The organism is Halosimplex litoreum, assembly GCF_016065055.1.
In the GTDB taxonomy this organism is placed as follows: Archaea; Halobacteriota; Halobacteria; order Halobacteriales; family Haloarculaceae; genus Halosimplex; species Halosimplex litoreum.
Genome location: NZ_CP065856.1, coordinates 1,564,791 through 1,617,728 on the forward strand (window position 1 = coordinate 1,564,791; position 52,938 = coordinate 1,617,728).

At 65.1% G+C, this 52,938-nt stretch carries 66 protein-coding genes (2 of these 66 running past the window's edge); 33 read left to right on the forward strand and 33 right to left on the reverse strand.

All coding sequences use genetic code 11. From position 1 onward, the window contains the following. Window positions 1-247, forward strand: partial view of a proteasome-activating nucleotidase Pan2 gene (pan2, locus tag I7X12_RS07715; protein WP_198063257.1) — the final stretch only. Its footprint begins 974 nt before the window's first position; only the last 247 of its 1,221 coding nucleotides appear in the window; its start codon lies beyond the left edge, outside the window; the stop codon is at window positions 245-247. Window positions 248-418: 171 nt separating this feature from the next. Here the strand turns inward: pan2 and I7X12_RS07720 are convergent, their stop codons facing one another. Then, a complete protein-coding gene (locus tag I7X12_RS07720; protein ID WP_198063258.1) occupies window positions 419-823 on the reverse strand; it encodes a hypothetical protein in 405 nt (134 codons plus the stop codon). A 209-nt stretch (window positions 824-1,032) separates the two neighbouring features. Here I7X12_RS07720 and I7X12_RS07725 point away from each other — a divergent pair, with 209 nt between their 5' ends. Then, the gene (locus I7X12_RS07725; protein WP_198063259.1) at window positions 1,033-1,953 is read left to right on the forward strand and encodes an NAD+ synthase; all 921 of its coding nucleotides are present in this window, start codon (window positions 1,033-1,035) and stop codon (window positions 1,951-1,953) included. Between the two features lie 16 nt (window positions 1,954-1,969). On the opposite strand, the gene I7X12_RS07730 is transcribed toward I7X12_RS07725, so the two are convergent. After that, window positions 1,970-2,323: a hypothetical protein gene (locus tag I7X12_RS07730; protein ID WP_198063260.1), complete on the reverse strand. Its 354-nt coding sequence runs from the start codon at window positions 2,321-2,323 to the stop codon at window positions 1,970-1,972. A 375-nt stretch (window positions 2,324-2,698) separates the two neighbouring features. On the opposite strand from I7X12_RS07730, the gene I7X12_RS07735 reads away from it, so the two are divergent. Next, the gene (locus tag I7X12_RS07735; RefSeq protein WP_198063261.1) at window positions 2,699-3,184 is read left to right on the forward strand and encodes a pyruvoyl-dependent arginine decarboxylase; all 486 of its coding nucleotides are present in this window, start codon (window positions 2,699-2,701) and stop codon (window positions 3,182-3,184) included. 120 nt (window positions 3,185-3,304) lie between these two features. Continuing rightward, window positions 3,305-3,658 carry a DUF5811 family protein gene (locus I7X12_RS07740; RefSeq protein ID WP_198063262.1) on the forward strand — a complete coding sequence of 118 codons (354 nt, stop codon included), beginning with the start codon at window positions 3,305-3,307 and terminating at the stop codon, window positions 3,656-3,658. 37 nt (window positions 3,659-3,695) lie between these two features. On the opposite strand, the gene I7X12_RS07745 is transcribed toward I7X12_RS07740, so the two are convergent. Further along, a complete protein-coding gene (locus I7X12_RS07745; protein ID WP_198063953.1) occupies window positions 3,696-3,911 on the reverse strand; it encodes a hypothetical protein in 216 nt (71 codons plus the stop codon). 323 nt (window positions 3,912-4,234) lie between these two features. Between I7X12_RS07745 and I7X12_RS07750 the strand changes: the two genes are divergently transcribed. From I7X12_RS07750 to I7X12_RS07765, 4 genes are all read left to right on the forward strand, one after another. Beyond that, complete coding sequence (locus I7X12_RS07750) at window positions 4,235-4,879, forward strand: eL43 family ribosomal protein (RefSeq protein ID WP_198063263.1); 645 nt, start codon at window positions 4,235-4,237, stop codon at window positions 4,877-4,879. A gap of 142 nt (window positions 4,880-5,021) precedes the next feature. Continuing rightward, entirely contained in the window at window positions 5,022-5,261 is a 240-nt protein-coding gene (locus tag I7X12_RS07755) for a hypothetical protein (RefSeq protein ID WP_198063264.1), read from the forward strand. Then, window positions 5,262-5,492 (forward strand): hypothetical protein, encoded by a 231-nt coding sequence (locus I7X12_RS07760; RefSeq protein WP_198063265.1) that lies wholly within the window; start codon window positions 5,262-5,264, stop codon window positions 5,490-5,492. A 703-nt stretch (window positions 5,493-6,195) separates the two neighbouring features. Further along, on the forward strand, window positions 6,196-6,357 hold the full coding sequence (locus I7X12_RS07765) for a hypothetical protein (protein WP_198063266.1): 162 nt from the start codon (window positions 6,196-6,198) through the stop codon (window positions 6,355-6,357). 425 nt (window positions 6,358-6,782) lie between these two features. Here I7X12_RS07765 and I7X12_RS07770 read toward each other — a convergent pair whose 3' ends face one another. Both I7X12_RS07770 and I7X12_RS07775 read right to left on the reverse strand, forming a co-directional pair. Then, on the reverse strand, window positions 6,783-7,256 hold the full coding sequence (locus I7X12_RS07770) for a hypothetical protein (RefSeq protein ID WP_198063267.1): 474 nt from the start codon (window positions 7,254-7,256) through the stop codon (window positions 6,783-6,785). Window positions 7,257-7,360: 104 nt separating this feature from the next. Further along, window positions 7,361-7,615 carry a hypothetical protein gene (locus I7X12_RS07775; protein WP_198063268.1) on the reverse strand — a complete coding sequence of 85 codons (255 nt, stop codon included), beginning with the start codon at window positions 7,613-7,615 and terminating at the stop codon, window positions 7,361-7,363. Between the two features lie 96 nt (window positions 7,616-7,711). On the opposite strand from I7X12_RS07775, the gene I7X12_RS07780 reads away from it, so the two are divergent. The 9 genes from I7X12_RS07780 (at window position 7,712) to I7X12_RS07820 (ending at window position 14,949) form a co-directional block, all read left to right on the forward strand. Continuing rightward, window positions 7,712-7,948: a hypothetical protein gene (locus I7X12_RS07780; RefSeq protein WP_198063269.1), complete on the forward strand. Its 237-nt coding sequence runs from the start codon at window positions 7,712-7,714 to the stop codon at window positions 7,946-7,948. A gap of 476 nt (window positions 7,949-8,424) precedes the next feature. Further along, window positions 8,425-8,745, forward strand: coding sequence for a hypothetical protein (locus I7X12_RS07785; protein ID WP_198063270.1), 321 nt, complete (start codon window positions 8,425-8,427; stop codon window positions 8,743-8,745). 127 nt (window positions 8,746-8,872) lie between these two features. After that, window positions 8,873-9,481, forward strand: a complete 609-nt coding sequence (locus I7X12_RS07790; protein ID WP_198063271.1) for a hypothetical protein — start codon at window positions 8,873-8,875, stop codon at window positions 9,479-9,481. Between the two features lie 246 nt (window positions 9,482-9,727). Then, window positions 9,728-10,282, forward strand: coding sequence for a hypothetical protein (locus I7X12_RS07795; RefSeq protein ID WP_198063272.1), 555 nt, complete (start codon window positions 9,728-9,730; stop codon window positions 10,280-10,282). Between the two features lie 14 nt (window positions 10,283-10,296). Continuing rightward, the gene (locus tag I7X12_RS07800; protein ID WP_198063273.1) at window positions 10,297-10,494 is read left to right on the forward strand and encodes a hypothetical protein; all 198 of its coding nucleotides are present in this window, start codon (window positions 10,297-10,299) and stop codon (window positions 10,492-10,494) included. A gap of 16 nt (window positions 10,495-10,510) precedes the next feature. After that, window positions 10,511-12,223, forward strand: a complete 1,713-nt coding sequence (locus tag I7X12_RS07805) for a hypothetical protein (RefSeq protein WP_198063274.1) — start codon at window positions 10,511-10,513, stop codon at window positions 12,221-12,223. A 91-nt stretch (window positions 12,224-12,314) separates the two neighbouring features. Further along, window positions 12,315-13,013 carry a hypothetical protein gene (locus tag I7X12_RS07810; RefSeq protein ID WP_198063275.1) on the forward strand — a complete coding sequence of 233 codons (699 nt, stop codon included), beginning with the start codon at window positions 12,315-12,317 and terminating at the stop codon, window positions 13,011-13,013. Further along, window positions 13,010-13,852 carry a hypothetical protein gene (locus I7X12_RS07815; protein ID WP_198063276.1) on the forward strand — a complete coding sequence of 281 codons (843 nt, stop codon included), beginning with the start codon at window positions 13,010-13,012 and terminating at the stop codon, window positions 13,850-13,852. The genes I7X12_RS07810 and I7X12_RS07815 overlap by 4 nt, the downstream gene beginning before the upstream one ends. Next, window positions 13,849-14,949 carry a hypothetical protein gene (locus tag I7X12_RS07820; RefSeq protein WP_198063277.1) on the forward strand — a complete coding sequence of 367 codons (1,101 nt, stop codon included), beginning with the start codon at window positions 13,849-13,851 and terminating at the stop codon, window positions 14,947-14,949. Before I7X12_RS07815 ends, I7X12_RS07820 begins: the two co-directional genes overlap by 4 nt. A 117-nt stretch (window positions 14,950-15,066) precedes the next feature. On the opposite strand, the gene I7X12_RS07825 is transcribed toward I7X12_RS07820, so the two are convergent. The 4 genes from I7X12_RS07825 to I7X12_RS07840 all read right to left on the reverse strand — a co-directional run bounded on the left by I7X12_RS07825 (window position 15,067) and on the right by I7X12_RS07840 (window position 17,005). Further along, on the reverse strand, window positions 15,067-15,222 hold the full coding sequence (locus I7X12_RS07825) for a hypothetical protein (protein WP_198063278.1): 156 nt from the start codon (window positions 15,220-15,222) through the stop codon (window positions 15,067-15,069). 238 nt (window positions 15,223-15,460) lie between these two features. Then, window positions 15,461-16,093 carry a site-specific integrase gene (locus I7X12_RS07830; RefSeq protein ID WP_198063279.1) on the reverse strand — a complete coding sequence of 211 codons (633 nt, stop codon included), beginning with the start codon at window positions 16,091-16,093 and terminating at the stop codon, window positions 15,461-15,463. After that, the gene (locus I7X12_RS07835) at window positions 16,093-16,308 is read right to left on the reverse strand and encodes a hypothetical protein (RefSeq protein ID WP_198063280.1); all 216 of its coding nucleotides are present in this window, start codon (window positions 16,306-16,308) and stop codon (window positions 16,093-16,095) included. Before I7X12_RS07835 ends, I7X12_RS07830 begins: the two co-directional genes overlap by 1 nt. 478 nt (window positions 16,309-16,786) lie before the next feature. Then, complete coding sequence (locus I7X12_RS07840; RefSeq protein WP_198063281.1) at window positions 16,787-17,005, reverse strand: hypothetical protein; 219 nt, start codon at window positions 17,003-17,005, stop codon at window positions 16,787-16,789. Window positions 17,006-17,393: 388 nt separating this feature from the next. Between I7X12_RS07840 and I7X12_RS07845 the strand changes: the two genes are divergently transcribed. The 3 genes from I7X12_RS07845 to I7X12_RS07855 all read left to right on the forward strand — a co-directional run bounded on the left by I7X12_RS07845 (window position 17,394) and on the right by I7X12_RS07855 (window position 18,073). Next, complete coding sequence (locus I7X12_RS07845) at window positions 17,394-17,552, forward strand: hypothetical protein (protein ID WP_198063282.1); 159 nt, start codon at window positions 17,394-17,396, stop codon at window positions 17,550-17,552. Continuing rightward, window positions 17,536-17,760 (forward strand): hypothetical protein, encoded by a 225-nt coding sequence (locus tag I7X12_RS07850; protein WP_198063283.1) that lies wholly within the window; start codon window positions 17,536-17,538, stop codon window positions 17,758-17,760. Before I7X12_RS07845 ends, I7X12_RS07850 begins: the two co-directional genes overlap by 17 nt. 67 nt (window positions 17,761-17,827) lie before the next feature. Further along, complete coding sequence (locus I7X12_RS07855; protein WP_198063284.1) at window positions 17,828-18,073, forward strand: hypothetical protein; 246 nt, start codon at window positions 17,828-17,830, stop codon at window positions 18,071-18,073. Here the strand turns inward: I7X12_RS07855 and I7X12_RS07860 are convergent. The 6 genes from I7X12_RS07860 to I7X12_RS07885 form a co-directional block, all read right to left on the reverse strand. Continuing rightward, window positions 18,070-18,447, reverse strand: a complete 378-nt coding sequence (locus I7X12_RS07860; RefSeq protein ID WP_198063285.1) for a hypothetical protein — start codon at window positions 18,445-18,447, stop codon at window positions 18,070-18,072. The genes I7X12_RS07855 and I7X12_RS07860 overlap by 4 nt on opposite strands. Before the next feature lie 49 nt (window positions 18,448-18,496). Beyond that, window positions 18,497-19,462, reverse strand: coding sequence for a tyrosine-type recombinase/integrase (locus tag I7X12_RS07865; RefSeq protein ID WP_198063286.1), 966 nt, complete (start codon window positions 19,460-19,462; stop codon window positions 18,497-18,499). Beyond that, the gene (locus tag I7X12_RS07870) at window positions 19,459-19,812 is read right to left on the reverse strand and encodes a hypothetical protein (protein ID WP_198063287.1); all 354 of its coding nucleotides are present in this window, start codon (window positions 19,810-19,812) and stop codon (window positions 19,459-19,461) included. Before I7X12_RS07870 ends, I7X12_RS07865 begins: the two co-directional genes overlap by 4 nt. A gap of 140 nt (window positions 19,813-19,952) precedes the next feature. Next, window positions 19,953-21,767, reverse strand: a complete 1,815-nt coding sequence (gene infB / locus I7X12_RS07875; RefSeq protein ID WP_198063288.1) for a translation initiation factor IF-2 — start codon at window positions 21,765-21,767, stop codon at window positions 19,953-19,955. Window positions 21,768-21,902: 135 nt separating this feature from the next. Further along, entirely contained in the window at window positions 21,903-22,511 is a 609-nt protein-coding gene (locus I7X12_RS07880) for a plastocyanin/azurin family copper-binding protein (protein WP_198063289.1), read from the reverse strand. Between the two features lie 68 nt (window positions 22,512-22,579). Then, a complete protein-coding gene (locus I7X12_RS07885; RefSeq protein ID WP_198063290.1) occupies window positions 22,580-23,110 on the reverse strand; it encodes a plastocyanin/azurin family copper-binding protein in 531 nt (176 codons plus the stop codon). A 158-nt stretch (window positions 23,111-23,268) separates the two neighbouring features. Between I7X12_RS07885 and I7X12_RS07890 the strand changes: the two genes are divergently transcribed. Then, on the forward strand, window positions 23,269-23,508 hold the full coding sequence (locus I7X12_RS07890; RefSeq protein ID WP_006882079.1) for a PRC-barrel domain-containing protein: 240 nt from the start codon (window positions 23,269-23,271) through the stop codon (window positions 23,506-23,508). Then, on the forward strand, window positions 23,509-23,967 hold the full coding sequence (locus tag I7X12_RS07895; protein ID WP_198063291.1) for an NOB1 family endonuclease: 459 nt from the start codon (window positions 23,509-23,511) through the stop codon (window positions 23,965-23,967). A gap of 50 nt (window positions 23,968-24,017) precedes the next feature. Here the strand turns inward: I7X12_RS07895 and I7X12_RS07900 are convergent, their stop codons facing one another. From I7X12_RS07900 to I7X12_RS07910, 3 genes are all read right to left on the reverse strand, one after another. Then, window positions 24,018-24,164 (reverse strand): CopG family transcriptional regulator, encoded by a 147-nt coding sequence (locus I7X12_RS07900; RefSeq protein ID WP_198063292.1) that lies wholly within the window; start codon window positions 24,162-24,164, stop codon window positions 24,018-24,020. Between the two features lie 107 nt (window positions 24,165-24,271). Next, window positions 24,272-25,063, reverse strand: a complete 792-nt coding sequence (locus I7X12_RS07905) for a CPBP family intramembrane glutamic endopeptidase (RefSeq protein ID WP_198063293.1) — start codon at window positions 25,061-25,063, stop codon at window positions 24,272-24,274. 53 nt (window positions 25,064-25,116) lie between these two features. Continuing rightward, window positions 25,117-26,412 (reverse strand): glucose-6-phosphate isomerase, encoded by a 1,296-nt coding sequence (locus I7X12_RS07910; RefSeq protein WP_198063294.1) that lies wholly within the window; start codon window positions 26,410-26,412, stop codon window positions 25,117-25,119. Window positions 26,413-26,556: 144 nt separating this feature from the next. On the opposite strand from I7X12_RS07910, the gene I7X12_RS07915 reads away from it, so the two are divergent. Together I7X12_RS07915 and I7X12_RS07920 are read left to right on the forward strand one after the other, a co-directional pair. Then, entirely contained in the window at window positions 26,557-27,132 is a 576-nt protein-coding gene (locus I7X12_RS07915; RefSeq protein ID WP_198063295.1) for a hypothetical protein, read from the forward strand. A gap of 82 nt (window positions 27,133-27,214) precedes the next feature. Then, window positions 27,215-27,673 carry a DUF5812 family protein gene (locus I7X12_RS07920; protein ID WP_198063296.1) on the forward strand — a complete coding sequence of 153 codons (459 nt, stop codon included), beginning with the start codon at window positions 27,215-27,217 and terminating at the stop codon, window positions 27,671-27,673. Window positions 27,674-27,692: 19 nt separating this feature from the next. On the opposite strand, the gene I7X12_RS07925 is transcribed toward I7X12_RS07920, so the two are convergent. From I7X12_RS07925 to I7X12_RS07935, 3 genes are all read right to left on the reverse strand, one after another. Beyond that, on the reverse strand, window positions 27,693-28,031 hold the full coding sequence (locus tag I7X12_RS07925; RefSeq protein WP_198063297.1) for a hypothetical protein: 339 nt from the start codon (window positions 28,029-28,031) through the stop codon (window positions 27,693-27,695). Between the two features lie 536 nt (window positions 28,032-28,567). After that, window positions 28,568-30,358, reverse strand: a complete 1,791-nt coding sequence (gene pepF, locus I7X12_RS07930) for an oligoendopeptidase F (RefSeq protein WP_198063298.1) — start codon at window positions 30,356-30,358, stop codon at window positions 28,568-28,570. 104 nt (window positions 30,359-30,462) lie between these two features. Continuing rightward, complete coding sequence (locus I7X12_RS07935) at window positions 30,463-31,725, reverse strand: sulfatase family protein (RefSeq protein ID WP_198063299.1); 1,263 nt, start codon at window positions 31,723-31,725, stop codon at window positions 30,463-30,465. 145 nt (window positions 31,726-31,870) lie between these two features. Between I7X12_RS07935 and I7X12_RS07940 the strand changes: the two genes are divergently transcribed. Beyond that, on the forward strand, window positions 31,871-32,866 hold the full coding sequence (locus I7X12_RS07940) for a zinc-dependent alcohol dehydrogenase (RefSeq protein WP_198063300.1): 996 nt from the start codon (window positions 31,871-31,873) through the stop codon (window positions 32,864-32,866). A gap of 23 nt (window positions 32,867-32,889) precedes the next feature. On the opposite strand, the gene I7X12_RS07945 is transcribed toward I7X12_RS07940, so the two are convergent. Together I7X12_RS07945 and I7X12_RS07950 are read right to left on the reverse strand one after the other, a co-directional pair. Beyond that, window positions 32,890-33,777: a hypothetical protein gene (locus I7X12_RS07945; protein ID WP_198063301.1), complete on the reverse strand. Its 888-nt coding sequence runs from the start codon at window positions 33,775-33,777 to the stop codon at window positions 32,890-32,892. Between the two features lie 66 nt (window positions 33,778-33,843). Then, window positions 33,844-34,581 (reverse strand): class I SAM-dependent methyltransferase, encoded by a 738-nt coding sequence (locus I7X12_RS07950; protein ID WP_198063302.1) that lies wholly within the window; start codon window positions 34,579-34,581, stop codon window positions 33,844-33,846. 163 nt (window positions 34,582-34,744) lie between these two features. Here I7X12_RS07950 and I7X12_RS07955 point away from each other — a divergent pair, with 163 nt between their 5' ends. Continuing rightward, a complete protein-coding gene (locus I7X12_RS07955; RefSeq protein WP_198063303.1) occupies window positions 34,745-35,071 on the forward strand; it encodes a hypothetical protein in 327 nt (108 codons plus the stop codon). A 33-nt stretch (window positions 35,072-35,104) separates the two neighbouring features. On the opposite strand, the gene truA is transcribed toward I7X12_RS07955, so the two are convergent. The 4 genes from truA to I7X12_RS07975 form a co-directional block, all read right to left on the reverse strand. Next, entirely contained in the window at window positions 35,105-35,959 is an 855-nt protein-coding gene (truA, locus tag I7X12_RS07960) for a tRNA pseudouridine(38-40) synthase TruA (RefSeq protein WP_198063304.1), read from the reverse strand. 48 nt (window positions 35,960-36,007) lie between these two features. Continuing rightward, window positions 36,008-36,583, reverse strand: a complete 576-nt coding sequence (locus I7X12_RS20590) for an SHOCT domain-containing protein (RefSeq protein ID WP_232343108.1) — start codon at window positions 36,581-36,583, stop codon at window positions 36,008-36,010. 63 nt (window positions 36,584-36,646) lie between these two features. Further along, window positions 36,647-37,957, reverse strand: coding sequence for a histidine--tRNA ligase (gene hisS / locus I7X12_RS07970; RefSeq protein ID WP_198063305.1), 1,311 nt, complete (start codon window positions 37,955-37,957; stop codon window positions 36,647-36,649). Window positions 37,958-38,036: 79 nt separating this feature from the next. Next, window positions 38,037-38,462 (reverse strand): winged helix-turn-helix domain-containing protein, encoded by a 426-nt coding sequence (locus I7X12_RS07975; protein ID WP_198063306.1) that lies wholly within the window; start codon window positions 38,460-38,462, stop codon window positions 38,037-38,039. A 97-nt stretch (window positions 38,463-38,559) separates the two neighbouring features. Between I7X12_RS07975 and I7X12_RS07980 the strand changes: the two genes are divergently transcribed. Continuing rightward, entirely contained in the window at window positions 38,560-39,180 is a 621-nt protein-coding gene (locus I7X12_RS07980) for a DUF7509 family protein (protein WP_198063307.1), read from the forward strand. Window positions 39,181-39,205: 25 nt separating this feature from the next. Here I7X12_RS07980 and I7X12_RS07985 read toward each other — a convergent pair whose 3' ends face one another. The 4 genes from I7X12_RS07985 to I7X12_RS08000 form a co-directional block, all read right to left on the reverse strand. Further along, window positions 39,206-39,829: a DUF7411 family protein gene (locus tag I7X12_RS07985; protein ID WP_198063308.1), complete on the reverse strand. Its 624-nt coding sequence runs from the start codon at window positions 39,827-39,829 to the stop codon at window positions 39,206-39,208. Then, on the reverse strand, window positions 39,830-40,189 hold the full coding sequence (locus I7X12_RS07990) for a DNA-binding protein (RefSeq protein WP_198063309.1): 360 nt from the start codon (window positions 40,187-40,189) through the stop codon (window positions 39,830-39,832). Window positions 40,190-40,289: 100 nt separating this feature from the next. Continuing rightward, window positions 40,290-40,751, reverse strand: a complete 462-nt coding sequence (locus tag I7X12_RS07995) for a 30S ribosomal protein S19e (protein WP_198063310.1) — start codon at window positions 40,749-40,751, stop codon at window positions 40,290-40,292. Between the two features lie 183 nt (window positions 40,752-40,934). After that, complete coding sequence (locus I7X12_RS08000; protein ID WP_198063311.1) at window positions 40,935-41,951, reverse strand: lysylphosphatidylglycerol synthase transmembrane domain-containing protein; 1,017 nt, start codon at window positions 41,949-41,951, stop codon at window positions 40,935-40,937. Between the two features lie 197 nt (window positions 41,952-42,148). Here I7X12_RS08000 and thiL point away from each other — a divergent pair, with 197 nt between their 5' ends. Together thiL and I7X12_RS08010 are read left to right on the forward strand one after the other, a co-directional pair. Next, window positions 42,149-43,069, forward strand: coding sequence for a thiamine-phosphate kinase (gene thiL, locus I7X12_RS08005; protein WP_198063312.1), 921 nt, complete (start codon window positions 42,149-42,151; stop codon window positions 43,067-43,069). A 110-nt stretch (window positions 43,070-43,179) separates the two neighbouring features. Beyond that, window positions 43,180-44,061 (forward strand): mechanosensitive ion channel family protein, encoded by an 882-nt coding sequence (locus I7X12_RS08010; protein WP_198063313.1) that lies wholly within the window; start codon window positions 43,180-43,182, stop codon window positions 44,059-44,061. A gap of 33 nt (window positions 44,062-44,094) precedes the next feature. Here I7X12_RS08010 and I7X12_RS08015 read toward each other — a convergent pair whose 3' ends face one another. Both I7X12_RS08015 and I7X12_RS08020 read right to left on the reverse strand, forming a co-directional pair. Continuing rightward, window positions 44,095-45,267 carry a site-2 protease family protein gene (locus I7X12_RS08015; RefSeq protein ID WP_198063314.1) on the reverse strand — a complete coding sequence of 391 codons (1,173 nt, stop codon included), beginning with the start codon at window positions 45,265-45,267 and terminating at the stop codon, window positions 44,095-44,097. Window positions 45,268-45,587: 320 nt separating this feature from the next. After that, a complete protein-coding gene (locus I7X12_RS08020; RefSeq protein ID WP_198063315.1) occupies window positions 45,588-45,836 on the reverse strand; it encodes a DUF7123 family protein in 249 nt (82 codons plus the stop codon). A gap of 387 nt (window positions 45,837-46,223) precedes the next feature. On the opposite strand from I7X12_RS08020, the gene pyrH reads away from it, so the two are divergent. The 4 genes from pyrH to I7X12_RS08040 form a co-directional block, all read left to right on the forward strand. Further along, window positions 46,224-46,943 carry a UMP kinase gene (pyrH, locus tag I7X12_RS08025; RefSeq protein ID WP_198063316.1) on the forward strand — a complete coding sequence of 240 codons (720 nt, stop codon included), beginning with the start codon at window positions 46,224-46,226 and terminating at the stop codon, window positions 46,941-46,943. Continuing rightward, entirely contained in the window at window positions 46,940-48,796 is a 1,857-nt protein-coding gene (lysS, locus tag I7X12_RS08030; protein ID WP_198063317.1) for a lysine--tRNA ligase, read from the forward strand. Before pyrH ends, lysS begins: the two co-directional genes overlap by 4 nt. Before the next feature lie 850 nt (window positions 48,797-49,646). Further along, complete coding sequence (locus tag I7X12_RS08035; RefSeq protein ID WP_198063318.1) at window positions 49,647-51,425, forward strand: site-2 protease family protein; 1,779 nt, start codon at window positions 49,647-49,649, stop codon at window positions 51,423-51,425. 111 nt (window positions 51,426-51,536) lie between these two features. Continuing rightward, window positions 51,537-52,938, forward strand: partial view of a heme-binding protein gene (locus I7X12_RS08040; RefSeq protein WP_198063319.1) — the 5' portion only. The gene runs 635 nt beyond the window's last position; only the first 1,402 of its 2,037 coding nucleotides appear in the window; the start codon lies at window positions 51,537-51,539; its stop codon lies off the right edge, out of view.

A 52,938-nucleotide genomic window follows, 5' to 3' on the forward strand; every position in this document is an offset into this window, starting at 1 on the left:
GGGTCGCAAGCGCATCCTCGAGATCCACACCCAGGACATGAGCCTCGCCGACGACGTCGACTTCGAGTTGCTGGCCGAGGAGACCGCCGGCTTCTCCGGCGCCGAACTCGCCAGCCTCGCCACGGAGGCCGGCATGTTCTCCATCCGCGACGGCCGCACCGACGTGCGCACCGGGGACTTCGAGGACGCCCTCGAAAAGATCGAAGAGGGCGACCAGACCGAGGGACAGCCCGTCGCGTTCTACTGAGACCATCTTTTTCGCGGAGGGGTGTCCTCAGTCGCTGCGCTCCCTGCGGGTACCCCTCCGCCAAAAACATGGGTGAAAAAGGCGCGGCTCGTTCGCTTCGCTCACTCGCCGCGTGGAACCGCGCGCCGCAGGCGCGCGGACGCTCGTCACCTCGACGGCAGTCTCGACCCGCTAACAGACGACGCTGTACGGCGACGCGCTGACCTCCCCGTCCGGTCCGTACGTGAAATGCGCGGGGCCGCGACAGCCACTGAAGCCGAGTTCAAGCGGAGCCGACCTCCCGCCAGGGGTGCTCGCGGTCACCGTGACGGACGGCCGACCGATGTGGAACGGGTTCGTCGCCAGCAGTGCGGCCACCACCTCCGAGTCGGGGGCGACCGTCCGTGTCACGCTGGATAGCTCCGCCGAGCCGTGCTCGACGGTCACCGTCACCGATATCGACCGGTCGCGGAGGGTTTCGACGACGACCTCGCGGTCGGGATTCTCGGTCCCGACCCGCGGCGTCGCAGTCACTCCGTACAGGTACGCGACACCGAGGAGGACGACGACGGCGAGCGCCGCCCGCTTGCGGTCCATGCGCCGTAGTGCGAGGGGTCGGGCAAAGATCTTCTCGCGGCGGCCGCGCTGACACGGTAACGGCAGCACAGTCCACTCGCGGACGATCGGACGGGGACTACACCCACCCCACTGACAGACCCCCCCGATCAGCTTTTAAGCAACTCATTACATATTGTTTTAGGAATAAGACTAAATACGAGACGTTCTACCAAAGAAGACGTACGAATATGACCGAACACACGTTACCTAGTGGCGCCGAGAAGGGGGAATCGTCGGTCCGTGCGGACGGGCCGGGCTTTCTGACAGACCACGACGACCTGACGGCAGTCCGTGAGGAAGCGGTGGCGTTCATCAGGGACGAGGTGACGAGTGCGGGCGCGCGAGGGGTCGTCGTCGGACTGAGCGGCGGCGTCGACTCGACGCTGACCGCCCACCTGGCCGTCCAGGCGCTCGGGAGCGACCGCGTACTGGGGCTCGGGCTGCCGGCACACACCGACGAGGACAACGCCCAGGAGGCCCAGACGATGGCCGAGGGGCTGGGCATCGAGTTCCGCGAGGTGGACCTGCGGCCGCTGCTGGATCTGTTCGAGGATCACGTCGCGCCCGAGGTCGCGCCGAACGGAGGACGGCGGGCGATCGGGAACCTCACCGCGCGCCTGCGGATGTGCGCGCTGTACTACGCGGCCAACGCCCGGTCGTACCTGGTCTGCGGGACGGCCAACCGCTCGGAGCTGCTGCTCGGGTATTTCACGAAGTACGGCGACGGCGGCGCCGACCTGTTCCCGATGGGTGACCTCTACAAGACGGAGGTTCAGGCGCTGGCCCAGCAGGTGGGCGTCCCGCGGCGGATCGTCGCGAAGGAGCCGACCGCGGACCTGTGGGCCGGCCAGACCGACGCCGAGGACCTGGGGGCGCGGTACTCGGAGATCGATCCCGTCCTCCGCCGGGTCGTCGACCGCAGCGAGCGCGTCGAAGACGCCCTCGACGAGGTCGACGCGAGCCCCGAGACCGCCGAGACGGTCGCGCGGCTGTACGTCGACTCGCTGCACAAGCGCGCGGTGCCGCCGACGCCCGGTATCGACGACCGCGGGAGCGGGGCGGGCGGCTCGCACCCGCTGCACCTCGCGCCGATGGCCAGCGGGCTGTGAGCGGGAGCGGGGCGACTCACTCCTCGCAGGTGACATCGTTGGCGTCGACGCGTTCGGCGGAGAGCAGCGGTGACCGGGCGAGCAGCTTCCGGGAGCGCTCGGCGCTGCCGGGGATCGCCGTCCGGTCCATGTGCGGCGGCGTCTCCGGCGTGTAGTTCCGCTGTTCGGTGCCGGTCCCGGCGGCGAGCGCGAAGTCCTCGGAGGCGACCGCAACGTCCCAGCCGATGCAGGCCCAGCGCTCGGCCTTGTCGGCGGCGTCGTACCCCTCACTCATCTTCAGAGCGACGACGCGAAAGCGCGTCCCGTCGGGGTCCTCGTACTCCCTGACGACTCCCGACTCAGCACCGAGGAGTCGCTCTTCGACGCCCATCGAGCGGACGCCACGCCACCCGTCTCCCGACGCGGGTAACACCGAAACCGCCGATCGGTCGGCCGTCGGCGGTGGCGTCGCCGTTGGCGTCACGGTGCGGGTCGGGCTCGGTGATGCGGTGTTCCGTCGTGGGTCGCCGCTCGGGGACTGCGACGATGCGGTCGGTTCCGAACCCTCGTCAGTCGGCCCATCGGACGAACAGCCCGCGACCGCGAGTGGAACCGCGGCACCGATCGCCCGGAGGACCGAACGGCGTGACGGCGTCATGAGACAGACGGGTGGACCCACCGGTAAATACTTTCTCGCCGACAGGCGAGGGTGGGCCCTTCGACCCGAAACGAAACCCCTTAGCGCGCGAGTCGACGAGACGGAGGTATGAGCACGATTCGGGTCGCGTGGGGGTCGGCCACCGGCCCGACCGAGATGTCGTCGTTCGACGCGGCGCTGGCCGACGCGGGCGTCCACAACTACAACCTCGTGACGCTCTCGTCGGTGATCCCCGCCGACGCTCGGCTCGAACGCGTCGGCACCGCGCCCGACCTGGGGCCGACCGGCGAAGCCCTCTACGCGGTCGTCGGCCGCGAGACGCTCGCTCCGGGCGCCGACGGCGCGGCCTGCGCGGGCCTGGGATGGGTCCGCAGCGAGTCCGGGCGCGGACTGTTCTACGAATCGAGCGGTACCGACCCCGACGCCGTGGGCGAGGCGGTCGAGGCGGGCCTGCGCCGCGGGATGGAACTGCGCGAGTGGACCTTCCGCGAAGAGCCCGAGGTCGTCGTGGAGTCGACGCCCGCCGACCCGACCGACCACGTCACCGCGGTCGTCGTCGCGGCCTACGGCGGTAGCGAATCCCTACTGGCGTGAGCGCGTGCAGCGACGCCGACGTCGACCCGTGGTAACCACGATCGATCGTGTGAGAAGGCGAGTAGTACACCTCTCACAGGGGTTAAGAGCCTGGGCCGCATACGACCGCCGAAGAGCCCAATGTACGGAAATTCGCCGCTCGGCGACGACGGGTTGGACCCGGACGCCCTCTCGACCGACCAGCGCCGCCGGCTGGAGCGGGACCTCTCGCGAGTCGCCCAACAGACTCGGGAACTGCTGCCCGAAGAGTTCGTCGTCGGGTCGGACCTGACGGCCGGCTCCGACGGCCCCGAAGCCACCGTCGCCGTCCGCCCGCCGGTGGGCCCCGTCGTCTCCGCCGGCTACACGCCCGAGGACGCCGACGCGACCATCACCGAAGCCGAACAGACCGACCTCGCACAGGGGCTGGCCGCCAGCGCCGCGCTCCAGGTCAAACAGGCGCTGTCGGGCAGCACGAGCCCGACCGCTCGATAGCCCCGGTCGAGAACCGCTCGCGACCGCGGCCGTCACCTCAGTTCTCGCCGACGGCGGCCGGCGGATTGTAGAACAGGGCGTAGCCGATCGTCGTGCTGGCCGGGACGCTCCCGACGGCCAGCGCGGTCCCCCACGACCACGACAGGACCGCACCGGCCAGCGCCGCGAACGCCATAAGCGCCGGGATCAACGCCAGTATCGCGTCGTGGACCGACACGACACCGCGCGCGTCGTTCGCCACTGGTCGAAGCACGTGTCAACGGTCGAGCGTGACGTAATTAAATGTTATTACTGCATGTGCGGCGGGGGAGGGTGCGCCGGGGAACAGGCGAGTAGGCGGTGAGAGGGGGTTACTTCCTTCAGAAGACGAAGAATTGTGTAGACATTTCGCTACACGGTTTCTTTGATCAACCAATGGTTTGGTTCGTGGGTAATGAATAGACAAGAACACCTACCGTGGTAACTCCTCTCTTGGCTGCTCGTGATTTTCCATACTGGGTAACGGATCGCAAGTCAAAACCAAACGGATGAATTGAAGAGACAGGTATTTGGCGTGTCCGTGAGGTGGTTTGTGTCATGAGTCGGTGGACAATTGTCTCAATTATCCTTACTGTGGTTCTAATCGGAATCCCGACCGCTGCGAATTTTTATCCTCCTATTTTTGCGGGCATTGCCGAGCGACTACCTCTCAACATCATTCTCACATGGATGGCCCGATTGGGAATTTTCTCCCTTGGATTACTGGGCGGTTGGTGGGCAAGGGGATGGTCGATTGATCAGGTGGAATCAGATGATTGCGACGAGGTAGCTGTTTCCGAGATCGAAGGCTGTATTCAGACTGACGAAAGTTGCTGGCGAGGAAGCGCGGAGATTTCATCAGATAGAATAGTTAACATTGAGCTTGAAAACAGAGCGTATTGCCCAAATTGCCAGACCGTAATGTACGACGGTGAAAGTTCCCGTAGCTCAGTGAGTGGCGAGATCGGTTTATGGGAGTGTCCGAATTGCAGCCACACCGCTTTTGATGAGGGTCATCCCTATGGGGACGCCGAGAAGCTTTTTGAAAGACACATCCGTCAAATTGTAGAAAGCGAGGGGGAGGAATATTCGCTTGAGAACCTCATTGACGGGATAAATGGAGATGTTACACCAAGGCGAATATGGAAACAGTATGCGAGTGTAATTGACGATTTCAATGTTTCAATGAATTGCTTCCCATAGAGACTAACGTATCGTGTGTGCAATCGTCACATAAGCGGTGGTGATGAACTACAGAAATATCTCCGCAAAACTGCGGTTTTGAGGACTGAATTCTACGAATCGTCGAAATATTCTTAAGTATATACCATTTAGATCCAAATGTATGACAGTACCTTGGGGGAAGATAGCCACGTTCGGGTCACTGCTCACAGTCCTTGCCGTGGCTCCGGTTCTACTTGGGGTGGGGAGTATGCTGTCTAGCGTGAGTATCCAAAGCGCGGATATTGAGGGTACGTATCGGATGATGAACCTCGCAGTGGGCGCGCTCAAGGCGTTGGTCCCGCTCACTATCGGGGGCGTGATACTGTTCGCGTTCTTTGAGTTCGCGGGGGAGATGGCGTAGATGTCTGACTGGGACGACGCGGATAACCTGGCGACCGCCGTGGCGATACTCGGAGCGACTGGTGTCCTTTTGACCATGACTTCGAGTATAGGCGACACCAGTACCGTCCAAATGGTCGCTTGGGCTACGGACGTAATTCGGACGATCGCCGTTCCATCCTTTGGGTTGATTATCTTGTTCTGGTTCCTTCTCAAGGCGGAACCACTCATAGACGCCTTCGCAGATTGGTAGTCGATTGAATTGACTCACATCGGGCGCGTGAATACACTCCCACACCTACGCGAGTAGGGATCCGTCCGCTCTGTAATCTTGACGGGGCGGGTTAGCGGAGTGGTAACAGGTGGGTTCGAGCGACGCGCGAGAACAGTAGCGAAGCGGCTACCTGTCAGATTGGAGGAGTGGTTTGGCGGGTTGATCCTGAGCGTCGGCTACTACCCACCAATCTGTGTAGCCATTCAACTACACAAAATCTCTACTTCCCCCAGAAGGGGCGTTTAAAACCGGACATTCGCCGTACAGCCACCCATACTTAAAATCCCAACAGAGTTTCCGAATTAAACTCTCGCAGTTAAATTCCAACAAAGCCGTCTCACGAGTATGGAGAAGCAATGCCTGCTACAGACTGATGGAACTACCGTCTTAGTCGCTGGAAGCTTAGACGACGACCTCACCGAAGTCGTACAAGCAGCTCACACCGAATGGCAATGGCTCCGCACCAAAGAACGAGTAGCAGCCTTCGCCGAACACCGATGAACCCGCCTAACATCGAAGACCTCGGCAAATGCCACGACTGCGGACTCCCCCTCGACGCAGACGCCACGACATACGAATCCCAATGGCACCGCTACGAAGCCGGGGAACTCAGCGGAACCGGCTGGACACAATACTGCGCCGACTGCGCGCCACCCGGAATGCTATCAGGAGACCAATGAAGATGGCCTGCGCAGAATGCGACGCCACCATCCACAGCGACATCGAATACGTCGACGTAATCCTCACACACCACTTCGACAGCAGACGAGTCAACCAAAAACGAACCTACCTCTGTCCCAACTGCGCCCCCGACCTATACGACCAACTCGGCCTCGGCTCGTGACGACCCGTACACCTTAGCAGACAGGCGTTCAATGGTTACACAGCTACGCTACAGCTCGTAGAGCGAGCAGGAGCGAGCAAGCTTGCTTGCGAGCAGGACTCAGCGGAACAGACGGGTAAAACCAAGCGACGGCGGGCGGTTCCGACGGCCACCTTGCCTAACTATGTAGTATGCTAACATACCATAGTATACTACTATACTAAATATAATATATAATATAATATAATATACGAAGGTACGAACGACTCTGCGAAGGTACCAAGGGGGGTACCTGTATTACTTAATACAAATTGTATTATGTATTACAAGTAGGGGTAGGTGGTCTTCGCAGAGCAAGTTAATTTGTAATTATTCTTAATAAAAGTAATACATAATACGATTTGTGTTAAGTAATACAGGGGGGTGTAGGGGTCTTCTCGCAGAGTTCAGAGAACCTGCTGAAGGTACTCGCTGACTGCTTCGATTTCGTCTTCTGTGAGCTTGTCTCCCGCTTCAGCGTCGTGGAGAGGGTGCTCGTCGAGCTCGTCGAACCCGATTCCTCGGTCGTCGAGTTCGTCTCGGTGTTGGTTGAGTACGTCTCCCGCCGAGTAGTGCACATCGACTGCTTCGCACAGGTCGACGAGCATACTGTGGTTGAGGCCCGTCTTCTTGCGGACGACTTCGGTGTACTCTTTGTGTGGTCGAAGTTCCGGGTGTACGCGAGTCAGCCAGTCGAGACCGTCGACGACTTCGCTGATTCGAGTGTCGAGTTTCCCGGTGTATTGTTCGAGTTCTTGCTGGACGCGCTGTTCGTCGTCTTCTAAGTCGTCGAGCCGACGCGACACCTTGCGCTTCTCGTCTCTAATCTCGGCGAGTTCGCTTTCCAGTTTCTCGCGCCGAGTGAGTCCGCGCGTCTGCATGTCTCGCTTGATGAGAGTGTTGATGTACTCGCTTTTGTTGTCGACTAAGTCTTCGAGATACTCGGTGATGTCTTCGCTCTCGTGTCGGAAGCTGGTTGTTTTACTCATTGCTCGTCACCTTCAGCCATCACCTCCGTTGCCGTTTTGAACTCGGTGAGTTTGTCTGTCGCGTACCATGTGTGGTGCGCGTCGCTCTCGCGAGTGAGGAGACCTGCGTCTTTGAGGTCGCTGAATACTCTACTTGCGGTCTTCGCGCTGTACTCGCCGGTCTTGTAGCCGCGCAGGTCGCTTGTGCGGGCGTATCCTTGTTCGCGGATTAGTTCGATGGCGTCGATTACGACTTGTGTCTGTTTAGCCATGTTACTCCAGTCGCGGGGTCCGAATAAAGGTGTTACCCCTACAATAGTGGGTGGGTAGGGGATACACCAATATACTCACCCCCCTACAGTAGAGGTATGGAAGCAAACACGAACGCTGACGCAAGCACCGAGATGAAGACCTACGTCTGGACCGGAGTCCTCACCGACTGGACGAGCGGAATGGCCGTAGTAACCGCTGCGTCCGTCGAGGATGCACAGTTGAAGATGCTGAACGACCCGGACCTCCCAGACTATGTGAAGCAGGAGCTCGCGGCGGTGACTCCTACGGAGCTCGCATCTGGGAAGGTTGAGTACATCTACGGCGGTGCCTGAAGCTGGTGCTACACTCGGTTCGATTCCGGGGTCAGGTCTCATCGCGGTTCCGTTCGCGATTCAGAAATCAACGGAGGTGAAACAATGTTGAAAGCACAAACACCAAACAAACTGGTAGAACAGGACAGCGGCTTACTCGTCGCTGGAGAAGACTGCGTTATCTGGCAGAACGCCGGTGGCGAGCAATGAACCCGGAGGGAACGTACCCGGACCCTGAGGGTCGCACCTGCGACTCCTGCGGACACACACTCGTAGTCGACTGCGCAGGCCTCGCTTGCGATTACTGCTGGCGCGTCGCCGGTGATGAGCAATGAGTTACTGCGTTGGATGTAGCTCGTGGACGCCGGACAAGCTCTGCGATGCCTGCTCGTTCCACACAGGGCGAGTTTGGGATGCGGTCGAGTCAACAGACCTCCGAGAACAAGAAACGTCTCTCGGAGCGAATCAGGACGGTCTGCGTTCAAACGGTGGTGGTGATGAGTGAAGTCGTCCACGACTGCGGTGGTTACGTCTACTGGGACGACGCTCGCGAAGACCTCGCCTGCACCGAGTGCCCAGACCGAATCGCGATGGAAGATTGCTCGTGCGACGACGAAGACGTAGAAATCGCCATCGTCAACATCAATGACTGGAAGCTCGGTCCTCCGTCTCGGCCTCCGACTCGGGACGGCCGGTGGCAAGTCGATTTGTGGGGTCGCCCTGTCGCCGGCGGGTATCCCTGCTACGTCTTCGACGAGGAGCGACTCGCGCTCTTACGCGAGTACGTCGACGTTCCCTCGGGACGGTGGTCGCGATGACCGCTTGCCCGGTGTGCGGCGTCTCGTACGGTGTGAGAGAGTGCGATGACCGCGTCATCGTCCAGTGCCAGACTCCTGATTGCATTGGGTCGTGTGTGCGATGGGAGGCCGTCACAGGTGATTCGCGATGACTTGGAGCGTCGAAGTAGAAGACGGCGAGCAACCCGTCTGGATGGTTGGTATCACCGACGACATGCTCGAAGCCGCAGCGAGTAACGCTGGTCGAGACATGGTTATTGACGAGTCCCGGTCGCTGTCGCAGCGAGAACGCGAAGCAATCCGCGGAAACCTCGGCGAGCTCGTCGCGCAAGAACTCATCGTTCAAGGTTCAGACGCGAGCCGGTGGGAGTACGAAGACGGTTTCGAGACCGACCTCGTGCGAGACGGCAACCTGCGGCTGGACGTTAAGACGCGAGACCTCGGCTCTGGCTTCGGAGCTCTCCTCTGCCGGCGTCGCTTCCGTCACAAAGGGTGTGGGGGAGCGATTACGTCGGACGGGTATAATCGCTGTGTAGAGTGTGGTGAGTACGGCCCAGACGCTGAGCGAGAAGACCTCCACTCGCACATGTACTTACTGGTCAACATCGACCCGGGGCTTGAGTTCGCTTACGTAGTCGGGCTCGCTTCGAAGCAGAAGGTCGAAGCGAGTGTGTGGCTGGATTGGTTGCCGGACCCGGCTCACGAGGTTCGACAGACAGAGCTCAATGATGCGTCGAAGCTCCTCGGGTGGGCTTGAGGTAACACTCAGCTTGGAACTTATATAAACGAACACAACTAACTGTTACCTCATCTGCGTTTTGAATGAGGTGAGCGAACACCTTTGCAGTCGGCTCTCGACTGGTTAATTGCGAGACGCCCAGACGATTTGACTCTACGAGACGGGCCATCCTCGCATGTATCGCCTCCAATCAACCGCTTCAACGGTGTTTGTGTGTGCGCTCCGGGTCGCATTTCCCCGGGGCGCGTATCCGCTTGTTACTTAGTGTCATCCAATCGGGGCAACACCAAAGCAATCTACGCCCTTTTATACGAGTACGCTATCTCCGCAGAAAAGGAGGTGGTACTTGATAACATGGCTAAGAACGCAACAATGATGGAGCGCATCGAAGACAACTTCGACGTACTCCTCGTAGCAATCCTCACACTCGGATTTGGTACCGTAACCGGAAACTTCGGCGACTTCGCTGTATACCTCAGCGACGCTGCAACCGCGACATTCAGCATGTCCGGCCAGTTCTGGGCAACATCTGGAACGACCCCGACCGTCATCAGCTGGGGTGGTGCACTCGCAATCGCTGCAGGCGCACTCATCTTCCTCACGAACCTCGGCATCGAGCACATCGCAAACCGCCCGAAGGGCATGGAGCCGATGGAGTACGCACTCGCACTCGGCGTCGTCGGACTCCCGACGGTTCTGGAGCTCGACCTCCTGAACATCCACACTGACTACGTCGCAGGCTCACCCGCAGTCGGCCTCCTGTTCCTCGGAGCAACCGTAGTCGGCGCAATCGTCCTCTCGTTCAGCGACCGCTCGTAAACTCATAAATCGCTATGAGTTTGCTGACTGAATTCACAGAAAACCGATACGACATAGTGGACTTCGGTCTGCTATACACCGCGATTAGTGTCCTCTCCCTCCTCGCCGAGAACTACCTCTCCGGCTACTCAGTCGGCGAATGGTGGCTCATCTTCGGCGTCGTGATGGCACTCTTCCTCGTGAAAAATCGAACCAAGAAAACAAACAAGTAAACTCAACAACACAACAATGAAAAGCAAACTAAACAAACTCGCTACAATCGCCCTCGCGCTCTTCGTAGTCGTTGCAGGCGTCCCCGTAGCCTTCTCGCAACCCGCTCGCGCGGACATCGGCAACCAAGGCTGCTGGGACGACGTAACCACAGGAGCCCTCGGCATCACCGGCGGCTTCGGCAGCCTCGTCCAAACCGGATATAGCAACTGGGCAGACCCCTGCTGGGACTACTCCGTAGCAGGCGCAGACGCCCAGACAATGTCGCAAGACATCTACGACGACGGGGTCGACGTAAAGACGTACAAACACGAAGCCCTGACCGAGGTCAACAACAACCTCGCACAAGGCGCAAAGGACGCAGCTCGCCTCGAAGCAAAGATTGCCTTCGCGAACGCAATCGAGAACAACGCAACGAAGACTGAAGCGGTACAGGCTGGTAAAGACGCCGCGAGCGAATACTACGCAGGCGTTCAGAACCGAACGCTCCAGATGTACGTCACTCATGTCGTCGGCGTATCCGACATGAAGACGGACTTCTACAACAACGTCGGTGTGTACCCAACAGACTCGTCGCTAACCACCTCTGAATCCATCGAAATTACGATTGACGGAGATGGTGGTAGTACGGCATACCCGGCAGAACATGTTGTATCAGTCAACCACTCTGAAAACCTCGGTATTCCGTCTAGCGACATAGTAGATGCTAACTCAGACGGATACAATGACGTACAAGTCACACTCGTCGATGGGTCGACAGTCACCGTCAACACATTCGCTCGCTACGCTGACTTCAACTCGGACGGGTCCTACAGCCAAGTAGGAATCGACCCGACTGAGGCCCCAAGCTACGGTACAGCTGGCTGGACGTATGATGTGAACTACAACTCGCTCGGGGAGAAGGTGTTCGTAGACTTCGAAGCCTACTACACAACCTTCTCGGAGATGGAATCGCAGCACACCGAAGTCCAGAACGGCCTCGGGACTGCCTCCAGCGGCTACCTCGCAACCGCGTACGACTCCATCAACGACGGCGACCTCACCACGAGTGACCTGTTCACTCCCAACGAGATTATGCAGCTCAGCCTCGACGAGTCTGACATCGGCTCGTCGATGTGGCAGTACCTCCAGTACCGCTACCTCGGCATCAACGGGACCGCAGTCACTCAGGCAGTCACCATTGACGTACACAACGGGTCTACGTTCGCTGGTACGACGCTGACTGAGAACAAGACAGTAAGCGGTTACCTCTTCACCGAGAACCCGCCCGCAACAACTCAGAATGGCTCGGCCGTCTTCCAAGTCAACCAGACGTACGAGACTGGGACCAACGGCACTGGGTACACCTTCATCGTCTACGAGGAAATCCAGAACGAAGGCACCGAGAACGAGACTATCGTCGGCAAGCGAGCCGCGTTCACCGGGAACTACACAGTCACGAAGATTGTGGATACAGACACTGGTGAAGAGCTCGACTCTGCAGGCTACGAGGACCGTTCGCAGGAGACTACGGACGCGTCCAAGTACGTTGAAGAGATTAACGCGCTGAACGAGGAGCTCAAGAAAACGCAGGAGAAGGTCGACCAGTTCAAGCTCAGCCTGAGCTCGTTCAGCCTCGACGGGGCTGCGAGTGGAATCTCGCAAATCCTCAAGAACGCGATTATCGTCATCGTTGCAGCAGGAGCATTCCTCCTGTTCGCAGGACGGTTCATGAACGGCGGCGGAAACTAAGCCCCGGGACGGCTGAAACTCCCGATTTTCCTTATTTCGACCTTCGAGCCGACGGCATACCTTTGCAATCAGAATACCTTTATATACGTACATGAAACGCTGGAATTATTGGGGTGAAGCACTCCTCATCCTCGCCGTCATCTTCGCGCTCACAGGAGCCCTCGTACTCGGCTCCGTAGTCGCCGCCGCGCAAGAAGGGACAGAGACAGCTACACCCACCCAAACACCGACAACGACTCCTATACCTACTGACAGGCCCGTAGACCAAGTCGTCGACGAAGCTACTGGAGAAGACGACGAGACGCCTACGGACGAACCTGAGCAATCTGATGAGACCCCCACTGTCATTGAAGACTTCGGCACTGTCCGAATCGTAGACGAACATTGGACGGAGGATAGCGTTATAGTCACTTTCGAAGCCGACACCATCCGCCGCATCAGCGCACAAGACTACTCCTCAGTGTTCGCCGCCGCTGAATCTCAGTTAACAGGCGACCGCGGAACAGTCGAGCTCACCGGGACCACGAAACGCTACAATCTCAAAGAAGGAACCAACAAGATAGAAATCCCCATCACGAGGTACAACGGTCTTGGCGTTTACGCAGTAACAATTAACGGTCGCTCTATCGCGCGTTACGACGTAATCGACAACAGCTGGTTACCGGCGAATTTCAGTACCGGTGAGACCCGTCTCGTCGGTGCAGTCGGCGTCACAATCGGCGCAACCCTCGTAGTCCTCTTGATTCGACGGTCGCGCAAAAAGCTCGCCCGAGCGGTGAAGAAGCTATGAAAGAAGAGGAAATCAACTACCGACGCAGCGACACCGTCGAACTCCTCACTGCGTACAAGCACTACATCGCCCTCTCCGTCATCGGACTCGGCATTGCACTCGCCTTAACCGGCAACCTGCAGACCGTCATCGACGTAGCAATCAGCCTCACCAAAGTCGAGACGTACCCCGTCTGGGTCCGTCTGCTCGTAGCAACCATCATCGGCGGCAGCGTCCTCACCGGCCTCATCTACATCATCCTCTCAGGACTCGGACTAATCGATTTTACAGAGCCGGAATGGGTCGACCTCTACGAAGTCGACGAAGCGCGCGAAATCAGCAAGCAAAACGCTCCCGACGAATACCTCGCACATTACAAAGTCGCCCCCGACATCTGGGCAGAACGCGAAATCGTCGAAGGCAAACCGTACCGGAGTAACTTCGGGCACTGGACAGCGCGATTCGTCGAGTTCGAAGACGGCAAGCTCTACGTCAGCGGTACTTGGGCAGGCGAGCTCACCGACGTAGAACTCGCAAGCGACCGACGCAAAATCGAGGCTCTCCGCGGCGAGATTCGAGATTGGGCAGTCGTCGGCCAGAACCTCTACTCGAAGATGGTCATCCTCGCCCAAGGAATCGAATCTGCGTACTGGCGCGCAATGGTCAACGAGGATTTGGAGGAGAACACTCTCCACCCCGAAGTCATCAGAGCGAGTGTCGTCGACGAGCTCGACGTATTCGTCGAGTCCATCGAGAAGCCGGGGGATAAGCAAGACGCTCAGGAAGTCGTCGACCGCGTCCTCGAAAGCGAAGGCATCGAGGCTCCAAAAAACGGCGATGAAGCCGGTGATGAGCAATGAGCGACGGTAAATTCGGAACTTGGGACATCAAGAGTCTACGAGAAGCCCTCGCTAAGGCAGATATCAACGCCCTCGAAGAATCAGGGCTACTCAGCGAGCGAACGATTCGGAAGCTCATCTCGTTCAAGCGTAGTTACGAGCCGAACAGTGGGAAACACTGGAAGACAGGCGAACCCGCGTACTGGCCCCAAAACACCCAGTATTGGCATCGCACCATCGAACAAGAAGACTCTATCGAGCTCGCGAAAGCCGTTCGAAACGGAGACGGTGAGAAAATCGCATTCGCGCTCGGCTGGGGTAACGAGAACGACCGCGTCCAAATGGACTTCGTCGCCTACGAACGCTTGAAAACCATTCTCCAAACCCCCGCAGTCATGCTCAACATCTTCGCGAGCCCGCGCACCGGGAAGACGTTCACAGGAGCTCGCCTGATGGACCTATGGACGATGTACTACCCGAACGGGCTCGTCATCTCGAACATCCAGAGCTGGGCAGAGAAACACCCACAAGCCGTCTACTGCAATCGGATGCCTGACGCCATCCAACGAGCAGCTGACCACGACGGGCCAGTTATGCTCTTCATGGACGAGCTCTCGTCGGAAGCCTCGTGGCGCGACATCCAAGCAAGCGGTATCGAACCCGGACTCCGCTCGTTCCTCCGCAAAATGGGTAAGCAACCGTACGAGTGCTCATACGTCGGCATCGGACACCGAGTCACCGAAATCGCCCCTATTCTCCGCAGTGGAGAAATGGCGTACTTCGGATTCAAAGAAGGGAACACCAAGGAGAACGCTCGCAAGAAACTCGTCATCTACGAAGACGAAGACCGCGACGAAAAGGTCTGCTCACTCGACGGCATCGGACTCCCCGAGGTCTCGCCGGACACCCACGACCCCGCCGTCTGGGACTGGGGAAAGCCTGAAGAATACGTCGAGCTCGGACACATGGACCCTGCAGAAGTCCCGGGGAACGAAGACGACTCTACACCCGGGCCGACTCGCTGCATGGGAGAGAACAAGAACGGCGACCGCTGTGGAACGCTCATTTACGAGCCCGACCGCGCGTACTGCGCCGTCCACGAAGACCAAGCTACCTGATTCACTACCTCATTACTTCGATACTTCACTGCCTCGCCTCGCGTACGCGCGCGACGCCCGCGTATTGGGCAAGGGTGTCAGGGGGAGGGGGGCAAACCCCACACTTCCGCTGTAAGACTAGAAGACGAACAGCAATTGCTGAACGTTGTGTACCGTCAACTGGAGGCCCATGAGCAACATGACGACCGGAACACCAGTCGGCACGAACGGTACCTCGTAACACTCACAGACGCGGACGAGACTGATTGCAGCGATGATAACCCCTGCTTTCACCGCTCCAAACACGAGAGCACCGAACAGACTCTGACCAAATACTGTCGACAACAAGTCAGAGTAGTACACACCCCAACCTAGCAACATCGACCGAACCGCAGGACTCTGCTCCCACCACACAGGAGACATCCCTGCTTCGAAGATAGCGAACGAGAACGTCGTCGAGAACGCGTCGAAGTGGCCGTAGGTCAAGATGGCGAGCGTCCACAACGCGATGTATCGCTTTTGCATGATGGAATCACCGTAAGTCAGCCTCCTCCATCATCTCCGCGAGCAAATCCTCCGGGATAACGCCCAAGTAGTGGTCTTCAAACGTATCTCGCTTGCTCCACCCACCCCAACTCATCACAGCGCGCAGGTCTCGCTCCGTACCACCCAGCTTGTAGTAACAACGAGTCGCCCACGAGCGACGCAGGTCGTGAGCCGAGACCTTCAGCCAATCCTCATTCTCGTAACCGACTATCTCACCGTCATCGTTACGAATGGGACCAGCGAGAGCAGCGACAGCGTTCTCGACCGCCCGCTGGTACGTCCGCTTCGACTGCTGGAACACTGGCTCGTCCTGCTTGAGCCCCATCGCTTGACTGAGCGCGTACGTATCCGTCTTAACGTCGAGAGGCAGAGGAGCTTCTCTGTACCCTCGCTTCGTCTTCTCCAAGCGGATGATGTAGCACTCGTCGTCAACGTCGAGGCGGCGGATAGCCGAGCGAGTAACGTTCTTCAAGCCGTCGGCTCGGAGTCCAACTCGGGCCATGTACTTGATGGCGAGCTGCTTCTCCATGTCTTCGCTGTGATGGTCAATTACGTCTTGGAGTTCGCTCTCGGTGAGCCAGACTGCGTAGCCGCCTTTCGGATGCGGTCGCAACTGCATCAGCGACCACCATATGCGAGATTGAGAAACTTCTCGCGCAGTGTCTCAGGGTGAGAGTCACAATCGTAGCCGTTGATGATTTCAATCGTCTCCTGTTCGAGCTCCTCGATGTAATGAATCCGATAGAGTAGCATGTGAAACTCTACATCCGTAATTTGTCTTTCTCTCGCTAACTGTTCCACCTCATTCCTAAGGTTGTCGTATTTGTGCGACATACTCGCAAAGACGACAACCAACTGCAAAGGTGTACCTACTATAAGGGTGAAATCAAGCGGAAAAGGGGTGTGAGCGGGCCGCGGGTGTCGGGGAATGGGGCATTGTCCGACAGCACCTCACTGAACGAATCGCTTTCTGCAATCTCTACACCGGTATAGCATTCGATGATTTCCATCTACCAACACTTCGATGAGTTCTCCGCGCTCATCACAGACAACGTACGATTCACCATAGCAAACCGGGCAGTCTATGAGAATCATCGCGAATCACCCGGACCCAAATACTCAGCCAACGACCGGCGAACTCGCGTAACAAAGCTCTCACCAACCCGACGCTCAACTCGCTCCCCACACTTCGGACAATATTCAATGGCGAACACAACCTCGTCCTCGTGACCATTAGGGCACTCAGCGACCTCAGGACGACCAAACAAGACCGCGCCCAGAACGACACCAGCGACAAAGTACGCCACCTCAATCATCGCGAATCACCATCCTCACACACTTTGTCAGCAAACAACTCCCACTCAGACTCATTCAACGGACCAGAAGACGAGCCCTCAACTACCTCACCAGTCTCCTCACAGTACACCGCCACCCCATAATCCTCGTAGATTACCTCGACGCCAGCATCATCGCCAGCAGCATCGAGACCGACGACGAACCCAACAACCAATGACAGAGCTACGATGAACATCACTCGAAGGACCAAGCTCATCGAGAATCACCCTCGTGACCAACGAAAACCACCATCTGACCCCGCACACGAGCAGGCATTCTGCGTAGCAATACACCGACTTTAGTGCCTGTGTTAGACATACGAAAACAAACGAAGACAAACTGCTAAGGTGTAACTCCGACCCGACCCAGAACCCCCGCCCGCGATACACCTTAGCACTCCGATTGAGTCTTCTTCTCATGGAAGTTAAAACCGAAAGAAATCCAGAGAAAATCAAGACAGACGGCGCACACATCTACACACACTTAGGCGACCAATGGTGGAGCTGCGAAGACTGCCTCACCAAAGTCAGCACCCAAGAAATCGACAGCCACCTCCACCGAAACCGCTGCAACGGTGACTCGCGATGATACTCGACCTCTGGCTCATCGTCAACATCGCCATAGGCACCTCCGCAGGAGGACTCCTCCTACTCCTCGCCTTCTACGCCCTCGCCCGATACGACGACTACCACCGAGAACGCCTCATCGACCGCGACCTCGCAGGTGATGGAGATGACACCTGAAGACCTCGCCACACTCGCGAAACTCGACGGCCGCATCGACGAAATCCAAAACTACCTCACACACCTCGAAGGAGCCCGCTACGACGTAGACAACGGCGACCAACCCCGACCCATCGTCGTCAAATACGCACTCGACGACTTAATCGAACACCGCGTCCAACTCCTCGAAGAACTCTACGACCAACGCGACGCACTCTTCTACAGCTAATTCTCCGACACCTTCGAGCTGAACCAAACTGGATTATACATAAGCACATCTGCCGTATCTCGCAGTGATGACCCTCAGAGACGAGTGCTGGACAATCATGCTCGAACAAATCGTTCGCACCGGCAAATTCAAGCTCGGCGACCTACCCCTCAAAGACTCCGAACGCCACACAGCCCGTCGCGTCGCCCGCCAAATGCAAGAATACGACTGGCTCACCCGCGACTCACCCAGCGCAGCCATTTGGAGAGCCGGCCCAAAAGCCGAAATGCTCCTCAACCTCTCAGAAGACAAACTTGAACTCGCCCGGAACTAACCCAAGTAGCCCCGCTCCCGCAACACCTCACCCACCCGACCAACCACGACCTCGCTCGACCCCGTCGGATTCAAGTTCAGATATTCATCATTCACCGTCCCCCGCACATCCGTCACGAACAGCGTCCGGTCACCCGCCCACAGCTCGTCCCACTCCTGCACCAAACGAACGAGCTCATCCCAAGCCTCTGCCGAGCAAGACCCTCGGAACGCGCTGAAGCTACGCTTCTCCGAATCCCCGTCCACGAACTCGACGCGCACCATCTCCCAATCATCCCGGGCCGAGTAGTACGCGCCAATCGGGACGATGACCACATCCGTCACTTGACCGACGAGCCGACGCGCAGGCAAGTGATTCAGGTCCTCGTAATCCATACCCTGAAGACGCAGAGCGACTGCATTGGTACACCGCAGAATTACTGAATCAGAACGGGTAATGCTCGTCGTACGCATCTTTCAGGTCTTCATTAGCGAACCTGAGGTAGTAATCGTACGTCGTCTGGATGTCAGCATGACGCATCAACCTGCTCAGTTGCGACAACGGCATCCCTTCCTTCGCGCGCCACACCCCGTACGAGTGCCTGAGTGCATGCGGCGTCACAGTTGCCCAATCCCGACCCATTGCGTCGTCATGGTACGCCTGAATGCCAGCCCGGTCCGCAACATCCCTCACAATCTCTGTTACCTCACCCTCCCGGATAGCAGGAATCTTGTGGCCCGTCACAAGATACTCTGACCCACTGTTGATGCCAGCGACCCAACCTTCTCGCTCACCCGCAATCCACTTCTTGACCTTGAGTCCGTACGTTGTTGAGTAGAAACCGGGAAGCAACAGTTTGTTACCGTCCTCATCATACCGCTTCGCCGTCTTGATGATGACCGAGTTGTTGTCGAAGTCGAACGAGTCAATCTTCAGTGATGAGAGCTCACTCCGGCGGATACCCAACTCTGCCAAAGACTGAATGACGACCCGCTCCCGCATCGACTCACATTCGTTGAGGAGTAGCTGATAGTCCTCCTTGTCGACGTATGTCACCCCTTCAGCAGAGTTCTTGACCTTCTCCGGTGCCGAGTTCAACCAAGGGTAATCGAGTTTCTTCTGAATCCCTTCACAGGCACTCTCACCGAGCCCTTCAGCCACAATCCAGTTGTACACCGACTTGAGTTCCATCAGATTCTGTGCGATAGTCGAATGAGCATGACCTCGCTCGTCGCGCAACCACCGAAGCCAAACCGCGACATCATCCTTCGACACCTCATCCGGGTCCAAATCCTTCTCCTCGATGAACGTCAACCAGTTATTGAGCACCTGCGCCCGATTGTCGTGCGTCCGACCCGTATACGACGGCAGACGCTTCTGCTCGTACTCAATGAGGCCCTTACTGCTCATAGGTCACCTCCAGACTTGAAGGGAGGCTGAACCTCCATATCCGACCGATAGACCGGCTCCAGATACGTCGAGAGCGAGTCATTGAGCAGACTGGCCAACTCGTCCTCGTCGAGGATGTCTCCCCGCGTACGGGCCACCTGCCGGTCCACTTCAGAAAGCTCGTCGCGCAGCTGCGCGACTTGGCTCAACAGCTCCTCTTCGAGCCTCGTATCCTCATCTTCCTCGTTCAGGTACTCAGACACAGCGATACGCACGAGCGCAGACAACGAGGAGAAGGCCCCTGACCCGGACACAAACGCTTCCCACTCTCTCTTTTTGTCTTGACTCACCCGCACTTCGATTCGACTCATGCCCGTACAGACGCCGGGAGCTATGATATACTTTCCCCGTACTTCTGGACGAATGTTACTGTATGGAAAGACCACTGCCGGAAACAACAGAAACTGCGTCCACAAAGGCGCAGTTCCGTACAGTTTCCGTAAAAGTTTCTCTACTTCCCCCAGAAGGGGTCGCGGTTGCGCCGCTTCTCCAGATACATGTTGAGCGTCTCGACCTCGTCGGCGGGGATGTCGCCGGTGAGTTCCTGCTCCAGGATCTTGGCGTGTTTCTCGGGGATCTCGGTCCAGAGGATGTCGCCTTCGCGGATCTGGCGGCCGACGGTGGGGCCGTCGATGGAGACGGCGACGCGCTCGCCGGTGCGGGCCTCGTCGACGTCCTCACCCTCGTCCTGGATGGACTTCATGAGGCCGACCCGCTCGGGTTCGGCCCCGTCGAACTTGGCGACGTTCGAGTTCCGGCGCAGCGACCCGCCCAGAATCTCGACGCCGACGACGGCCGGGTCGGACTGGCGGAAGGTGTGGTCGTCGAGGATCTGGAAGCGGGCGGGCCGGGTGATGTTGTCGAGCACCTGGTCCTGCTGGGCTCGTTCGCGTTCCTCGACGAACTCCTCGTACTCGTCGACGAGCCGGTAGATCACGTCGTGGTCGAAGATCCGGACGCCCTCCTGTTCGGCCAGGTCGGCCGCGTCGTCGAGGGTCTCGACGCCGAACCCGAGGATAGTGCGATGTTTCACCTCGTTGGCGGTCTCGGCGACGCGCACGTCCCGCGGCGCGATGTCGCCCACCTCGGCGCGGACGATCGGGATCTCCTCCGCTTCGAGCGTCGAGGCGAGCGCTTCGAGGCTGCCGAGCGTGTCGGCCTTGACGACGACGCCCTCCTCCTGAGTCTGGACGGCGATGTCCGCCAGTTCCGCGCGGACCTCCTCGATCACCTCGTCGACGTCGCGGTCGCCGACGACCCGGATCGGTGCGCCGGCCATCGCGTCGTCCAGGTCCGGCGCGGCGATCTTGATACCGTCGGCGGCCGCGACCGCGTCGACCTGTTGGAACTGGCCTTCGGTACGGATCTCCTCCAGCGGGCGCGGTCGCAACAGGGCGCGCACTTCGGTGACGATGGGCCCCTCGACGCCGCCGACGACGATCTGGTCGTCGGCCCTGATGGTGCCGTCGTAGACGATGGCGTCGACCGTCGTTCCGAAGCCCTGCGTGTCGGTGACTTCGAGGACGGTGCCCGCGGCGGGGCCGTTCACGTCGACGGCCATCTCCGCTTTCATGTAGCGCTGGGAGAGGCCCATCATGACGGTCAGCAGGTCGGGGATGCCCTCGCCGGTCTCGGCGGAGACGGGGACGACCCCGATGTTGTTCTGGAAGTCCTGGACGCGCCAGTACATGTCCGCCGAGAAGTCGTTGTCCGACAGGTCGCCGATGAGTTCGTAGAGGTTCTCGTTGAGGTCGCGCTCGACGCGGTCGGTCTGGGCGTCGATGGTCTGCTGGGTCGGCGCGTGGTCGTTGGGGTTCCAGCCGGGGACGGTGTCGATCTTGTTGGCGGCGACGATGAAGGGCGTCTGGGTGCGCGCGAGGATGTCCACGGCCTCGAGCGTCTGGGGCTGGAAGCCGTCGTTGACGTCGACGACGAGGATCGCGATGTCCGCGAGCGCCCCGCCCCGCGAGCGCAGCGTCGAAAACGAGTGGTGGCCGGGCGTATCGATGAACAGGAGCCCGGGGAGGTCGAAGTCGGTGGGGTCGACGAGTTCGCCGGCGATCTCGGAGATCACGTCGAGGGGGACGGCGGTCGCGCCGATGTGTTGGGTGATCGCGCCGGACTCGCCCTCGGTGACCGCGGAGCCGCGGATCTCGTCGAGCAGGCTGGTCTTGCCGTGGTCGACGTGGCCGAGTACGGCGACTATCGGTGTCCGAAGCGTCGCTTCGGACTCGTCGTCGGTGTCTGTCGGTTGTGAGTCTGCCATCCTATCACCACAGAAGGTTCGGTTGTCTCGGATCAGCCCCGCAGGCCGGATAAGTGATCTCATCTGCGCGCCGGTAGCCCCGGCGAGGATCCGGGAGGCGGCCACAGGCGCGAGTCACCGACCGGTCGGGCGAGGCTACTCAGTGACCGTGAACGACCCGGTCATGCCGGCGGTGCGGTGGGGGCTACAGTAGTACTCGTACTCGCCGGGCGTCTCGAAGGTGACCGACAGCTCGTGACCCTCGTCGTAGACGTCGCCGTCGTCGCCCGCGGTCCCCGAAAAGTCCGACCCGCCCGGGGTCGTCTCGGGGCGCACGTTGTGCCCGTTGCTCGCCCACACCCAGACGACGGTCTCGCCCGTCGCTATCTCGAAGGACTCGGGCGCGAAGGCGAGTTCCCCGTCGGCGACGGCGACGACCTGTGCGGCCTGCCTGGGTGTCGCCGTCGGCGTGGGTGTGGCGGTCGGCGTCCCCGTGGCCGTGTCGGCGCGGTCGGTCGGCGTCCCCGTGACCGTCGCGGCCGTGTCGTCCCCGTCGGTCGGCGTGGACGTTGCCGTCGGTGTCGGCTCCGGCGTGGGCGTGGCCGTCGGCGCGTCTGTCGCGGACTCGTCGGTCGGTGTCGGGTTCGCCGTCGGCGTCGCGTCGCCGTCGTCGGGCTGGTCGGTGTCGGTGCCGTCGCCGCCGCAACCGGCGACTGCGGCGGCGAGCGCGGTCCCGCTGAGTCGGAGCAAGCGGCGGCGGTCCATGCGGTCGCTCGGGACCGTCGCCGAATAAACCCCACGGCGACCGCATCGGTCGGTCCCGCGGCCACCGGTCAGTCGATCACGGTAAAGGACCCGCGCATCCCGAGGTTCCGGTAGGGATAACAGCGGTACTCGTACTCGCCGGCGACCTCGAACGTGTGCGAGAAGGTGTGGCCCTCGTCGTAAGTGATCTCGTCCTCGCCGGCCGTCCCGGTGAACGTCGAGCCGCGGGGTCGAGCGGTCGCGCGGACGTTGTGCCCGCTGCCGTGCCACACCCAGACGACGGTCTCACCCGTCGATATCTCGAAGGTCTCGGGGTCGAACACCGCCGACCCGTCGGCGACCGCGACGACCTGTGCGGCCTCGTCGAGCACCGTCGCGGCGGTGGCCGTCGGCGTCGGGGTTGCCGTGGCCGTCGGCGTCGGTCCTCCGGTCGCCGTGACCATCGACGTCGGTTCCCCGGTCGCCGTCTCGGCCGGACGCTCCGTCGGTCCCGGGTCGTCTTCGGGCGTCGGCGTGTCGCCACCCGACCCCAGCCCACACCCCGGAACGAGCCCCGCCAGCGCGACGACGCTCGTCCGCAACAGCCGTCTGCGGTCCATGGCGATTGCCTTGGACGACCATCGGCATAATCCCGGTGGTTCCGGCGACCGCGTGCCCACGGCGGGACCGACGGACCCGTCGGACAGTGACAGCGGGCGTCACGCGGTCGTCAGACGCCCCCGTGGCGTTTATGGGGCCTGACTCGGTAGTCGGGTGCATGGCCGAGATACTCGCCGAGAACCTCTCCGGCAAGGCCGTCACCGGGACCGACGGCGCCGAGATGGGGATGCTGTACAACATCACGATGGACCTGGAGACGGGACGCCTCCGGAACCTGATCATCGATCCGAACGACCACCTCGACAACACGCAGTTCGACGTCGACGAGCAGGGACACCTCCTCGTGCCCGTCGACCGCGTGCAGGCAGTCAAAGACCACATGATCGTCCAGCGTTAAATGTACGTCCTCGACGCCTCGGCGTTTATCAACGAGTACCACACGACCGAACAGCAAGCGACGGTGCCGCTCGTCCGCGAGGAGCTCGAAGACGAGAGCGCCTACCGCTACGACGCCATGGAGGGGTCGGGGATGCACATCCACATCCCCGAGGACGAAACCGTCGAGCGCATCGAACGCGCCGCCCGCGAGACGGGCGACCTGGAGACCCTCTCGGAGACGGACGTCCGGCTGGTCGCCGCCGCCTTCGAACTCGACGGCCGCCTCGTCACCGACGACTACGCCATGCAGAACGTCGCCGAGAAACTCGAAGTGGCCGTCGAACTCATCGCTCGCGAGGGGATCAGCGAGCAGCGCGACTGGCGCTTCCAGTGTTCCGGTTGCGGCCGCGAGTTCGACGAGAACCACGACCGCTGTCCGGTCTGCGGAAGCGACCTCTCGCGGAAGAACCCCGCCTGAATCAGCCGAAGCCGGCTCTCGTCGCCGGCCGGTCACACCCCCGACACCCGCTACGGTGCGTGTTCTTCCAGATGGTCGAGCCCGGTGTCGACGAGCTGGCGGAGTACTTCCTCCTCGGTGAGGTCGTACTGCCGCGCGATCGTCTCGATCTCCCGGGCGCGGTCGTCGTCGCAGACGACCGTGTAGCGGGTCGGCATACCCCCCGTATTTTCCGGCCGATCGCTTAATAACCCGTCAGACGACCGTCAGACGAGGGGATTCGTCGGTCGGGCGGTCCCGTTCGCCCGGTAGGACGGTCGGCCGGTCACGCGCCGAGGGCGCCGGTCGCCTGGGCGTACTGCAGGAGGAAGCTCATCGTGTTCCAGCAGCCGTGGACGACGATGGGGACGGCGATGTTCTCGGTGATCTCGTACAGCGCGCCGAGGACGACCCCCAGCGCGCCGGCGAGCGCGAGCGACGAGACGACGCTACCGCCCGAGCCGAGCAGCGCGAAGTAGTGGCCCGCGCCGAAGACGGCGCTGGCCAGCACGACCGCGGGGACGACGCCGTACGCACGGCGAAAGAGTCCCTGGACGATCCCTCGGAACAGGAGTTCCTCCGCGGGCGCGACGAACAGGAAGGTCACGGGGATCAGATAGAGGAAGCGAGCGGGGTCCTGCCGGCCATCGGTGATAACCTGATTGGTCGCCGTGTCGATGCCGGCGGCCTGGATGAGCGCCGACAGCGCCGTCGCGACGGCGAACAGCCCGACGAAACCGGCGACGATCCAGGCCAGATCCCGCAGCGACGGGACGGCGATCCGGAAGAACTGCTCCTCGGACCGCCACCGGAGATACCCCGCGATGACGGCGAAGAAGCCGACGAACAGCGTGGCCGTCAGGGCGGCGTAGGCCAGCGGCGGCAGCGTCGCCGTCGACGTGACGTCGAAGCCGAGGGCGGACAGGACCGATCCCCCGCCGACCTGCACGAAGATGCCGGCGACGAAGGCCAGGACCACCAGCGCTATCGAGTGGAAGAGGCTCTCGACGCGAGTCTCCATGTCGGCGACGCGGTAGTACTCCGAACCCATCTGCGTGCCCGTCGGTAGGTGTCCCACGGGTTTGACTGCACCGGTCCCGAGGGCACCGGGCCTGCCGGCCCCCACTCGTCTTACTCGACGACCAGTTCCGTCTTCTCGGCCACCGCCTCGGCCTCCTCGAAGTCGCCGCCGCCGAGCAGTCCCCGGGCCGCGTTCTTCCCCCACTCGACCGCGGGCTGGTCGAACGTCTCGACGCCGTAGAGTTCCCCCGCCACCACGCAGGCGACCTCCATATCGTACAGCAGGCGGCCGACGCTCTCGGCGTCCATCGCGTCGATCTCGATCCGGACCGACGGCCGCTCGGCGGCGGCGAGACTCGCCTCGGTCGCCTCGAACTCCGCGTCGAGCAGGGTTCCGAGATCCTGCCCGCCGAGGTATTCCAGGTCGGCCACGTCGGTCTCGGGGATCGCGCAGTCCGGTCGCTCGGCCGGGCGGACGACAGTGACGAGTTTGTCCCGCGGTCCCGCACGATACAGCTGGAGCTGGGAGTGCTGGTCGGTCGCGCCGAGCGCGCGGGCGGGCGTCTGGCCGCCGCCGTCCTTCCCGAGGCTCTCGGCCCACAGCTGGGCGAACCACTCGGCGAACGACTCCAGGCCCTCGACGTAGGGCATCATCGCGTTGACGCTCGCGCCGCGCTCGTCCAAGGCGTAGGCGACCGCGCCGTAGGCGTAGGCCGGACAGTCGTACAGCGAGTCGGCGAGCGCGTCGGCGCCCGCACGCCCACCGGCGAGCAGTCCCTCCAGGTCGACGCCCATCATCGCCGCCGGGACGAGGCCGACCGTCGACAGCGCCGAGAAGCGACCGGGGACGCCCTCCGGGACGTCGAGCGCGGGCAGCCCCTCGGTTTCGGCCAGCTCGCGGAGCGGCCCCGCTTCGCCGGTCGTGACGACCGTTCGCTCGCTCCAGTCGACACCCGCGGCGTCCATCGCCTCGCGGACGACGAGGAAGTTCGCCAGCGTCTCGGCGGTCGTCCCCGAGCGCGAGACGACGTGGACGACGGTCTCGGCCAGCGGGAGGTCGTCGAGCAGCCGGGTCACGTGAGCGGGATCGACGTTGTCCAGCGCGTAGTGGTCGACCGGCGAGTCGCCGGCCAGCGCCTCGGTGATCGTGATCGCGCCCAGCGCCGATCCACCGATCCCGACGGTGAGGACGGCCTCGGGGTCGAAGCCGTCGACCGCTCGCTCGATCTCCGCGGCGTCGGTGCGCTCGGGGAGGTTGAGAGAAGCGTAGCCGAAGTCGTCGTCGGCCATCCCGCGAGCGATCCGGTCGTGGGCGTCGGCGACGCGCTCGTCGAGGTCGTCGAGGTCGCTCCGACCGATGCCGGGGTCGGCCTCGCTCGCCAGCGCGTTCCCGATGTCGACTTGCATGTCCGGGTGGTCGCGTGGGTGGGGGTTAGTCCTTTTCGACGCGGTCGCGCGACCGGTCGTCACGGCACGAACCCGGACCGTACCCGGACGGTTCCCGGACGGCGAACGGGTGGTTTATTCCCGACCGAGCCGAACCCTCCGTCGATGAGTGACGCCACGGACGAGGTGAGCGCGGACGGGGACGTGCCCCGAGCGTCGAGCGACGGCACCGACGCCCCAGAGACGTACAAGGGCCTCCTCACCGCCTACCCCTACGCCTTCCGGGCGAGCGACTCGATGGCGTTCCGGATCTACGCTGGCGTCAGCGCGCTGTTCGGCGCGGGCGTCGTCCTGCTGTTTACCTTCGCGGTCGTGACGCTGCTCGGTGCGACCGCCGACGCGCCCGGCGGATCGTTCACGTTCTCCCGGGCATTCTTCCTGTTCCTGATGTTCCTGGTGCTCGCGCCGCTGGTGGCGCCAGTGCTGTTCGTCGCCCGTCGGCACCGACGGGTCGGGTCGAGCCTCCGCTACGACCGCCAGATGGCGACGACGGGCTACGGCTTCCTCCTGGCGATGTACGTCGCCCTCGTCATCACGACGCCGGCTGACCTGCAGGAGAACCCCGGCGGCGCCTTCGGCGCGGTCGCCGAGTTCCTCTACGGGCTGCCGAACGAAGCCGCGATCGTGCCACCACTCGGGGCGGCGATCCTGATCTACCTCACTCACCGACAGCTGCGGTGAACGCGGGGCTCCCACCGGGGACGCGACCGGTCGACGAGTCGGCGTCGAAACGGGGAAAACCCCCGACCGACTACGCCCGCTCATGAAGACCGGAACGTTCGTCGTCACCGAAGTCGACGAGGCCTCGGCCGTACTGCGCGACGTGAGCGACGGCCAGATCCACACGCTCGGGTCCAATCCCGACCTCGAAGTCGGCGAAGCGATCGAGGGGACCCTGGCGCCCGAACCACCGATGGACGTGGTCTGGACCGTCGAGGAGGTCGACCGACAGTTCACCGTCTCCGTCGCAGAACACGACGAGCCCCCGACCCAGCAGGCTCGCGACACCGCCGGCGACCAGCCCGTCGGCGAGGTGACCACTCGCGAGCGCGCGGGAACCGGCGAGGTCCACGTCCTGACCGTCCCCGAGGACTCGACCGAGGACGCCGTCGCCGACGTGCGCGACGACGAGGCCACCGTCGAACGGGCCGCCCGTCTCGGCGTCGAGCGCGTCGAGATCCGCGCCGAGCCCGGCGTGGTGAGCGTGCGCTACCTGCCCTGAGAGCGCGTGGCGGTCGGCGCTACTCCGTCGGTCCGCCCGCGCTCTGGACACGCCACCCGCCCTCGACCCCGCAGGCGTCGCGGACCGCGTACTCGATAGTCGTCGACTCGTCGACCCGCCGACCGCCCTCGACCGATTCGACCCGCAGGGGGACGTCGAGCGTGTCGCCGCAGCAGCCGACGCCGGTGAACTGCTCGGTCACCTGCCCTTCCTCGACGCGACCGAGCGTCTTCGTCAGGTAGGCGCGGAAGGGGGACCCGTCGAGCTTGTCGCGGCCCCACGCGCTCAGGTCCGACGGATACGAGAGGACGACGCTGCTGGCGGTGTCGGCGTTCGGGTCTCCCTCCGCCTGACTCATACCTTCGCGTTCGGGCCTCGTGGCGAACTGCGTTCTGTCGGTCGGACGGTTCGAGTGGAAGCGAGGGTGTCAGTCGGACGGTGAGACAGCGGACGGCGCGCGCTGGAGTCTCGGAATCGCTCGCGATTCCGAGGGCCGTCAGAGCTTGCTCTGACGTTGGCGCGCTCTCGTGTGCGCGACTCGAACGACTCGGGGCTTTCAGCTCGATCCCCGACGCGAGAACGAAACGAGTACTGAGTGCTGAAGACCGAGAGCTGAAAGCCCCGCCCGGTTCGAGGGCTGCGGCTCGCTGCGCGCTTCCCTCGCTCACCCCGTTCGCTCGGTCCAGTGCTTACGTCGCCTCGTACCTCGAACCGGTCGCCCCTTTCAGTCCGCCCGTTCACAGCACTGCACCACTCGCCTCCCCAGCCGATTCGCTCACTCCGTTCGCTCATCCCTCGCGCAGTTCCGTCGCGACACCTCACTCCGTTCGGGTCGCGACAGCGCGCGCCGCGGTGAAAAAACGGACAGCGACGCTCGTCCGATCCGCTCGAAGCTCAGATCAGCTCTTCGAACTCGTCGAGGAACTCGTCGTAGGTGTCGATGGCCGACTGGATCGGGTCCGAACTCGTCATGTCGACACCGGCGCTCTCCAGCAGTTCGAGCGGGTACTCCCGGGAGCCGCTGGCGAGGAACTCGCGGTAGCGCTCGGCGGCTGGCTCGCCTTCCTCCAGGATGCCCTGGGCGAGCGCGACGGCCGCGGAGATGCCGGTCGCGTACTGGTAGACGTAGAACGCGCGGTAGAAGTGCGGGATGCGCATCCACTCGCGAGCGATGCGGTCGTCGACGGCCGCGTTGGCGTAGTACTCCTCCTTGAGCCCGCCGTACACCTCGTCCAGTCGGTCGGCGGTCAGCGCCTCGCCCTGTTCCTCCAGCCGGTGAGCCTCGTGTTCGAACTCCGCGAACATCGTCTGGCGGAACAGCGTCGACCGGAAGCGTTCGAGGTACTGGTTCAGCACGTGCCGACGCAGCCGTTCGTCGTCGACCACGTCGAGGAGGTGATGCGTGAGGAGGGTCTCGTTGACCGTCGAGGCGACCTCGGCGACGAAGATCTCGTAGGAGCTGTAGACGTAGGGTTGGTGCTCGCTGGTGTACTCCGAGTGCAGCGAGTGGCCCAGTTCGTGGGCGAGCGTGTACATCGAGGCCACGTCGTCCTGGTAGTTCATCAGGATGAACGGCTGGGAGTCGTAGGTGCCGCCGGAGTAGGCGCCCGACTGCTTGTTGTCGGTCTCGTAGACGTCGACCCACCGCGAGTCGAGGCCGTCGGCGAGCCACTCCTGGTACTCCTCGCCCAGCGGCTCGACGGCGCCGGTGACCCACTCGCGGGCCTGGTCGTACTCGACGTCGGGACTCTCGCCCTCGACCATCGGGACGTACAGGTCCCACATCTGCAGTTCGTCCGCGCCGATGGACTGCCGTTTGAGGTCGGCGTGCCGTTGCAGCACGTCGAGGTTGTCGTCGACGGTGTCGACGAGCGTGTCGTACACCTCGACGGGAACGTTCGGACCGTCCAGCGCGGCCTCGCGGGCGGTATCGTAGTCGCGGGCGCGGGCCAGTTTCACGTCGGTCTTGACGCTGTTCTTGTAGGCGGCGCCGATCGAGTTGCGGTAGTCCTCCCACTCGTCGTAGAAGGTCTCGTAGACGTCGCGACGGAACTCGCGGTCGGGGTTCTCCTGCAGCGTCGTGAAGTTGTTGAGGGTGATCCGTCGCGGCTCGCCGTCGGGGTCCTCGACACTCGGGAACGTCACGTCGGCGTTGACGAGCATGTTGTACACCTCGCCGGTCGAGCCCAGCACCTCGCCCAGGTCCGCGAGGAGGTTCTCGACCTCCGCCGAGCGGGTGTGAGGTTTCATCCGCAACACGTCGTCGAAGTAGTGGCCATAGACGTCCAGATCGGGGTTCTCGTCGACGTACTCGTCGACGGTCTCCTCCTCGAGGCTCTGGATCTCCGGTTCGAGGAAGCTGGCGGCGCTAGAGGCTTCGGAGGCCAGCGACTGCCCGCGCGAGGACAGCGCCTGGTAGTGGCTGTCGGCCGTGTCCTCGTCGCTACGCATCCGCGCGTAGGCGGAGACGTTCGCCACCTCGCGCATGATCGACTCGTAGGTCTCCAGACAGTCCTGCAGGGTCTCGGGGTCCTCGGTGGCCCGGCCCTCGAACGCCCGGAGGTCGTCGAGTCGCTCCTGGACGGATTCGAAGGCCGCCTCCCACTCCTCGTCGTCGGCGTAGAGAGACTCGAGTTCCCACTTGTACTGCTCGTCGATCTCGCTGCGCTCGGGCACGGAACTCATGACCGCGAATTAGGACCGTCGCGCCGTAAGCCGTTCGATGCCGGAAGGGGCGTCGACCGCGCGTGAGTGGCCGTCGATCGGGCGGGCCCGCCGCGGGCCGCCGGTCAGTCGACGCGGCCGACGGGTCGCGCGTGCTCGCTCAGGTCCGCCGCGAGCGAGCGCGCGGTTTCGCGGAGGCGGTCGACGACCGCGGGGTGGTCGTCGGCCACGTCGAACCGCTCCTCGACGTCTTCGTGGAGGTGATACAGCTCGTCGGTGTCCAGCCGGAGCTTCCAGCCGTCGGCGTCGCGGACCGCCCCGAAGTCGCCGCCGCCGGTCTGGTAGACGTAGCGCTCGCGAGGCGAATCGGCCGACCCGGGCCGCATCAGGAGGTCGGTCGCGTCCGCGCCGTCGATCGTCCGGTCGGCCGGGAGGTCGACGCCGGCCAGGGCCGCCAGCGTCGGCAAGAGATCCATCGCGGTCAGGAGTTCGCTGCAGACGCTCCCGCTCGGGATCGTCCCCGGCCAGCGCGCGATCGCTGGGACGCGTGGGCCGCCTTCCGCGACGGAGAACTTCCCGCCCGAGAGGTGTCCGGGGCTCCCGCCGTCGACCCCTTCCTCCAGCCAGGGGCCGTTGTCGGAGGTGTAGATCACGAGCGTCTCCTCGTCGATGCCCAGCCGGTCGAGCGTCGCCAGAATGCGGCCCACGCTCCAGTCGATCTCCTCGATAGCGTCGCCGTAGTCGCCGCGTCTGGAGGTCCCGTCGAACTCGTCGGAGGCGTCCAGCGGGACGTGGGGCATCGTGTGTGCGAGATAACAGAAGAACGGGCCGTCGCGGTTGTCCTCGATGAACTCGACGGCCTCCTCGGTGTAGCGGCGGGTGAGCGTCGACTGGTCGACCGGTGCCTCGACCACGTCGGTGTCGCGCATCAGCGGGAGTTCGCGGTACTCTCCGTCGGTGTGGGCGGCGCCCATGTCGTTGGAGTAGGGCACGCCGAAGTACTCGTCGAACCCGTGGTTCGTCGGGAGAAACGGCTCGCAGTCGCCGAGGTGCCACTTGCCGAGACAGGTCGAGGCGTAGCCCGCCTCGTCGAGCACGTCGGGGATCGTCACCTCGTCGGGATGGAGCCCCTCCTCGTCGTCGGGAAAGAGCACCCACTCCTCGAGCCCGACGCGACCGGGGTACGAGCCGGTCAGCAGCGAGGCCCGAGAGGGCGTGCAGATCGGCGCGCCGGCGTAGAAGCTCGTGAACTTCGCCCCCTCGGTCGCCATGCCGTCGAGATTGGGCGTCTCGATGTACGGCGACCCGAAACAGCCGATGTCGCCGAACCCCTGGTCGTCGGCGAAGACGACCACGACGTTCGGCGGGTCCGCGGTATCCGTCGGCACGCCTCTCCCGAGTCGTCCCCGGTGCAAAAGTCCACCGCCGAGCGGCCCGGGCACGGCGTTGCGGCCGTCTCGGTGGGACCGTCCCGATCCCGAGAGCGCTTCCGGTGACACAACAGGCATGCCCGCCGCGCGACCAACTGTCGCCATGGCGAACCCGACCGTCGTCTTCCCCGAGCCCCGCGAGGTCGCGATCGAGGACCGCGAACGCCCCGAACCCGGCGAGCGCGAAGTTCTGATCGAGACCGACACCACGCTGATCAGCACCGGGACGGAGCTGACCGTCCTCTCGGGCGACTACCCGGACGGGTCGGTGTGGGACGACTACGGCACCTATCCGTTCGAACCGGGCTACGCGAACGTGGGACGAGTCGTCGACGCCGACGTGACACACCTCGCCGAAGGCGACCGCGTGGCGACCTGGGCCCCCCACGCGAAGTACGTCACCGCGCTCGCGGACGACTGCGTGCGAGTGCCCGACGACGTGACCGACCAGCAGGCGAGCGCGTTCGCGATCGCCCAGATCGCGATGAACGGCGTCCGTCGCGGCCGCGTAGACTGGGGCGAGACCGTCGCCGTCTACGGGCTGGGGGTCGTCGGCCAGCTGGCCGCCCGGTTCGCCCGGGTCGCCGGCGCCGAGCGGGTCGTCGGCGTCGACGTCGCGAGCGAGCGCGTCTCGTACCTGCCCGACGAATCGGGCGTGACGGGGCTCGATCCGACGGCGAGCGACCCCGCCGTCGCGATCGACGACCGCACGAACGGCCGCATGGCCGACGCCGTCTTCGAGGCGACCGGCAACCCCGAGGCGATCCCCGAGGAGTTCGACGTGCTGGCCGAACAGGGCCGGCTGGTCCTCCTCTCCAGCCCGCACGGGGAGACGAGCCTGGACTTCCACGACGCCGTCAACGCGCCGAGCACGGAGATAATCGGCGCCCACCAGACGAGTCATCCCCCGACCGCGACGGCCGCCGACCCGTGGACGAAGGCCCGCCACGCCGAGCTGTACGTCGAGTATCTCCGACAGGGTCGGCTGGCCGTCGACGAGCTGTTCTCGCACGTCCGGCCCGCGGCGGAGGCGCCGGCGCTCTACGAGTCGCTGCTCGACGACCGGACCGACGCGATGGCCGTCCGGTTGGAGTGGTGAGCCGCCCGGGCACCACGGGTGTGTCAGCGGTCGTGTTCCCCGTCGTCTTCGGCCGAGGGACCGGGGACGGACTCGGCCACGTCGGGCCGGTCGTCATCCCCGCGTGACGCCACGGCGTCACGGCCCGCCGCTCGCCCGGGTCCACCGCCGTCCCGGTCTGTGCCGGACGACCGCTGGAAGTCACGGAACAGCAACAGCCCGTAGGCGGCGACGATCACGGCGGGGACGGCGACGACCGTCGTCCCGAAGAGGATACCGACGGGGCCGAGGTTCCGCACCGCCCCGCTGAGGACGACCGATCCCACCGCACCCGCGACGAGGTGTGTCAGTCCGAACGTCGCGTACTCGCCGCCCGCCTTCGCGCGCTCGACCGTCTCGCTCAGCGCCGTCCCGAGGTCGGCGTCGGCGACGACCACCGCGAACGGCAAACCGTAGACGAGGTAGGAGAGCACCAGCACGACCAGCAGGCCGACCGGAGGCAGGATCAGGAACGGGACGGCCACGAGCACGACTCCGAATCGGATCAGGTTCACGCCGACCATCCGGAGAGTGAACCGCTGGACGCCGTCGCCGAGCGCAGGCGGGTCGCCGTCGATACGGGCGTTCAGCGCGCCGAGAAAGCCCGCCTCCAGCGCCGACGTGACGAGCAGGCCGACGAGGAACAGCGGGACGAACAGCGCGACCGAGAGGGGACCACCGATCCCGACGCCGGCGGGACCGCTGGGGAGCGAGACGTACGTCCACAGCGTCGGTAGTCCGGCGGGGAAGGGGAACGTGACGCCGCCTCCGCCTCCGGCCGCGAGCGCGCGGGCGACCTGCGATCCCGACAGCAGCGTCGCCACGACCGGGATCCAGGCGAGCGAGAGCGACTCCTCGGTGACTGTCACCGCGCGGTCGAATCTGGAGGGCATCACCGGCGATGGCGGTCGGCTGCCACAAGTGCTTTCGGCGTCACCGCCCGGCCACCACCGCGACGCTCACGCCGCCCGCGCCTCGAATATCAGCGTCGACGGCAGCTTCGCCAGCAGTTCGGGCCTGTGTTCACCCCACGGCCCTTCCTCGTAGTCGTCGGGATCCGACGACCCGGGTTCGAGCATCCGTTCGACCCGAAACCCCGCACCGACGAGCGCGTTGTGCACGTCGGCGACCGAGTGGCGATAGGTCACCATGTCGACGTCGAGGTCGTCCTGGGGCGTCACCTGGCGACCCGTGTCGAAGTAGCTCTCCTCGACCTCGTGGGTCTCGGGGTCGGCGAGGCCGTAGACCGGATGAGGCATCGAGAAGACGAACCGGCCGCCCGAGCGGAGGACGCGGTTGGTCTCGCGGAAACACGCGGTCAGGTCGTCGACCCACTGGAAGACGTAGGCGTTGAACGCCACGTCGAAGGTCGAGTCCGGGAACATGGCTAGATCGGTCACGTCGCCCTGGACGAAGTCCACGTCGGCGTCGTACTCGTCGGCGAGGTCGCGAGCGAAGGCGAGTTGCTCCGTCGAGAGGTCGATGCCGGTCACGCTGGCGCCGCGCTGTGCGAGGGCGACCGAGCACTGCCCGCCGCCACAGCCCAGTTCCAGCACGTCCTTGTCGGCCACGTCCAGCAGCAGCCGCAGGTCGTCGTCGGCACTCATACCTGTCCAGTTGACCCCCACGTCCAGGTCGATATCGGCCTGGAACCAGCGGGCAGTCTGCTCCCACCACGTCTTCACTTCCTCGGTCATACCCCTCTGTTTCGGTCGGCCGCAATAGGTCTTCTGCACGGCTGTGAGTGCGTTCCTGACCGATCGGACCGGCGGGGTAGCCCCTCGTCGGAAGGTCCGCTTCGGACGGCGTACGGACCGTTCGGTCGCTAGACGTTTCCCCCTGGCGGCCGTACGTCGAGACATGAAGACGGTCGTGACCGAACACGACGGACGGATGCTCGCACGGGTCGAAGGCGACGACCGAGTGTTCGAGGTGAGCTTCGACTCGGTCGAACCGACGGACGTGACGCTCCGATTCCTGCGCGGCGGCGAGCGCGTCGGGAGCATCTACAACGACGACGGCACCGACCGGACGATGGCGCGCCTGACCACGGGTCGCGACGGGACGGACTTCATCGGCGTCGAGGTTCCCAAGGAGTTCGTCGGCGAACTGCTCGACGCCGCGGTCGAGGCCGGTCGAGTGACCGACGAGGCCGCCGTCGAGGGGTACCGGGTCAGGGTACTCTGAGCGGTTGGACCGCCACGGCGGGCCGTCGACCGATCACTCGATGCCGTCGCGGATCGCGCCGGCCACCCGAGCGTCGACGGTCCGGTCGCGGTGGCGCCGTCGCCAGACCGCACGGGCGCTCTCGGCGGCCGTTCGGTCCGTCGAGAACGCCACGCCCGGATAGGCCACGTCCCAGAGGACGAGCGAGTACGGTGGCGCCGGCGCGACGCCCTCCGGTCCCGCCACGACGTCCGAGCCGAGCACGCGGTCGATTTTCGACGGGTCCGACTCGCCGCGGCCGACCTCGACGGCGAGCCCGACCACGCGCCGGACGAGCTGACGAGCGAACCCGCCCGCCGCGAGTTCGACGACCAGGAAGTCGTCGTCGCGCTCGACCGCCGCGGAGAGTTCCCGGACCGTCCCCTCGACGTCGGGCGTGAGATTGTGGAAGTCGTGCTCGCCGGCGAGCCGGTCGAGCGCGTCTCGGACCCGAGCCTCGTCGATCGGTCCCTCCTCGCTCGCTCGTTCGCTGCCGTCGCGGGGCGCGTACAGGTGGTAGCGATACTCCCGATGGACGGCGTCGTGGGTGGCGTGAAACTCCGCATCCACGTCCGCGCTGGCCCACGCGCGGACGGAGGCGGGTAACTCGCTGTTGAACGCCCGCGGCGAGAGCCACTCGGGCGCCTCGAAGGCGACGGTCTGCGCGCGAGCGGACACGCCGGCGTCCGTGCGACCGGCCGCGGCGTAGCCGTCGGGTTTGTCCGCTTCGTCGTCCAGCACGCCCAGATCCCGCAACGCGTCGAAGACGCACTCCTCGACGGTGGACACGTCGGGCTGGCGCTGGAAGCCGTGGAAGGGGCGGCCGTCGTAGGCGAGTCGATAGGCGCGGGTCGCCGGCAGCTCCGACATCGCTCCCGCTTCGCGAGAGCGACCCTTGTCGGTTTCGGGCCGATGCGGTCAGGAGGGCTCCGAGGCGCGGTCGGGCACGTCCTCGCCGAGTACGTCCAGCCGGCGACGGTACTCGTCGTCGCCGATCTCCCCGCGGGCGTAGCGCTCCCGGAGGATCGCGACCGGGTCGCGGTCCGCGGTGTCCGAGTCGCCGTCGCCGATGCTCGGGTCGACGGCCTCCGGACCGTCCTCGACGACCCGCTCGACGCGGCGCTCGAACTCCTCGAGCGAGAGCGCGCCGGCGGCGTAGCGGGCGCGCAGCTCCTCGATCACCACGTCGTCGTCGGTCACGTCGTACTCGTCGAGGCGGTCGGCGACCGCGGCGACCAGACCGAGCAGGACGACGACGCCGAGGCCGCCGGCCTGCCAGGGCGCCAGGCCGACGTGACCCGGGAAGACCGCCGCGAGAACGGGACCCAGTACTGTCCACGCGGTGGCGAGGAGAGCCAGGGGAGTCAGGTCGGGGTCGTCGCGCGAGCCGCGACCGCGGACGGCGCTCCGGACGCGGCCCCAGTGGACGGATCCGTCGGGCTCCGTGGCGACGCGACCGACGCGCTGCCAGTCGGTCCCGCTGTCGTCGCTCATCGGTCGCGGGAAGGAACGTCAGTCACGAGACTGTTTCGGCTCGGCGTGCGGAGCGGCCGACGATCAGACCAGGTCGTCGTAGGTCGGCCGCTCGCTGTCGCCGGGGAACTCCTCTACTGGGACGTTCGTCTGCTCCCCCGAGTTCATGTCCTTGACCGTCACCTCGTCGTTTTCCAGGTCGCGCTCGCCGACGATCACCACTGTTTCGGCGTCGATGGAGTCGGCGTAGTTCATCTGCGCGCCAAAGGAGCGGTCGCTCACGTCCGTCTCGACGACGTGGCCGCGCTCGCGCAGGTCGCGGGCGATGCGCGATGCCACCGAGCGCACGTCGCCGACCTGCAGGACGTAGTAGTCCGTCGAGATACCTTCGCCGGGCCAGGCGTCGTGGGTCTGCAGCAGCAGTGGGAGCGTCGAGTTCATCACGCCGATACCGACGCCGACGGCGGGCGTGGGCTGGCCGCCGAACTCCTCGATGAGGTGGTCGTAGCGGCCACCGCCGAAGATCGACCGGGAGACCTCGCCGGAGGCGTCGAAACACTCGAAGACGATCCCCGTGTAGTAGTCCAGCCCGCGAGCGGTGGTGAGGGAGACGTCACAGTACTCCCGGACGCCGAAGTCCTCCGCGGCGGCGAGGACGTTCTCGAGGTTCGCCACGGCGTCGGCCAGGTCCTCGCTGTCGGAGAACTCGGTCAGCGCCGATAGATCGTCGTCGCCGGCGACGAGCAGGTCGTCGAACTCCCGGGCCTGGTCGTAGGACAGCCCCGCGTCGAACAGCAGGCCCAGATACTCGCCCTCGTCGACCTTCGCGCGCTTGTCGACCGCCCGAATGGCCTCGGTGGTGTCCACGTCGGCGTCGAACGACCGCAGGAGCTCGCCCAGGATGTCCCGATGAGAGACCCGGAACTCGAACTCCGAGCCGTCGAGGCCCAGATTCGTCAGCGAGTCGGCGGCGAAGGCGAGCACCTCGGCGTCCGCTTCGGGTTCCGAGGAGCCGAAGATGTCGGCGTTGGTCTGATACAGTTCCCGAAAGCGGCCCTGCTGGACCTGCTCGTAGCGCCAGAACGGTCGCGTCGAGACCCACTTGATCGGCTTCGACAGCGCCTGCTGTTTGGCGACGACCATCCGCGCGACCGTCGGCGTCAGCTCCGGGGTGAGCGTGACGTGGCGGCCGCCCTTGTCCTCGAAGTCGTACAGTTCGTCGACGATGTCCTCGCCGCTCTTGTCGGTCCACATCTCCGCCGGCTCCAGCGCCGGCGTCGACGTCTCCCGGAAGCCGTAGGCCCGCGCCGTCTCCTCGATCGTGTCGATGACCTGCCGGCGCGGGGCCATCTCGTCGGGGTAGAAGTCGGTGAACCCCTTGAGTCCCTCGTACATGTCCACCCGTTCGGTGAGGGGTCGCTTCAACCTGTCCGTGTGTGACGAACCGTCGAGTCTCGTCGAAGCTCCCGGCCAGTCAGTCGTCCACGTCGGGCTCGGCGGAACTGTCGTACATGGCTTCGAACTCTCGTTCGCCACGGATCAGTTCGTCGACGCCATCGGAGAGGAGTACATCGCCGAAGACAGTCGCGCGGTAGTACGTGTACAGCCCGTCTTGGCCCCGCTCCGTCCGCTGTCGTTTCTCGACGAGGCCCACGTCGACGAGCTCGTTGAGGTGGTAGTGGAGCGTGCTGTCGTCGATCTCCATCGCCGCTTCGAGCTCGGTCGGACTCATGTCACCTCCGTGAACCAACCGATAGAGGACCTCGTACCGCGTTCTGTGTCCGACGGCGGTGTGCATAGCGAGGTACTCGTCGAGCGAGAGAACGCTATCCGCAGGCAACATCTCTTCCGGATCGTCCGGGAAGTCGTTCTCCGCCCCCGACGTACGGTCTATCGACATCTCGTGAGTTCGTACCGGTCGGGCGAACTTAGCTGTTCTCAAGCCAACTATCGCTGAAAACACTGCTTTTTATAAACGAATCGGGTGACGGTCGCGTATGCCCGCGGAGATAACGCGCGAATCGATCGTCGAGCAACTAGGGGACGTGACGTACGACCGATTCCTGTTCTACCTGATGGGCCCGTACAAGTCGTTCAACCTCAGCTACGTGCTGAGCGAAGAGGAACGAGACGGGATCGATCTCGAAGACCTCCCCGGGCCGTTACGGCGACTGTTCCGAAACAGGGACGACATCGATGCGGCACAGGCACTCTTGCGGCGGGTACAGGGGGATCTTCGGACGGATCCCGGAGTGAACGCGTTTCTGGCACTCGACGCCGAGGTCGATACCGACGACGTCGATGCGGCGACCCAGAGCATCGAGTTCACGCGATGTAGCAACGCGACGGCGTTCGTGCTTCCGTTTCTCGGGCACAACTTCGGCGTCGGCGAGGAGGCCGGAAGCGTACTGGAAGCGCTCTCGGAGACACACGGCGACCGACTGGTGTTCGTCCGAGAGGAGGACGTGACGAGCGCCATGATCCGGTCGGCTGCGGTGCGGTGGGACCTGCGAGTCGCGACGTACGAAACCGAGGCGGAACTCGTCGGGAAGCTACGCCGGTTCGCCGGGAGGGTCATGCAGCGCGAACGTCGCGGTGACCTCGACCGCCTCGATTGAGCGGCGCTCGGAGACGACCGTCGGATCACCGACTCCGTCCGCGGACCCGCGACTGGACGTGCTCGGGAAACACGTCCGAAACCGTCGCCTCCCCGTACTCGTCGGCCATCAGCGCCCGCAGTTCCGTCTCGTAGTCGCCGGTCGGGATCGCCTCGCTCGGCCCCGTCTCCACGTCCAGCAGCCGCCCGGCGAGTTCGTCGATGGCACCGCGACCGTAGCCCGCGAGCGGGCGCAGGTAGTCGATACCGTTCCTGTCTTCGAGGCTCTGGGCGAACGGCCGCTCGATCACGGGCGCGCGGTCGTCGCGGCGGGTGCCGTCCGCGACCGCCGAGAACGACTCCCCGCCGACCGCCTCACGAGCCGCGACCGTCTCCAGCGCGTGCTCGTGGACCAGCTGGATCCCCTCGCGCGGGTAGTCGTCCGTTACCATCCGGTCGACGGCCTCGCGGGCCACCGACTCCTCGAGTTCGACCGTCGCCACCGGCAACCCCAGCCGCTCGCCGGTCTCGCGGGTAGTCTCGGCCACGGACGGTCCCCTGTCGAGGCCGAAGGTGCAACTACAGAGCACCACGTCGTAGAACGGGTCCAGCACCACCGCGGCGAGCGCCGAGTCTTTGCCGGCGGAAAAGAGTGCGGCGACCGTCGGCATCTACCGGCGCTGGATGTCGAAGCTCTTCTTGTCGGGCTGGAGCTCCTTGAGGAGCTGTTTCATCTTCTCGTCGTCGATCTTCCCCTGGATGCGGCCGCTCTGGGCGAGCGCGAGCACCTGCTGTTCGACCTGCTCGCCGAACTCCTGTTTGGACATCTTGACCGTGTTGAGCCGCTTGCGCGCCTCGTCGGTGAGGTGCTTGCGCAGCATCGCCTTCTTCTGGGCCTCGCGCTGCTCGCGCTGGGCCTCCATGGCCTCCTCGTCGACGCCCTGGCCCTGGCCGCCCTGCTGGTCCTGTAGCTGCTCCATCTTCTCCTGGCGGAGCTTCTCGAGCTCCTCGTCGTTCGGTTCGCCGCTCATAGGCGTCCCTTGTCGAGTCGCGGGGAAAACGATTTCGGAGCCATCACCGCGGCGGCCGAGCTACCCGAAGCAGCGAACGAGAGAGAACGATCCGCAGACGTTAGGCGTAGCGTTCGAGTTCCGGGCGGTCGAGGGCTTCGAGGACCTCGCCGGCGACGTCGTCGAGGAGGCTCTGGCCCTCGGCGGTGATGCGGCGGCCCTCGCCCTCGGCGGTCTGGACGTAGCCGGCTTCCTCGAGCTGCTGGAGCGCGCGACGGACGATCTTGCCGCTGCCGTCGGTGGTCTGGTCCGGGCGAACCACGTAGCGGTTCGAGCCCTGCTTGGTACCGCCGTAGGCCGTCCGGAGCGCGCCGACGCCGGTGGGGCCGTCGACGGCGACCTTTCGGAGGAGGCTGGCGGCGCGGAGCTGCCAGAAGTCCTCCTGTTCGGGCGGGAGCTCGCGACCGACGCCGGTCTTCGCGAACTTGAGCCAGTCGGGTTCCTGTACCTCGTCTTCCTCGGCGAGGCGCTCGGCGACCGCCTCGTTGAGGTCTTCCGCGGGCACGTCGTAAAGCGTCGTCATTGCAGATGTCTTCCGGAGCGGCTCATTTAAGGGCATCGTTCGCGGGACGGGTGCGGGACGGGGACACAGGGTGAGCGAGGGCGACCGAAGGGAGCCCTCGGACAAGCGAACGGGGAGCGCGAGCGACCCGTGAGCAGCGAGAAGGCGGTCGCCGGGAGGACGGCCGGTGGTGGGAGCGGTGGGTCAGTCGCCGACGCCGAGGGCGAAGGCGACGCCGCCGCCGACGACGGTCGGGAAGACGTAGGTGGCGCCGCGGTGGACGAGGACGGCCGCGCCGGCGACGCCGCCGGCGATCCCGGTCGTCGAGACGAGCAGGGCGATCAACACGGCGTCGACGCCGCCGAGTCCGCCGGGCAGCGGTGTCATCCCGGCGACGGCGCCCATCGGGACGACGAGCAACACCGACGAGAACGGGACCGTGTGACCCAGCGCGTACACCGACAGCCACAGCGAGGTACACTTCGCCAGCCAGCCCAGCGCCGAGAAGCCGACGGCTTCGAGCAGCGTCGTGCGGCTCGTCGCGACGCGCTCGATGGCGGCGAAAAACCCCTCGATGCGGCGCTCGATGGCCTCGGGCGTCGGCGGCGACACACGGGGGACGACCCGGCCGAGCGTGCGGACGACCGGTGTGGCGGCGCCGACGACCGCCCCCTCCAGCTCGTAGCGGTACTGCCAGCCGAAGTAGGCAGCGGCGGGGATCCCGACCAGAAGGACGACCAGCGCGCTCGTCGCGAAGACGAGGTTGCGGCCGAACTCGGCGGCGCCGGCGAGGACGAACGTGAGTCCCACCACGGCGTAGCCGATCGAGGGGACGAAGTGGAGCGCGTCGACGGAGGCGATGGCCGCCAGGCCGGTCTCGTACTCGCTGTCGGTCGCCCGGGAGATGAGGTAGCCGCTGACGGGCTCGCCGCCCGCCTGACCGAAGGGGGTGACGTTGTTCGAGAAGACCGCGCCGGCGAAGACGAACCCGCTCATCGCGACCGACAGCGGGGCGTCGAGCGCGCCGAGTACCGTCCGCAGCGCCATCCCCCAGAGGAACAACCACACGACCGCGACCCCGAGGATCACGAGGAGGAACTGCGGCTCGATCCCGCGGAGCTCGGTGAGGATGTCGCCGATACCGACGACCCACACCAGGGCCGCGAGAACCAGCGCAGCGCCGACGAAACCGACGATCGTGGCCCACCTGTCCCCGTTCATGGCGGGGCCGAAGGGCGTGGGCGGCTTGAACCCTCCGGAGTGGCCGCGGAGGCCGGACGGAACCGCGAGGACCGCCGCCCGGCCGACGACTGTCGCCCGGCCGACGACCGACGCCTCGCTCGCCGGGGGCGGAGGTCCCCGTCGGACGGCCCCGACCGAACCGCAGGGGGTTTCCGGGGAGCGGGCGAACGCGGGGTATGGACGAACGGACCGCGTTGGGGCTGCTCGGCGACCGTCTGTCGGCGGCGGGCGACGACGCCGCCGTCGTCGACGGCCAGGTCGTGACCACCGACATGCTCCACGACCGGACGGACTTCCCCGACGGGACGGCCCGCTACACCGCCGGCTGGCGCGCCGTCGGGGCCTCGCTGTCGGACGTGGCCGCGATGGGCGCCGACGCCACCGCTGCCGTCGCCGTCTACGCCGCCCCCGCCTTCGACGAGGCCCAACTCGCCGACTTCGTCGACGGCGCGAGCGAGGTCTGCGAAGCGGTCGGCGCCGAGTACGTCGGCGGCGACCTGGACCACCACGACGAGTTCACCGTCGCCACCACGGCGCTGGGCGACGCCGACGAGCCCGTTCCCCGCTCGGGCGCCGCAGTCGGCGACGCCGTGTGCGTCACCGGCTCCCTCGGTCGAAGCGGAGCCGCACTCCGGCTGTTCGAACGGGGCGATCCAACCGACCTCGAGCGCGCCAACGACCTGTTCCGCTTCGAGCCCCGCGTCACCGCCGGGCGCGCGCTGGCCGGTCGGGCGACCGCGATGATGGACTCCAGCGACGGGCTGGCCCGCTCGCTCCACCAACTCGCCGAGGCCAGCGACTGCGGGTTCGCCGTCGAGTCGCCGCTACCGATCGACCCGGTCGTCGACGAGGTGGCCGCCGATGGCGACGACCGGCTGGAGCTGGGCGTCCACTTCGGCGAGGACTTCGAACTCGTCTGTACGGTCCCCGAGAAGGCGCTCGCGGCCGTTCGCGAGGACCTGTCGGTCGATCTGACGCGAGTCGGGACGGTCGTCGAGCGCGAGGCGCGGAGCACCTCGGACCGCCGTGGCGAAGCCGCGGCGAGCCGCGTTACCCTGGACGGCGAGCCGCTCGCCGACAGGGGATACACGCACTGAGGGTCGCATCGCAGTCGCCCACCGCCACCGCCCGACGGGGCCCGCGAACTGCCGTCGCGGGCGAGACGGACCCGACACTTAACATCTTGTGAGTGGAGCTACCGATCGGTATGTTCACACTGCAACAGGAAGTGGCGCTCGACCCCCAACAGTACGTCCCCGCGGTCGTCGGCGCCGTCACGACGGTCGTGTTGTTCGTCGTCTCGTTCGCGCTCATCTACGTGGTCGGACGGAGTGTGGCGACGAGCGCGGTCGAGCGCGGGCTCGAACGTCGAGACGTCGACGACACGCTCGTCACGATCGCGGTGAGCGCGACCGTCGCCGTCGTCGCCGTCGTCGCCGTCGCGCTGGCTGCGACCGTCGCGGGCTTCGGCGTCGTGCTGGCGGCGTTCGCCACCCTGGCCGGGGCGCTCGCGCTGGCCGTCGGTTTCGCCGCCCAGGACCTCATCGCCAACTTCGTCGCCGGCGTGTTCATCATCCAGGACGAACCGTTCACCGTCGGTGACTGGATCGAGTGGAACGGGAACGAGGGCGTCGTCCGGGAGGTCCAGTTGCGGGTGACGAAACTCGACACGTTCGACAACGAACTCGTGACGGTCCCGAACAGCGACCTCGCGAACGCCGCCGTCGTCAACAACGTCGCCAACGACCGGCGCCGCGTCTCGGTCGACTTCGGGATCGGATACGACGACGACATCGAGCGGGCGCGCGAAGCCATCGTCGACGAGGGCGCACGCGTCGACGCCGTCCTCGACGACCCTGAGCCGTCGGCGCCCGTCACGCAACTGGGCGACTCGGCCGTCGTCCTCTCCGGTCGTGTCTGGATCCGCCCGGACGAGTCCAGCTACGGAGCGGTCCGCTCGGAGTTCGTCGAGGCCGTCAAAGAACGGTTCGACGCCGACGGACTCGACATGCCCTACCCCAACACGGAGCTATCGGGCGATCTCACGGTCACGAACGCCGAGGCGCGCTCGGCGACCGGCGGCGATTGACTCGGTCGGCCCATCGGTTCACGCCGTCGGGGCTCACGCCGCGAGGATCTCGAAGGGGACGGGCGTGAAACAGAGGAGGCCGAGCACGAGCGTCAGCGCTCCCAGGGCCCGGCGACGGGATCCGATCGGGTCGTCGCGGATCGGCGTCGCGGGGCCGGCGTAGGCCAGGCCGGCGGCGATGACGCCCCAGACGACCCAGAGGACGACCGCGTTCGTCGCCTCCTGAGCCAGATAGAGGTATCCCGCGAGGCCGAACAGGGCCGCCGGGACGGCGGCGGCGACGGTCTCCTGGCGGGGGCCGAGGATCGCGCGGACGATGTGGCCACCGTCGAACTGCCCGACCGGCAGGAGGTTCAGGAACGTGACGAACATGCCGACCCAGCCGCCGAAGATCACGGGATTGGCCGCCAGCCCCGGGTCGGGATACGACAGCGGCTGGCCGGTCACCTCGGCGAGGATCACCAGCAGGAGCGGGTCGTTGAAGCGGATCGCGCCGCCGCCGCTGGCGACGCTCTCGGGGACGGTGATCGGGTCGAGGAACAACCCGATCACGGTCACGACGACCGTCGCGACCAGCCCCGCGAGCGGGCCGGAGACGCCGATGTCGAACAGCGCCTTCCGGTCGGGGATACGGCCGCGCATGCGGATGACCGCGCCCATCGTCCCGATGAGCGAGGGGAACGGGATGAAGTAGGGCAGGCTCGCGTCCACGTCGTGGTAGCGGATCGTGACGTAGTGACCGAACTCGTGGACCGCCAGCACGCCCAGGATCGCCGCGGTGAACGGCCACGCCTCCAGCAGGGCCAGCGGGCTGTCGAGGTCGACGTAGTACCAGATCGACCCGACGTACAGCGTCGACAGCACCGTCAGGACGAAGAAGACGAGGTTCGTCCACGGGATCCCGTCGATGTGTGGCGAGCGGGGTTCGGCGACGAGGACGTACTGCGGGCGGGTGGGTCCGAACCGGTCCTCGACGACCGGCCGCTCGTCGAACGGCGCCGACGACTGGGCGCGAGTCGTCAGCGACACGTCGTAGCCGGCGTCGCGGAACAGGCCCCACAGCTCGCGCTCTAAGACCTCGGCGGACGCCAGCGGCGTACCCAGGTAGTAGACCGTCTCGTCGTCGACGCGCACGTCGGCCACCTGAAAGACCGACTCGACGTCCGCGACCGGCGGCCCGTCCGCCGGCGTGCGACGCTCGTCCATCGACCGTCGGTTGGATCCTCCCGAGTATAAATCCCGGGACACCACCGGCGACCGAACGGACCACTGGACCGAACGGCTACGGAACGGACGGACACGCCACCGACTCGGCGACGACGCCGGACGCGCCGCTGGGCCGGTCCGACGAGAGAGAGCGGGTCGGAACGCCCGCGCTCGGGCGTCCCGTCAGGGACAGGGGTGTGGTGAACGGATAGTGCAGTGTTCCGGGTCCGGTGTGTGGTGGGGTCGGACGGCGGTGCCGCCCGGGTGTGGATGGGGTCTCACCGGGGTCGGAGCGTGCGGTGTGCTGTGAAGCTCGGTCGTCAGGCGACTTCGACGCGCCACGTGGTCGCGCTCGTGTAGGACCACTTCTCGACCTCGAGTTCGGTCGTCGAATCGCGGATCTTCACCATGAGCGCGCCGATCTCTTTGGGTGACAGGCCGACCTCGTCGGCGATGAACTTGCTCTTGAAGTACATCTCGCCGTCCTCGGCCTTCTGGCGCAGGTACGCCTTGAGTCGCTGTTCTTTCGACGGCGCGTCGTCGTTGGAGGGCTGGAGTATCGAGCTCATGTTGACACCTCGTTTCGCTCTGTGGCCGGTAATCCCATATAAACGGAGGAAGCTTCGGGTGGCTTCGTGTCGTTTCACAGACGACCGGGGTGAAACGGGTCGTTCGCGAGATTTTATAACGTTTTCTCGGCGCCGTAGACATTTTATACGCTGTTTTGAGCCGCCGAGACGTTTTTGCGCTCGAGTCGCACGGCCGCCCCGTGAACGCGCGCGAAAGGCGGATTCAACCCGGTCTCGAGGTCATTATTGCCGCATTCGTAGCCGTCCTGACGACGAGCGGTCGCGCGGGCGTCCGGGAGCGGAGAAGGTCTCGGAGAACGGCAGCGCCGCTGGGCGGGCGTCGCGGCTTGACAACCCTTAAGACGGCATCGCGGTTACGCCGTCCCAATGAAGACAGTCGTCTCTATCGGCGGGAGCGTGCTCGTCCCGTCGGTGGGTCCGGAGCGGGTGCGGGCCTACGCCGACGCGGTCGAATCGCTCGACGCCGACGGGTACACGCTCGGGACCGTCGTCGGCGGCGGCCCGACGGCTCGCGAGTACATCGGGGCCGCACGCGATCTGGGCGCCAACGAGATCGAACTCGACCAGCTCGGCATCGAGGTCACCCGCCTGAACGGTCGCCTGCTGATCGCCGCACTCGACGAGCGGGCCGCCCCGACGCCGCCCGAGAGCTACGAGACCGGGCGCGAGGCCATCCGGCGCGGTGACATCCCCGTCATGGGCGGGACCGTCGCCGGCCAGACCACCGACGCCGTCAGCGCCGCCTTCGCCGAGTACGTCAACGCCGACCTGCTGGTCTACGCCACCAGCGTCGACGGCGTCTACGACGCCGACCCGAGCGAGGACCCCGACGCCGCGAAGTTCTCTGAGATCACCGCCGACGAACTGGTCGGGCTGATCGCCGACCTGGAGATGGACGCCGGGAGCAACGCCCCCGTCGACCTGCTGGCCGCGAAGATCGTCCAGCGGTCGGGTATCCGTACTGTGGTCCTCGACGGCACCGAGCCCGCGGCCGTCGAACGGGCGATCCGCACCGGCGACCACGACGGCACCGACGTGGTCCCCGAGGGCGTCGGCGAGGCGCCCGCCGAGTGGGGCGACCGATGAGCGAGAGCGACGGTGACAGCGGCACCGACGGCCCGAGCGCTACCGCGCGCGCCGACGAGACGGACGCGCCCGGCGGGACCGAAACGGCCGACGACACCCGGAGCGACGAGACCGACGGCGAGGAGCGCTACGCCTTCTGGGCCGACGAGGTCGCCGACGCCGTCGAGGCCCGCGACCCCGAGGAGCCGATCGTGGTCAAGGGCGGCATCTCTCCCTCCGGGGTCCCGCATCTGGGCAACGTCAACGAGATCATGCGCGGCTACTTCGTCGCCGAGGTCCTCCGAGAGCGCGGCTGGGAGGTCCGCCAGGTGTTCACCACCGACGACCGCGACCCGCTCCGCAAGCTCCCCCGCAAGCTCGCCGACCTCGACGGGAAGACCGTCGACCTGGGCGACGTGAACGCCGGCGCGCTCGGCAAGAACCTCGGGCACGCGTACACGGAGATCCCCGATCCCTTCGGCTGCTGTGACTCCTACGGCGAACACTTCTCGACGCTGATCGCCGAGTCCGCCGACTTGCTCGACGCCCCCATCGACGTGGTCTCGACCACCGACCTCTACGAGTCCGGCCGCATGGACGACGTGGTCGAACACGTCCTCGCGAATCAGGATCGGGCGCGGGAGGTCCTCGCCGAGTACCAGGACAAGGTCGACGAGGAGTACGTCCCGTTCAACCCCTTCTGTTCGGAGTGCGGAAAGGTGACCGAAACTGTGACTGCGGTCGACGTGGACGCCCGCGAGGTCGAGTACGTCTGCACCGATATCGAGGCCGGCAACCGCACCATCGAGGGCTGCGGTCACGAGGGGACGGCCACCTTCCGCGAGGGGAAACTCCCCTGGCGCTTCGAGTGGCCCGCCCAGTGGCAGGTCCTCGGGGTCGATTTCGAGCCGTTCGGCAAGGACCACGCCGAGGGGTCGTGGCCCTCCGGCGTCGACATCGCCGAGAACGTCCTCGACATCGAACCCCCGGAGCCGATGGTCTACGAGTGGTTCACCCTCGACGGCGAGCCCTTTTCCTCCTCGGAGGGCAACATCGTCCTCGTCCACGACGTGCTGGAGACGCTCGAACCCGAAGTTCTCAGGTACTTCTTCACCAAGGACCCGAACAAGGCCCGCGACTTCAGTATCGAGCGCCTCGACCAGCTCGTCGACGAGTTCGACCGCGTCGAGCGACTCTACTACGGCGAGGAGTCCGGAACCGAGCGCGAGGAACGGCGCGCCGAACGCGTCTATCCGTTCCTGAGTTCGCTTTCGGACGTGCCGCCCGCGGCGCTGGCCGAGTCCGGAGTGTTCGGTGACGACCCCCAGACGGTCGCCGCCGACTTCGACCACAACGACCCCGAAAACCGCCGCCGTCGCCGCGAGTTCGTCGACGGCGAGTTCGAGAGTCGGGTGCGTCTCCCCTACACCTTCGCCGCGGTGCTGGGGATGTTCGACGACGAAGACGCTCGCGAGCAGACCGCGCTGAAGGAAGGTCACGTCGCCGACGACGACCCCGAGTGGGCGGTCGAGGACGCCTTCGGCCGCGTCGCGCTCGCCAGCGAATGGGCCGACCGCACCGACAACGAGTACAACTACACAGTCTCGCGGACGGAACTACCCGAAGTCGAGGTCGACGACGCGACCGCCGCCGCGCTGGACGACCTGGCCGAGTTCGTCGCCGACGGCCGCGACGGCGAGGCCATCCAGGGCGAGATCTACGAGAGCGCCAAGCGCCACGACGTCGAGATCGGCGACTTCTTCGGCGTCGGCTATCGCCTCTTTTTCGACGAGGAGGAAGGCCCCCAGCTGGGCTACTTCCTCGGGGATCTGGACCGGGCGTTCGTGGTGGAGCGGTTGCGCCGCGAGCGATAGATTAGTCGTCAGTTCTTCGAGGCACGGCGGTGTTCAGTGGGCGCGTGAGTTGAGTAGTTGTTTCTGGTCGACCGATTGTGGAAGAAACAGAGACGACCGCGACCGCACTCGACAGCAAGCGATGAAAGCCCTCGACGCGCTCGCTAGCAGTGACCGCGACCGCACTCGACAGCAAGCGATGAAAGCCCTCGACGCGCTCGCTAGCAGTGACCGTGGCCGCACTCGACAGCAAGCGATGAAAGCCCTCGACGCGCTCGCTCACGGCTCCCTTCGGTCGCCGTTCGCGTGTCGAGGCGCTCCCGGTGGTCGCGCCTCGCCCTCGCGGTCGCTGAGACGGGATATCCGCGCTCTCGGCACCGCCCGCGCGGATAGTTGCCCGCTCAGGCGACCACGCAAGCGCGAGCGGGCGGTCGGCTCCGCCGACCGCCACAGTCCGTGGCGGCTACGCCGCCACGCGCGCCTCGCCCTTTCAGTCCGCCAGGACAGCACCGCCCCGCACAGCACCGCAGACGGCCACGAGCCTCCCCAGCCGATTCGCTCGTTCGTTCCACTCACTCCCTCATCCCTCGCGCGACTGTTTCGAGCGGCCCGCCAGGAGGCGGGCACGCTCGACAGCGCACGCCGACCGCACCACGACACCCAAATGCAACAGCCACCGTCTGTACTGAGCATCCGCGCGAGCGTAGCGAGCGCGGTTCTCCGAACTCGCGCAGAGCGCGAGTTCGGCCTTTTTCACCCATGTTTTTGCGGACGGGGTTCCCCGCAGCGAGCCGAAGGCTCGCGAGGAAACCCCGTCCGGAAAAAGATGGTAACCAAACCCTCTTGACGGGGTGGCCCCTGCAATCGGGTAATGGTAAGCCCGCTGTACTGGGTGCTCGCCGCGGTCGTCGTCTTCACCGCGGGGACGATGGCGCTGCAGGCGAGGGGTAAGCTCCCCGACTCCGTCAGGGTCTCCGGGCCGATCCTGACCCTCCACACGCTCCGCGGCCGGCAGTTCCTGACGTGGCTCGCCGGGCCCAAACGGCTCTGGCGCGCCTGGGGCAACTTCGGCGTCGGGATGGCCTTGGTGACGATGGTCGGCATGTTCGCCGCGGTGTTCAACGCGGGCATCCAGGCCATGCAACAGCCCGAGCGCCAGCCCGTCCAGAACCCCCAGAACGTCCTCGTGATTCCGGGCGTCAACGACTTCCTCCCGCTCTCGGCGGCCCCCGAGATCGTCCTCGGCCTCCTGATCGGGCTGGTCGTCCACGAGGGCGGCCACGGCCTGCTCTGTCGTGTCGAGGACATCGACATCGACTCGATGGGACTGGCGTTCTTCTCCTTTCTCCCCGTCGGCGCGTTCGTCGAACCCGACGAGGAGAGCCGCCTGCGAGCGAATCGCGGAGCCCAGACCAGGATGTTCGCCGCAGGCGTGACCAACAACTTCCTCGTCGCGTTCGTCGGCTTCCTGCTCCTGTTCGGCCCGATTTCGGGCGCGATAACGGTCGCGGCGGGCGTCCCGGTCGGCAACGCCGCCGCCGGGTCGGCCGCCGACGAGGCCGGCCTGGAGTACGGTGACCTGGTGACCGAGGTGGCGGACCAGCCTGTCGCGAACGTCTCCGAGTTCGAGGACCGGCTGGCCGCGGTCGACGAGCGGTCGGTCGAGCTCACGCTGAAAGGCGGCGAGACGACCACGCTCGACCGGAAGCTCGCCCTGGTTCGGTCGGTCCCGTCGGTGACCGACGGCATCGGACCGAACCAGAGCAGCGCCACTATCGTCGAGTCGGTCAACGGCACCGCCGTCTACACCGAGCACGGCTTCGCCGAGGCGATGGCCGGCCGCGAGACGGTCACCATCGAGACCAACCGCGGGACGGCTACCTTCCCCGTCGGCGCCTACGGGCTGGCCGTCGACGGCGGTCCGCTAGCCAACGCCTCGGTCCCGGCCGACGGGACGGACGTGATCGTCCGCTCGGTCGACGGCGAGCGCACGCCGAACGCCTCCGCGTACGGTGACGTGGTCGGGGGCCTCCAAGCGGGCCAGACCGTCGAGGTGCGGGCGTCGGTCGGCGGCCAGATCGACACCTACAGCGTCACGGCCGGCTGGGACGGTCCGGGCGACGCGCTCGGCCTGCGCACCCAGCAGGGCTTCAGCGGTATCGCGGTGACCGACGCCGGCATCGACGTCTACCCCGCGGCGCAGTTCCTCGCCTACCTCGGCGGGTTCAGCGGCGGCTGGGGCGGGCTGTTCTCAGGCCAGTTCCTCCAGCAGATGTTCGTCGTCCTCCTGTTGCCGTTCCTGAGCACGCTCGGCCTGGGCTTCGGCTACAACTTCGCCGGGTTCGTCCCCGACGTGGCGAACTTCTACACGGTGGCCGGCCCGCTCGAACCGCTCGGCGGCGGCGTGTTCATGATCGCGAACATCCTCTTCTGGACGGCGTGGGTGAACCTGAACCTCGGCGTGTTCAACTGCGTGCCGACCTTCCCGCTGGACGGTGGGCACATCCTCCGGGCGTCGGCGGAGTCGCTGGTCGCGCGCCTGCCCGTCGAGGACGGCCGCCGCGCGACCACCGCGGTCACCGCCTCGATCAGCCTGCTGATGATCGCCGGCCTGTTCCTCATGCTGTTCGGGCCGCAACTGCTGAACTGACCGGGTTCGGGCGCTTCGAACCCTCGGACGCCGGCGACGACCCGCACCCGCGTTCGCGGCGGCGCGGACGGGAACAACAAGTTTCCTAAACTGCGATCGCCAACTCCCGGTATGGTCAGACGCGAGCCGCCGCAGACGGAGGAGGGCTGGTACGCCTTCCACGACCTCAGGACGGTCGACTGGGAGGCCTGGCGCGACGCCCCCGAGCGCGTCCGCGAACGGGCGCTGGACGAGGCCGTCGACTTTCTCGGGTCGGCCGAGGCCGTCGCCGACGCCGACGAGGGTGACTCCGCCCTCTACGCGGTCGTCGGGCACAAGGCCGATCTCATGGTCGTCCACCTCCGACCGACCCTGGCGGACACCGAACGCCTCGAACGGCGGTTCGAGCGCACCGAGTTCGCGCAGTTCACCGAACAGTCCACCTCCTACGTCTCGGTCACCGAGGCGTCGGGCTACAGCGAGCGCGCCCGCGAGTACTTCGACGGCGAGGTCGACGACGACTCCGGGCTGGCGCAGTACATCCAGTCGCGACTGCACCCGTCGATTCCCGACAGCGACCACGTCTCGTTCTATCCGATGTCGAAACGGCGCCAGCCCGACCAGAACTGGTACGACCTGCCCTTCGAGGAACGCGCCGAGCACATGGAGAGTCACGGCGACATCGGCCGCGACTACGCCGGCCGGGTCTCCCAGATGATCACCGGGTCGGTCGGCTTCGACGACTGGGAGTGGGGCGTGACGCTGTGGGCCGACGACATGACCGACGTGAAGGAGCTGCTCTACGAGATGCGCTTCGATCCGTCCTCGTCGAAGTTCGCCGAGTTCGGCCCCTTCTACGTCGGGCGGAAGTTCCCGCCGGCGGACCTCGACGCCTACCTCGCCGGTGAGTCCGTGCCGGCCGACGGCGCGAGCGGGACGAGCGGAGCAGCCGCGGGCGAACGGGCCGCCCACGCGAGCGCCTCGGGAGCCGGTCACGACGGGAACGCGGGCGGCGGTGCTCACGCCAACGGCGACCACGGCGCTCGCAGCGACGGCGAGTCGGCGGATCCGCCGGCCGAGAGCCACGCCGGCGGCGCCAGCGACGGCGAGCCGGAGGCGGTCAGCGAGTCGAGCGAGAGCGGCGGGGGCGGTCGGCCCGCGGCGGCAGGGAAGGACGTAGACGCGGCGGAACTCGACGCCGAGGAAGCGGGACAGACGCTCGCGAACTTCGGCGTCTATCCCGACGACTACGGCGCGGGCGACTACGCGCTGGTCTGTTACGCCGACGCCGACGCCGAGGCCCTCGTCGACGAGGTCGACGGCCTGCGGAGCAACTTCGACCACTACGACACCCACGTCCTGACGAGCGTCCGCGCCAATCAGGGACAGACCGCGATCGTCAGCGTCTGGGCGAACGAGCGCGCCGCCGACACCGCCATCGGCTTCCTCACGGATATCGACGCGGTCACGCACAGCGCCCGCGGCTCGCTCGGCGACGCCGGCGAGGCCGACGACGAGGGCGGGGCGAGCGGCG

Bases quoted from the DNA above. Each gene is read 5' to 3' on its own strand.
- I7X12_RS07720 (WP_198063258.1), bottom strand. From the start codon at position 823: ATGGACCGCAAGCGGGCGGCGCTCGCCGTCGTCGTCCTCCTCGGTGTC.
- I7X12_RS07725 (WP_198063259.1), top strand. From the start codon at position 1,033: ATGACCGAACACACGTTACCTAGTGGCGCCGAGAAGGGGGAATCGTCG.
- I7X12_RS07730 (WP_198063260.1), bottom strand. From the start codon at position 2,323: ATGGGCGTCGAAGAGCGACTCCTCGGTGCTGAGTCGGGAGTCGTCAGG.
- I7X12_RS07735 (WP_198063261.1), top strand. From the start codon at position 2,699: ATGAGCACGATTCGGGTCGCGTGGGGGTCGGCCACCGGCCCGACCGAG.
- I7X12_RS07740 (WP_198063262.1), top strand. From the start codon at position 3,305: ATGTACGGAAATTCGCCGCTCGGCGACGACGGGTTGGACCCGGACGCC.
- I7X12_RS07750 (WP_198063263.1), top strand. From the start codon at position 4,235: ATGAGTCGGTGGACAATTGTCTCAATTATCCTTACTGTGGTTCTAATC.
- I7X12_RS07755 (WP_198063264.1), top strand. From the start codon at position 5,022: ATGACAGTACCTTGGGGGAAGATAGCCACGTTCGGGTCACTGCTCACA.
- I7X12_RS07760 (WP_198063265.1), top strand. From the start codon at position 5,262: ATGTCTGACTGGGACGACGCGGATAACCTGGCGACCGCCGTGGCGATA.
- I7X12_RS07765 (WP_198063266.1), top strand. From the start codon at position 6,196: ATGGCCTGCGCAGAATGCGACGCCACCATCCACAGCGACATCGAATAC.
- I7X12_RS07770 (WP_198063267.1), bottom strand. From the start codon at position 7,256: ATGCAGACGCGCGGACTCACTCGGCGCGAGAAACTGGAAAGCGAACTC.
- I7X12_RS07775 (WP_198063268.1), bottom strand. From the start codon at position 7,615: ATGGCTAAACAGACACAAGTCGTAATCGACGCCATCGAACTAATCCGC.
- I7X12_RS07780 (WP_198063269.1), top strand. From the start codon at position 7,712: ATGGAAGCAAACACGAACGCTGACGCAAGCACCGAGATGAAGACCTAC.
- I7X12_RS07785 (WP_198063270.1), top strand. From the start codon at position 8,425: ATGAGTGAAGTCGTCCACGACTGCGGTGGTTACGTCTACTGGGACGAC.
- I7X12_RS07790 (WP_198063271.1), top strand. From the start codon at position 8,873: ATGACTTGGAGCGTCGAAGTAGAAGACGGCGAGCAACCCGTCTGGATG.
- I7X12_RS07800 (WP_198063273.1), top strand. From the start codon at position 10,297: ATGAGTTTGCTGACTGAATTCACAGAAAACCGATACGACATAGTGGAC.
- I7X12_RS07805 (WP_198063274.1), top strand. From the start codon at position 10,511: ATGAAAAGCAAACTAAACAAACTCGCTACAATCGCCCTCGCGCTCTTC.
- I7X12_RS07810 (WP_198063275.1), top strand. From the start codon at position 12,315: ATGAAACGCTGGAATTATTGGGGTGAAGCACTCCTCATCCTCGCCGTC.
- I7X12_RS07815 (WP_198063276.1), top strand. From the start codon at position 13,010: ATGAAAGAAGAGGAAATCAACTACCGACGCAGCGACACCGTCGAACTC.
- I7X12_RS07820 (WP_198063277.1), top strand. From the start codon at position 13,849: ATGAGCGACGGTAAATTCGGAACTTGGGACATCAAGAGTCTACGAGAA.
- I7X12_RS07830 (WP_198063279.1), bottom strand. From the start codon at position 16,093: ATGCAGTTGCGACCGCATCCGAAAGGCGGCTACGCAGTCTGGCTCACC.
- I7X12_RS07835 (WP_198063280.1), bottom strand. From the start codon at position 16,308: ATGTCGCACAAATACGACAACCTTAGGAATGAGGTGGAACAGTTAGCG.
- I7X12_RS07840 (WP_198063281.1), bottom strand. From the start codon at position 17,005: ATGTTCATCGTAGCTCTGTCATTGGTTGTTGGGTTCGTCGTCGGTCTC.
- I7X12_RS07845 (WP_198063282.1), top strand. From the start codon at position 17,394: ATGATACTCGACCTCTGGCTCATCGTCAACATCGCCATAGGCACCTCC.
- I7X12_RS07850 (WP_198063283.1), top strand. From the start codon at position 17,536: ATGGAGATGACACCTGAAGACCTCGCCACACTCGCGAAACTCGACGGC.
- I7X12_RS07855 (WP_198063284.1), top strand. From the start codon at position 17,828: ATGACCCTCAGAGACGAGTGCTGGACAATCATGCTCGAACAAATCGTT.
- I7X12_RS07860 (WP_198063285.1), bottom strand. From the start codon at position 18,447: ATGGATTACGAGGACCTGAATCACTTGCCTGCGCGTCGGCTCGTCGGT.
- I7X12_RS07865 (WP_198063286.1), bottom strand. From the start codon at position 19,462: ATGAGCAGTAAGGGCCTCATTGAGTACGAGCAGAAGCGTCTGCCGTCG.
- I7X12_RS07870 (WP_198063287.1), bottom strand. From the start codon at position 19,812: ATGAGTCGAATCGAAGTGCGGGTGAGTCAAGACAAAAAGAGAGAGTGG.
- infB (WP_198063288.1), bottom strand. From the start codon at position 21,767: ATGGCAGACTCACAACCGACAGACACCGACGACGAGTCCGAAGCGACG.
- I7X12_RS07880 (WP_198063289.1), bottom strand. From the start codon at position 22,511: ATGGACCGCCGCCGCTTGCTCCGACTCAGCGGGACCGCGCTCGCCGCC.
- I7X12_RS07885 (WP_198063290.1), bottom strand. From the start codon at position 23,110: ATGGACCGCAGACGGCTGTTGCGGACGAGCGTCGTCGCGCTGGCGGGG.
- I7X12_RS07890 (WP_006882079.1), top strand. From the start codon at position 23,269: ATGGCCGAGATACTCGCCGAGAACCTCTCCGGCAAGGCCGTCACCGGG.
- I7X12_RS07895 (WP_198063291.1), top strand. From the start codon at position 23,509: ATGTACGTCCTCGACGCCTCGGCGTTTATCAACGAGTACCACACGACC.
- I7X12_RS07900 (WP_198063292.1), bottom strand. From the start codon at position 24,164: ATGCCGACCCGCTACACGGTCGTCTGCGACGACGACCGCGCCCGGGAG.
- I7X12_RS07910 (WP_198063294.1), bottom strand. From the start codon at position 26,412: ATGCAAGTCGACATCGGGAACGCGCTGGCGAGCGAGGCCGACCCCGGC.
- I7X12_RS07915 (WP_198063295.1), top strand. From the start codon at position 26,557: ATGAGTGACGCCACGGACGAGGTGAGCGCGGACGGGGACGTGCCCCGA.
- I7X12_RS07920 (WP_198063296.1), top strand. From the start codon at position 27,215: ATGAAGACCGGAACGTTCGTCGTCACCGAAGTCGACGAGGCCTCGGCC.
- I7X12_RS07925 (WP_198063297.1), bottom strand. From the start codon at position 28,031: ATGAGTCAGGCGGAGGGAGACCCGAACGCCGACACCGCCAGCAGCGTC.
- pepF (WP_198063298.1), bottom strand. From the start codon at position 30,358: ATGAGTTCCGTGCCCGAGCGCAGCGAGATCGACGAGCAGTACAAGTGG.
- I7X12_RS07940 (WP_198063300.1), top strand. From the start codon at position 31,871: ATGGCGAACCCGACCGTCGTCTTCCCCGAGCCCCGCGAGGTCGCGATC.
- I7X12_RS07945 (WP_198063301.1), bottom strand. From the start codon at position 33,777: ATGCCCTCCAGATTCGACCGCGCGGTGACAGTCACCGAGGAGTCGCTC.
- I7X12_RS07950 (WP_198063302.1), bottom strand. From the start codon at position 34,581: ATGACCGAGGAAGTGAAGACGTGGTGGGAGCAGACTGCCCGCTGGTTC.
- I7X12_RS07955 (WP_198063303.1), top strand. From the start codon at position 34,745: ATGAAGACGGTCGTGACCGAACACGACGGACGGATGCTCGCACGGGTC.
- truA (WP_198063304.1), bottom strand. From the start codon at position 35,959: ATGTCGGAGCTGCCGGCGACCCGCGCCTATCGACTCGCCTACGACGGC.
- I7X12_RS20590 (WP_232343108.1), bottom strand. From the start codon at position 36,583: ATGAGCGACGACAGCGGGACCGACTGGCAGCGCGTCGGTCGCGTCGCC.
- hisS (WP_198063305.1), bottom strand. From the start codon at position 37,957: ATGTACGAGGGACTCAAGGGGTTCACCGACTTCTACCCCGACGAGATG.
- I7X12_RS07975 (WP_198063306.1), bottom strand. From the start codon at position 38,462: ATGTCGATAGACCGTACGTCGGGGGCGGAGAACGACTTCCCGGACGAT.
- I7X12_RS07980 (WP_198063307.1), top strand. From the start codon at position 38,560: ATGCCCGCGGAGATAACGCGCGAATCGATCGTCGAGCAACTAGGGGAC.
- I7X12_RS07985 (WP_198063308.1), bottom strand. From the start codon at position 39,829: ATGCCGACGGTCGCCGCACTCTTTTCCGCCGGCAAAGACTCGGCGCTC.
- I7X12_RS07990 (WP_198063309.1), bottom strand. From the start codon at position 40,189: ATGAGCGGCGAACCGAACGACGAGGAGCTCGAGAAGCTCCGCCAGGAG.
- I7X12_RS07995 (WP_198063310.1), bottom strand. From the start codon at position 40,751: ATGACGACGCTTTACGACGTGCCCGCGGAAGACCTCAACGAGGCGGTC.
- I7X12_RS08000 (WP_198063311.1), bottom strand. From the start codon at position 41,951: ATGAACGGGGACAGGTGGGCCACGATCGTCGGTTTCGTCGGCGCTGCG.
- thiL (WP_198063312.1), top strand. From the start codon at position 42,149: ATGGACGAACGGACCGCGTTGGGGCTGCTCGGCGACCGTCTGTCGGCG.
- I7X12_RS08010 (WP_198063313.1), top strand. From the start codon at position 43,180: ATGTTCACACTGCAACAGGAAGTGGCGCTCGACCCCCAACAGTACGTC.
- I7X12_RS08015 (WP_198063314.1), bottom strand. From the start codon at position 45,267: ATGGACGAGCGTCGCACGCCGGCGGACGGGCCGCCGGTCGCGGACGTC.
- I7X12_RS08020 (WP_198063315.1), bottom strand. From the start codon at position 45,836: ATGAGCTCGATACTCCAGCCCTCCAACGACGACGCGCCGTCGAAAGAA.
- pyrH (WP_198063316.1), top strand. From the start codon at position 46,224: ATGAAGACAGTCGTCTCTATCGGCGGGAGCGTGCTCGTCCCGTCGGTG.
- lysS (WP_198063317.1), top strand. From the start codon at position 46,940: ATGAGCGAGAGCGACGGTGACAGCGGCACCGACGGCCCGAGCGCTACC.
- I7X12_RS08035 (WP_198063318.1), top strand. From the start codon at position 49,647: ATGGTAAGCCCGCTGTACTGGGTGCTCGCCGCGGTCGTCGTCTTCACC.